The organism is Polaromonas sp. (genome assembly GCF_029945895.1).
Taxonomy (GTDB): Bacteria; Pseudomonadota; Gammaproteobacteria; order Burkholderiales; family Burkholderiaceae_C; genus Polaromonas.
Window position 1 is genome coordinate 1 of sequence record NZ_JAQSDL010000080.1, and the last position, 57,671, is coordinate 57,671.

Sequence of the window (57,671 nt, forward strand, 5' to 3'; positions counted from 1 at the left end):
CGTGGACTTCGTATTTGGCTGTCATTTGCTTTTCCTTTGTTGCGTGTTACCCGGCGGTTGGCGGGATCAGGTGATGATTCTCAAACGGCGAGCGTCCAAAAAATAGTACGACCGTTCTATTTGTCATTGTAGAAGGCTGGCTGCGCACTGCAAGCCTTGCCGCTGCCGGCCTTGTCCCTGTCGTGACAAAGCCTGCTTCAGACTTCCAGCCACTCCTTGCGGGTATAGGCGTCGGCGCGCAGGCTTTCCGGCGTGCCTTCAAACACGATGCTGCCGTGGCCCATGACCAGCGCGCGGTCTGAAATGGCCATGGCAATTGTCAGCTTCTGCTCAATCAGCAGCACCGAAATCCCCTTGGCCTTCAGGGTCTGCAGGTATTGGCCCACCAGTTCGACAATCTTGGGCGCCAGCCCTTCTGTCGGCTCGTCGATGATGATCAGGTCCGGGTCGCCCATCAGCGCGCGGCACAGCGTGAGCATTTGCTGCTCGCCGCCGGACAACACGCCGGCTTCGGTGTGCTGGCGCTCCCTGAGGCGGGGAAACATCTGGTACATGTCCTCAAACGACCAGCGGCTGCCTTTGCCCTTGCCTTTCTGGCCCAGCATCAGGTTCTGGTGCACCGTGAGCGTAGGGAAAATATCGCGATTTTCCGGTACGTAACCAATGCCGAGGTGGGCGATCTCGTAAGCTTTCTGGCCGGTGATGCGGCGGTTTTTCCACTGGATCTCGCCTTCGCATTCCACAAGGCCCATGATGGCTTTGGCCGTGGTGGACCGCCCCGAACCGTTGCGGCCCAGCAGCGCCACAATTTCACCGGGCTGGACGTCGAAATGAACGCCGTGCAACACATGGCTCTTGCCGTAGTAGGCGTGGAGGTTTTCTACTTTCAACATCAGTGGCCTCCTGCCTGTGATTCTGCGACGTGGGAGCCCAGGTAGGCTTCCTGCACGCGCGCATTGGCGCGCACCGCTTCGGGCACGTCAAAGGCCAGCAATTCCCCGTAAACCACCACCGCGATCTTGTCGGCCAGCCCGAAAACCACCCCCATGTCGTGCTCGACCGTGAGCAGGGTTTTACCGACCGTGACCTCCTTGATCAGGCTGATGAAACGGCTGGTTTCGCTGCGGCTCATGCCGGCGGTCGGCTCGTCAAGCAGGATGACGTTGGCGCCGCCGGCAATGGTGATGCCGATCTCCAGCGCGCGCTGCTCGGCATAGGTCAGGTTGATGGCCAGCACATCGCGTTTTTTGTCGAGCTTGATCATCTGCATCAGTTCCTCGGCGCGCTCGTTGGCATCGTCGAGGTCGGCCAGGAACTTCAGGAAGGTGTATTTGTAGCCCAGGCTCCAGAGCACACCGCAGCGCAGGTTCTCGAACACACTGAGCTTGGGAAAGATGTTGGTGATCTGGAAGCTGCGCGACAGGCCGGCCCGGTTGATCTCGAACGGCTTCTTGCCGTCGATGCGCTGGCCGTTGAGCAGCACCTCGCCGCTGGTGGGCGCGAAGCGCCCGCTGATGAGGTTGAACAGTGTGGATTTGCCGGCACCGTTGGGGCCTATGATGCCGACCCGCTCGCCGGCGGTCACTGCAAGATTGACGCCGCGGATGATTTCGGTCTTGCCGAAACTCTTGCGCAGGTCTTTGAGTTCAAGTGCGTAGGTCATTAGAGGGCCTCCCTGCGCTTGATTTCTTTTTCAATGTATTCCTGGATCTCGCCCCACTCCTGCAGGAACTGCCGGCGCGTGACCTCGAACAGGCCCAGTCCGGTCAGCATGACCAGTGCCGCACCGAACCAGCTGTTGACACTTTTGGCATCCAGGGGCACGCCCAGGAACTGCAGCTTGGAGCCCAGCGTGGTGTTGAGCTGCAGGTGATAGACCATTTCGATCATGGCGCCCGCGCCCAGCAGCAGGACCAGCGCGGTGACAGCTAGCGCGAGGTAGCTGACCCACAGCTGCCGAAGCTTGCCATACAGAGCCACGCGCAGATTCATCATGATCAGGCTGGCAATGCCGCCGGGGGCGTACATGACCATGAACAGGAAAATCAGGCCCAGGTAAAGCAGCCAGGCCTTGGTGAACTCGGACAGCAGCACAAAGGCCAGCACCATCAGGATGGCGCCAATGATGGGCCCGAAGAAGAAGGTGGCGCCGCCCAGAAAGGTGAACAGCAGGTAGGCCCCCGACCGTGCGGCTCCAACCACTTCTGCTGTGACGATCTCGAAATTGAGCGCTGCCAACCCGCCCGAGATGCCGGCAAAAAATCCGGCGATGATGAAGGCGATGTAACGCACCCGCTGGGTGTCATAACCGACAAACTCGACGCGCTCCGGGTTGTCGCGCACGGCATTGAGCATGCGGCCCAGCGGCGTTCGGGTGAAGGCAAACATGGCCGCGACCGCGACGAAGGTGTAGACGGCAATCAGGTAATACACCTGAATCTGTGGACCAAAGGTGATGCCCAGTCGGGCTGTGCCGGTCACCCGGTTGCCTGACACGCCACCCTCCCCGCCGAAAAACTCGGGGATCATGAGCGATAGCGCAAAGACAAGTTCACCCAGGCCCAGCGTGATCATGGCAAAGGTCGTACCGGACTTGCGGGTGGTGACATAACCGAACAGCACCGCAAAACCCACACCGGCCAATCCACCCACGATGGGTACCAGCGACACCGGCAGCGGCAGGGAGCCGTTGCTGACGCTGTTGAGCGCATGAATGGCCAGAAACGAGCCCAGGCCGGTGTACACCGCATGGCCGAAACTCAACATGCCGCCCTGCCCCAGCAGCATGTTGTAGGACAGGCAGGCGATGATGGCAATCCCCATCTGGGACAGCACGGTCATGGCCAACCCGCTGGAAAACATCAGCGGCGCGACAGCCAGAACAAGGGCGAACAGCCCCCATGTGAGCCAGCGCCCGATGTTGAGAGGCGCAAATTGATAGTGGGTTTTCATGAATCAGCCCTCCCGTTTGCCCAGCAGACCGCGTGGCCTGAAGATCAGGATGAGCACCAGGAAAAGGTAAGGAAGGATGGGCGCCACCTGCGACAGTGTGAGCTTGATGTAGGAGTTGTCCGCCACGCCAGCACTGAGCGGCAGGCCGATCTGTTGCGCCAGGGTCGCCAGTGAATAGTCGAAAGCCACGGCGAAAGTCTGGATGACGCCAATCAGCAGGGAGGCCACGAACGCCCCGGACAGGGAGCCCATGCCGCCGACCACAACCACCACAAAGATGACAGATCCCACGGTCGCAGCCATGGCCGGCTCCGTGAGGAAGGTGCTGCCGCCGATCACGCCCGCCAGTCCCGCCAGGGCAGAGCCCGCGCCGAACACCATCATGAACACGCGGGGAACGTTGTGGCCCAGGGACTCCACTGCTTCCGGGTGTGTCAGTGCGGCCTGGATCACCATGCCGATGCGGGTGCGGGTCAGCAGCAGCCAGACAGCGGCCAGCATCACCAGCGCGACCAGCATCATGAAACCCCGCGTGGCGGGAAACGGCGAGCAGACAATCCGCACAGCGGCATCGGCCGCGCTGCACAGCTCCGCAGGCGCGACACCCCAGATCAGGCTCAAGCCCTTGACGGAATCGTTGATCAGGGTGAAAACGGGGCCTTGAAGTACTGCGGGCGGGTGAAATTCCACGGCAATGCGGCCCCAGATCAGCTGCACCAGCTCAACAATCACGTACGACAGGCCGAAAGTGATCAGCAATTCGGGGACATGCCCGAACTTGTGTACCTTGCGCAAAAACTGCCGTTCAAACAGCGCGCCCAGGGCGCCGACCACCAGGGGTGCGACGACCAGCGCCGGCCAGAAACCGACGAACTCGGCCACGCTGTAGCCTACATAGGCGCCCAGCATGTAAAAGCTGGCGTGCGCAAAATTCAGGACGCCCATCATGCTGAAAATCAGCGTGAGCCCGGAACTCAGCATGAACAGCAAAAGCCCGTAGCTCAGCCCGTTCAGCATCGAGATGATGAAAAACTCCATGCCTGTCGACCTTCCTCATCAGTGAAAAATAAAAGAGCCCGATACGGCAGACCCGCTCGGGCTCTTGTTTCTGGTGTCAGGGCCTGTCAACGCTGGCCGGCCCCGATGCCTCAGGGGCGTTTCATCTGGCAGCTGGTGGGTGTGCTCGAGACATAGTTCGGATACTCCTTGAGCGGCACCATGGTCATGCCCGTGTTTTCAGGGCTGTAGGGATATTTGGCGCTGGCCTTTTCCCAGACCGACATGTACAGCGGCTGCTGCAACTGGTGGTCAGTCTTGCGCATTTCAACTTCGCCGTTGAAGCTCTTGACCTTCATGCCTTCCAGCGCGGCGGCAACCTTGACGGGGTCGGTGGACTTGGCCTTGGCCATGGCCGCGCCCAGCATTTCATAGATGCGGATGGTCGAGCCGGTGTAGAAGTCGTCGTTGTACTTGGCCTTGAACTCCTTCATCCATTTGTCCATCTGCCCACCCATGTTGTAGTGGTTGTACGCGATCTGGTAGACACGTCCCGCGCCGTTCTGACCCAGGGCGGTCGGCGTGCCGGTGACGCCGGCGTAGTAAGTGAAGAACTTGCCGTTGTACCCGCCTTCATTGGCGGCCTTGATCAGCAACGAGAGGTCGGAACCCCAGTTGCCGGTGATCACGGTGTCGGCGCCGGAGGCCTTGATCTTGGCGATGTACGGTGCAAAGTCACGAACCTGGGCGATCGGGTGCAGGTCTTCGCCGACAATCTGGATGTCCGGGCGCTTGCGAGCCAGGGTCTCCTTGGCATACTTGGCAACCTGGTGGCCGTGCGAGTAGTTCTGGTTCAGCAGGTAGACCTTCTTGATGTCTTTCTGGTCCACCATGAAGCTCGACATGGCTTCCATTTTCATGGTGGTGTCGGCATCAAAGCGGAAGTGCCAGTAGCTGCACTTGCTGTTGGTCAGATCGGGATCAACGGCCGAGTCGTTGAGATACAGCACTTCCTTGCCGGGATTGCGCTCATTGTGTTTGGTCACGGCATCGGACAGCGCCAGCGCCACCGAAGAACCGTTGCCCTGAACGATGTAACGGGCCCCCTGGTCGATGGCCGCCTTGAGGGCGTTCAGGCTTTCAGCGGGGCTGAGCTTGTTGTCAATCGGGGTGATTTCAAACTTCACGCCTGCCGGGTTGCCCGCGCCGCTGAACTTCTCGGCAAAAAACTGGTAACCCTTGATCTGGCTGACGCCCACCGGCCCGAGCAACCCGGTCAGGGGGTCAATCCTGACCATTTTGACGGTCTCGCCCTTTTGGGCGAAGGACACACCGGCAGCAATCATCATGGCTGTCGCTGCAACAATTTTCATGGTCAATTTCATCAAATGTCTCCTTGTTAACTGATAAGGGCAGAGTACAAGTTTTTGTGCGCTGCAACGTAGGGGATTGCCCGTAAAAACCAGCCTGACTATCGCGCAGGTGACAAATCGCCGCGGCAGAAAAATCCGGGCATTCTGCAGCGCGGAATGAGCCGCGCCACCGAACCCTTTGCCGGCTGCGCCAAGCGCCGCTTCACATGCCGGGCAAGGTGTAGTCCTTGAGCTGCTCGCGCAGGCGTGTCTTGAGCATTTTTCCGGTCGCGCCCAGGGGAATCGCATCGACAAACACGACGTCGTCCGGAATCTGCCACTTGGCCGTCTTGCCTTCGTAGAAACTGAGCAGCTCCTCGCGGGTGACTTCAGCGCCCGGCTTTTTCACCACCGCAATGATGGGGCGCTCGTCCCACTTGGGATGCCTCACGCCAATGCAGGCCGCCATGGCCACGGCGGGATGCGCCACGGCGATGTTTTCGATGTCGATGGAGCTGATCCACTCGCCGCCGGACTTGATCACGTCCTTGCTGCGGTCGGTGATCTGCATGTATCCATCCGGGTCGATGGTGGCGACGTCGCCGGTAGGGAACCAGCCGTCCACCAGCGGGTCGCCGCCCTCACCCTTGAAGTACTCGGCCACGATCCAGGGACCTTTGACATGCAGGTCGCCGAATGCCTTGCCGTCCCAGACAATTTCCTTGCCTTCGGGGTCCACGATCTTCATGTCCACGCCGTAGATGGCACGCCCCTGCTTGAGCCTGATCTTCATCTGCTCATCCTTGGACATGCTCAGATGCTTGTTCTTCAGCGTGCACAAGGTACCCAGTGGTGACATTTCGGTCATGCCCCAGGCGTGCAGCACCTCGACGCCGTAGTCCTCCTGGAAGGCGTGGATCATCGCGGGCGGACAGGCCGAGCCGCCAATGACGGTGCGTTTGAGGGTCGAGAACTTCAGTCCGGCGGGCTTCATGTGGCCCAGCATCATCTGCCAGACGGTGGGCACGCCGGCGGCGTAGCTCACCTTCTCGGATTCGATCAGTTCATAAATCGACTTGCCATCCAGCGCCGGACCGGGAAACACCAGCTTGGCACCGGTCAGCGCGGCTGAATACGGGATGCCCCAGGCGTTGACGTGGAACATGGGCACCACCGGCAGGATGGAATCGCGTGCGCTCAGGCACATCACGTCGGGCAGTGCCGCGGCGTAGGCATGCAGGATGGTCGAGCGGTGGCTGTACAGCGCCGCTTTCGGGTTGCCCGTGGTGCCGCTGGTGTAACACATGCTCGAGGCCGAGTTTTCGTCGAAGCTGGGCCACTTGTAATCGGCCGAATGCGGTGCAATCCAGGCTTCGTAACTGCTCAGGTTGGGGATGCCGCTGTCGGTGGGCAGCTTGTCCTCATCGCACAGCGCGATGTAATGCTTGATGGTGGTGCACTTCGCATGGAAAGCCTGCACCAGCGGGAGGAAGGACATGTCAAAACACAGCACCTGGTCTTCGGCATGGTTGGCGATCCAGGCGACCAGGTCGGGGTGCAGGCGCGGGTTCAGCGTGTGCAACACGCGGCCGGAGCCGCTGACGCCGAAATACAGCTCGAGGTGGCGGTAGCCGTTCCAGGCCAGCGTGGCGACCCGGTCGCTGAACTGCAGCTTGAGCGCATCCAGTGCGCCCGCCACCTGGCGAGAGCGGCGCGCCACGTCTCGGTAGGTGTAGCGATGAATGTCGCCTTCAACGCGGCGCGAAACAATCTCTGCATCGCCGTGATGGCGCTCCGCAAAATCGATCAGCGATGAAATCAGCAATGGCTGGTTCTGCATCAAACCCAACATGTTTTGTTTCCTTTTCTTGTCCGCAAAAAATTCGGTACCGTCTGGCTGCCTGGTAACCGCATGGTAACGCCCGGGCCGCGTGTTCCAGGCTCACCAGCGACTCAATCGGCACCTTGGCGACAGCGCGGGAACGGTGTCCTGGTTTTTCTTGACATGCGCAAGGGGCCGGATGGGCGCTCCCACCACAACGCCATGCCGCACTATGCACCGCGGTGGCCGGAGCCAGCAAGAGATGTCGCTGCTCCGACAGTTCGTAGGTACAAACCCCATGATGCTCGGGCATCCCCATCACGGCCAGGCGCTGGCCCCCTGCTACGTAGACAATCGCCCCATGTCACTTGACGAAGCCGCTTTCCCGCACCACCGCTTTCTGCGCGGCCAGCCCTGGTTTTCCGCCTTGTCCGCCGATACCCAGACCCGCCTGCTGGAGCGCACCCTCACGCTGTCGGGTCGCAAGGGCGAGGTCTTGCTGGCGGCGGGTTCCCCGGTCAAGGGCTGGTATGCAGTGCTGTCGGGCCTGGTCAAGCTGCAAAGCACCTCGTGCACAGGTCGTGTTTCGGCTTTTCTGGGGGTCCCGGACGGCGAATGGTTTGGCGAAGGCTCGGCCCTGAAAACCGAGCCGCGCCGCTATGACGTGATTGCCCTGCGCGACACTCTGCTGCTGTGCCTGCCACGCGCCCAGTTTGATGAACTGCTGGCCCACAGCCTGCCTTTCAACCACTTTCTGGTCGCGCACCTGAACCGGCGCCTGGGCCAGGCCATGACCATCATCGAGGCGGAACGCCTGCGCTCCCCGGAGCAGCGCGTGGCCCTGTACCTGAGCCGCGTGTTCTGGCAAGGCCGGCGCCGGCTGGTGCTGTCGCAGGAAGAACTCGGCCATCTGGCCGGATTGTCGCGGCAGACAGTCAACCGGGCCCTCAAGGCGCTGGAACTGGAGGGCCTGGTGTCGCTGGAGTTTGGACGCGTCGCCATGCTTGACGAACAGGCGCTGGCCGCTTACGCGGTCCGGTCCGAGGGAGGATAAGGCCCCCACGCTTGTCGCTTCGCGTACAGCGCGAGGCCTTGCAGGTCGCCGCTCGCCAGAGGCAGTGCTTGTGTCGCCTGTCCAAACCTGCGCAGGCAGATTTTTGAGCCTCAGGCTTCAGCCCCTCAGGGTCGCTGCGCCTGCGGCCCGGCGAAGCCGGTTCCCTTGCCCCCGGTTGGCCCAAACGGCTTAACCCCACCGGCACAGGGTCGCAGGGCTCCATAGGACAATGACCGAATGAACTCTGTCATCGGCGAGCCGCCTGCGGCAATCCCCGGCCTGAAGTGGGCCAATCGCTTTGCCCGGCTGGGCACGGACTTTTACACCGACCGCCTTCCCAGCCCTTTGCCGGCACCGTATTGGGTCAGCCGCAACCAGGCCCTGGCCCGTGAACTGGGCCTGGACGAAGCCTGGTTTGAATCGCAGGAAGCCCTGGCGCTGTTCACCGGTAACCAGGTGGCCCCCGGTTCGCAGCCGCTGGCCAGCGTCTACAGCGGCCACCAGTTCGGCCAGTGGGCCGGCCAGCTCGGTGACGGACGGGCCATCCTGCTGGGCGAACTGGCAACCCCGGGCGGACCTCAGGAGGTGCAACTCAAGGGCGCTGGCATGACGCCTTACTCGCGCATGGGCGATGGCCGCGCTGTACTGCGCAGCTCGATCCGCGAGTATCTTTGTTCGGAGGCCATGCATGGCCTGGGCATTCCCACGACACGCGCCCTGTGTGTCACCGGCTCGGATGCCAAGGTCCGGCGTGAAGAGATCGAAACGGCTGCCGTGGTGGCCCGCACATCGCCAAGCTTCATCCGCTTCGGGCACTTCGAGCATTTCAGCTACAGCGACCAGCACGGGCAGCTCAAGGTGCTGGCCGACTTCGTGATCGACCACTTTTACCCCGCCTGTCGCGACAGCGCCCAGCCTTATGCCGCCCTGCTTCAGGCTGTCAGCGAACGCACCGCCCACCTGATGGCGGCCTGGCAGGCCACTGGTTTCTGCCACGGTGTGATGAACACCGACAACATGAGCATCCTGGGCCTGACCGTCGACTACGGTCCTTTCCAGTTTCTCGATGCCTTTGATCCGGGCCACGTCTGCAACCACTCGGACACCCAGGGTCGTTACGCCTACAACAAGCAGCCCAACATCGCCTACTGGAACCTGTTTTGCCTGGGCCAGGCCCTGCTGCCGCTGATCGAGGCGCAGGAGCAGGCGCTGGCCGCGCTGGAGTCCTACAAGACCGTTTTCCCCGAGGCGCTGGAGGCTCGCATGCGCGCCAAGCTGGGCCTGTCGGAGGCCCGCCCGCAGGACAAGGCCCTGATCGAAACCACCTTCAAGCTGCTGGCCGCGGACAAGGTCGACTACACCATCTTCTGGCGCCGGCTGTGCCACTTCCAGACGCCCCAAGGCCGCGAAACGGTGCGCGACCTGTTCCTGGACCGGGCTGCCTTCGACGCCTGGGCGCTACAGTATTCAGAGCGCCTTGCGCAGGTGGAACAAGGGCTGGCGGCCGATTTGATGCTTAAGAACAATCCGAAGTACGTGTTGCGCAACCATCTCGGCGAGCAGGCGATCCAGGCGGCGAAACTAAAAGACTTTTCCGGGGTCAACACCTTGCTCACCCTGCTGCAGGCCCCATTTGAAGAGCATCCAGGTCACGACAGCCATGCCGGTTTTCCGCCCGACTGGGCGGCTTCCATCGAAATCAGCTGCAGTTCGTAAGCGTCAGTAGATCCCAGAACATCCCCAAAAGGTCAAGCCATGCCCCCGAAAATCCAGAAAACAGATGCCGAGTGGAAAGCCCTGCTCGCCGAGAAGGGTGCCGAGCCCGGTGCTTTCGAGGTGACCCGCCACGCGGCCACCGAACGCGCCTTCACCGGTAAATACGACAAGACCTTTGAACCGGGCACCTACCGCTGCATCTGCTGCGATGCCGAACTGTTCGACGCCTCGACCAAGTTTGACGCCGGCTGCGGTTGGCCCAGCTTTTCGCAGGAAGTCAAAGAAGGCGCGATCGAAGAACACGTGGACCGCGCCTACGGCATGACACGCACCGAAACGGTCTGCGCCAACTGCGGCGCCCACCTGGGCCATGTCTTCCCGGACGGCCCCACGCCCACCGGCCTGCGTTATTGCATGAACTCCGCTTCCCTTGATTTTGAGAAAAAGTGACGAAGCTTCCGCGCTTGTCGCTGTGCGTACTGCGCTGGCCCCGAGGGGGCGCTTGCGCCTGCGGCCCGGCGAAGCCGGTTCTGCGGCCCCTGCTTGAAAAGAACGGGGCGTTGCCCCTGATAATCTGCTGATGAAAATCCTGTTCGACTTCCTGCCCATTGTTCTTTTCTTCGGCATGTTCAAGTACGCCGAGGCCAACACCGCCTGGTCGGCGCAGACGGCGACCGACTGGCTCGGCTTCATGGTCTCCGGCGGCGTGGTCGGGCCTGCCGAAGCGCCGGTGTTGCTCGCCACCGTGGTGGTGATCCTGGCCACCCTGGCGCAGATTCTCTGGCTGGTGGCGCGCGGCCGCAAGATCGACACCATGCTCTGGGTCAGCCTGGGACTGGTCACCCTGCTCGGCGGCGCCACGATTTATTTCCACAGCGAAAGCTTCATCAAGTGGAAGCCCACCGTGCTGTACTGGGTCATGGGCGGCGCGCTGCTGGTCGGGCAGCTGGTGTTCGGCAAAAATGGCATCCAGCAGCTGATGGGCGCGCAGATGAGCCTGCCGGACGCGATCTGGCGCAAGGTCAACTACAGCTGGATCGCATTTTTTGCGGTCATGGGTGTGCTCAACCTGTGGGTGGCCTTCAACTTCCCCACGGCCACCTGGGTCAACTTCAAGCTGTTCGGTGGCCTGGGTCTGATGCTGGTTTTTGTGCTGGCACAGGCGGTTTTCCTGAACAAACACGTCAAGACCGAACCATGATGCCCGCTGCCCCCTCTACCGCCCTGCCCGTTCACGCGGCCCGCATCGAGGCGCAGCTGCGCGAGCGCCTGAGCCCGAGCCTGCTCGAGGTGATCGACGAAAGCGCGGCCCACGCCGGCCACACTGGCGCCAATGCGCAAGGTTTCGGCAGCCACTTTCGCGTGCGTATTGCGAGCCCGGTGTTTGACGGGAAAAACCGGGTGGCCTGCCACCGGCTTGTGTATGATGCACTGCAAAATTTCATTGACCAGGGCCTGCATGCGCTGGCCATTGAAATCATTAAAAACCCCTGATTGCGGGCACCCCGGCAACGGGGTCGCCTCTTACCCCTCCAAAGAGTTCCCAAGGAAACCATGAAAAAACATTTTTTACTGGCAAGCGCGCTGACTGGCCTGATGGCTGTGGGCGCATCGGGTGCATTTGCCCAGAACATTGCCATCGTCAATGGCAAGGCCGTGCCCAAGGCCCGCGTGGACGCACTGGCGCAGCAACTGGCGCGCTCCGGCCGTCCGGTCACCCCTGAAATGCAGGGCCAGATCAAGGAAGAAGTCATCGCCCGCGAGGTCTTCATGCAGGAAGCCGAGAAACGCGGCCTGTCGGCCAGCGACGACTTCAAGACGCAGATGGAACTGGCCCGCCAGGCCATCCTGATCCGCGAGCTGTTCGCCGATTTCCAGAAGAAAAACCCGGTGACCGACGCCGACCTCAAGGGCGAGTACGACAAGTTCGTCGCGGCCAATGGCGGCAAGGAATACAAGGCGCGCCACATCCTGGTGGAAAAAGAAGACGAGGCCAAGGCCATCATCGCCAGCCTGAAAAAAGGCGGCAAGTTTGAAGACATCGCCAAGAAGTCCTCCAAGGACGCAGGCTCCGGCGCCAACGGCGGCGACCTGGACTGGGCCAACCCGAGCAGCTACGTTCCCGAGTTTGCCGAGGCCATGACCAAGATGAACAAGGGCCAGCTGACCGACGTGCCGGTGAAAACCCAGTTCGGCTACCACGTCATCCGCGTGGACGACATCCGCACTGCCCAGCTGCCACCGTTTGAAGAACTCAAGCCGCAGATCGCCCAGCAGATGCAGCAGCAAAAACTCGCAGCCTTCCAGCAAGGCCTGCGCGAGAAGGCCAAGGTCGAGTGATCATGGGGGCAGACCAGGCGTCTGCCTCCCCTGAAAAAAAAGCGGCTCTTGAGCCGCTTTTTTCATGTCCGCCCCGGGCCTCAGACCAGGGGTGGGTCGGTTTCCCTTTCTGCATGGCGCGGCCCGGCGAGTGCTGCAATGAAAGCCTCGATCGCGCCGTCCGTCTTGCCGGCCTCGGCCATGAGCAGACCAGGGTCGGCCTTGCCTCCGGGCAGGGTGGCCGGCACCCCGGCCTGGTCGATCAGGGCGCGCGAGGCGCCCAGCACCAGCAGGGTTTTGCCATGGCGGTACTGGTCCTTGATGAACTCCATCGTGTGCCCGTTCCTGGCCAGCGCCGCCACGGCCTGCTCGCCGTCGGGCAGCACCAGGGCGTCAAACAGGAAACCGGGTTCGTTCTCCAGGGAGGCGTCGGCCTCCAGCGTGTCGCCTTCCAGGGTGGGCAGAGGTCCAATACGCGGCGCCACCAGGCGCGCCACGGCGCCCTGCGCAAACAGCGCGGCCTGAACCTGCGCGATCGACTCGCCGGCCACGCCGGGCGCCACCAGCACGGCGACCTTGCGGCCCTGGACGGAGCCGTCCCCAGGCCGGGCCAGCAGGGACAGCTTGGGCGACATCATGACCTCGGGCCTGGCCGGTTTGGCGAGTGCGCGCGGCAGTGCTGCGGGCAAAACGTCCATGCCCAGGCCCTGCCCCACCTCGCGGGCCAGCGCCTCCGAGGCATTGCGCAGTGAAGCCACCATGCGTTCGCGGATGGCGGGCACGGTGACCTTGCTCAGCTCGAAGCGGAAGGCGGCCGCGATGTGCGCCTGCTCGACCGGCGTCTGGCTTTCGTAAAACAGCGTGGCCTGGGTGTAGTGGTCGGCAAATTTCTCGGGCTTGCCGCGCACCTTGGCCTGCTCTTCCTTGGCCTGCAGCCGGGCGGCGACGCTCACAAAGCCTTGCGCCGCGCCAGCCTGGAAGGGGCAGCCACCGGCCAGCGAGTTGGGCTCGTAGGAGACCCGGCCGCGGTGGATGGCCTGGCGGTGCATGCCGTCGCGCTGGTTGTTGTGCACTTGGGCAATCGGCGCGTTGATCGGAATCTCATGGAAGTTGGGCCCGCCCAGGCGCGAGATCTGGGTGTCCACGTAGGAGTGGATGCGGCCAGCCAGCAGGGGGTCATTGGAAAAATCAATGCCGGGCACCACATGCGCGGTGCAGAAAGCGACCTGCTCCGTCTCCGCAAAGAAGTTGTCGGGGTTGCGGTTAAGCACCATGCGGCCCACCTTCTGCACCGGTACCAGTTCTTCCGGAATGATCTTGGTGGCGTCGAGGATGTCGAAGCTGAATTCTTCAGCCTGGGCTTCGGTGAAGATCTGCACGCCCAGCTCCCATTCCGGGTAGGCGCCCGACTCGATGCGCTCCCACAGGTCGCGACGGTGGAAGTCCGGATCGGCCCCGGAGATCTTCACCGCCTCGTCCCAGACCAGGGAATGCGTGCCGTATTTGGGCTCCCAGTGGAACTTGACGAACACCGACTCGCCCGCCTCATTGACGAAGCGGTAGCTGTGCACGCCGAAGCCCTGCATGGTGGCGTAGCTGCGCGGAATGGCGCGGTCTGACATCACCCACATCAGCATGTGGGTGGACTCGGGCATCAGCGAGACGAAGTCCCAGAAAGTGTCATGCGCACTGGCGGCCTGCGGCATCGCGTTGTGCGGCTCCGGCTTGACGGCGTGCACCAGGTCGGGGAACTTCATCGCGTCCTGGATGAAGAACACGGGCATGTTGTTGCCCACCAGATCCCAGTTGCCTTCGTCGGTGTAGAACTTGACGGCAAAGCCGCGCACGTCGCGTGCCGTGTCCTTGGAGCCGCGCTCGCCGGCCACAGTCGAAAAACGCACAAACACGGGTGTGATCTTGCCGGCTTCCTTGAAGGGCGCGGCCTTGGTGAAACGCGTCAGCGGTTCATAGGCTTCGAAAAAACCATGCGCGGCCGAACCGCGCGCATGCACGATGCGCTCGGGAATACGCTCATGGTCGAAGTGGGTGAGTTTCTCCCGCAACACAAAATCTTCCAGCAAGGCCGGGCCCCGCAGGCCGGCCTTGAGGGAGTTCTGGTTGTCGGAGATGGCCACGCCCTGGTTGGTGGTGAGGACGCGACCGGCAGAGTCCACGCGCACGCGGTCCAGCGGCTCGATGGTGGCGTTGAGGCCTTCCGGTGCGACGCTGCCGGTTTTTTCGGAACCGTTTTCCTCGGTCAGGGTGCTGCCGCCGGGCAACCTCGATTCGGGCTTCACCGTGGTGCCGCGCTGGGGGGCGATGGCGTTGGCAAAGCCGTGCTCGGCGGCCTTGGTCGGGTTGTGCGGCATGGCCGCCACCAGGGCCTCCACCTGGGCCATTTTTTCGGCGGGCAGGTCAGCACCGCCGTCGGAAGGCAGGTGCGCGGGGCCACTGTCGGTGTTGCGAGCGGCGGCTTGGGCGGCGGTCTTGCGCGGGGGGACCGGCGAATTGGTTTTGGGCATGGCTTTGAGGAATTTGAGAGAGGCAAAATCGCCACCGATCACCGTAAGATTTCGCCCCGCTGCGCTTTGTAGGACGCGACCCTGAGCACAGGACGGAAAACCGCATGGCGCCGCCTGCGGGAAACCCGGCGGTCCCCGGGGCTTCCCGGTTGACGAATACCGCGGCCCTCACGTCAAATGGATGGCATACCAACCAACCAGGATCTGCCATGGAAACTCACACTGTTCGTGCCTCGCTGCTGCGCGGCTTCCTTGGCGTCCTGTCGCTGCTGGTGCTGTGCAGCACGGCGGCCTTTGCCCAGAACGGCAAGACCGAAGTGCTCTGGCTCGGCCAGGCCGCCACGCGCATCACCACCCCCACGGGCAAGGTCATCATGATCGACCCCTGGCTCACCTCGAACCCCAAGACACCGGCGAATTTCAGGACACTGGAAGCGCTGGGCAAGGTTGACCTGATCCTGGTGACCCATGCCCATTTCGACCACTTTGCCGATGCGCCGGCGCTGGCCAGGATGCACAAGGTGCCGATGTACGGCCCGGCCGGCATGAACCAGACGGTGTCCACGCTGGGCATCCTGCCGGCCGAACTGGCGCCACGTTTCGGCAAGGGCGGCACCATCATGCCGTTTGGCCCGAACGGCGTGAAGATCACGGCGGTGCGCGCCGAACATTCTTCCGAACTCGCCTGGAAGAACCCGGCCACCAACAAGGACGAGGTTCATGTCGGCGGCGAGCCAGTGGGTTTCATCCTGGAGATGGAAAACGGCTTCAAGATCTGGCACATGGGTGACACCGGCGTGTTCGGCGACATGCGGCTGATCGGCGACATGTACCGGCCCGATCTGGTGCTGATCCCGATCGGTGGCCATTTCGTCATGCATCCGGCGGACGCGGCCATGGCGGTGCGTGACATGATCAAGCCGAAGTTCGCGCTGCCCATCCACTATGGCACCACGCCGCAGCTGCGCGGCACGCCGGCAGAGTTCGAGGCGGCGCTTGGCAAGGCGCCCGGCACGCCGCGCATGCTCGCCGGCGAGCCCGGCCAGAAGTTCGATTTCTGACGGGCAGCCCGCGTCAGGCGGGTGTGACGGGCGCTGGCGCCTCCCAGGTGAAGCTGCCGCGGTAGGCATGCCAGCTGGCATGGCCCAGCCAGGGGCCGATCACCAGCAGGCCCAGCGCCCAGGGCAGCAGCATCGCACCCAGGACCAGCCCCACGATCAACGCGCCCCAGACCAGCATGGGGCCGGTGCGCCCTGCCACCACCTGGATGCTGGCAATGCCGGCGGTGATGGCATCGGTGTCGCGGTCCAGAATCATCGGGATGGACACCACGCAGGTGGAAAACACCAGGCCGGCGAAAACACCACCGACCACGGTGTACACCGCGATGAACTGCCAGTTCTGGGGGTTGAACACCGCCTTCAGCACGCCGGCCGTGCTCGGCATGCCGGTGTTGAAAAACACGGCAAAAACCACCAGCGAGGCCCGGCCCCACAGCAGCTCCAGCAGCATCACCACCAGCACCAGCATGCCCATGCTGCCCAGGTGTTGATCCCAGCAGGTCAGCGAGGCGCCCAGACTCTGCGGCAACCCTTGCTCGCGGCGCCGGCTGGCCTCGTACAGGCCCATGGCCAGGAAGGGGCCGACCAGAAAACAGCCCGACACAAAAGACATGGTGTACTGCGGCAGGTTGCGAAACACCGCGCCCAGCACCACGGCCATGAGCCAGAAACAGATGCCGTAAAACAGGGCGATGCCGCGCGCCGCCACCAGGTCGCCCCAGCCGGCGCGCAGCCAGCGCACGGGGTCACCCAGGTGCAGCGGCTGCAACACGCGAACCTGCGGCGCTGGCGGTTCAGCTGGTGCGGCGGGGATGGGCTCGGGGGGATGGGCGGAGGCGTTCATGCGGCATTGAACCGCGTGCCCTGCCCCCGCGCATCAGGGCCAACCCGGGGCGAGCCGGGTGTGGCCTGCTGTCATGCTCTCTTTTAAATAGCTGTCTGCGCACGACCAACAAGGGCTACAGGCCTATTTGACCCATTTTCTGGCGTTGTGCCAGAGCTGCATCCAGGGGCTGGGCGCGCTGATGTCCTGGTTCGTCCAGCTCATCTGCACGTTACGGAACACACGCTCGGGGTGCGGCATCATGGCGGTGAAGCGGCCGTCCGCGGTGGTTACCGCCGTCAGGCCGCCGGTGCTGCCGTTGGGGTTGGCCGGGTAGGCTTCGGTCGGCCGGCCGTGGTGGTCGGTGAAACGCATCGCGGCCATCACTTGGGTTGCATCACCACGGTGGGCAAAGTTGGCGTAACCCTCGCCGTGCGCGACGGCGATCGGCAGCCGGTCACCGGCCATGCCGGCGAAGAACAGGCTGGGTGAATCGAGCACCTCGACCTGGCTCAGGCGCGCTTCGAAACGCTCGCTGCGGTTGGTGGTGAAACGCGGCCAGGCCTGGGCGCCAGGAATGATGTCGGCCAGCTCGGCAAACATCTGGCAACCGTTGCACACGCCCAGACCAAAGGTGTCGGGGCGACCGAAAAACGCCTGGAACTGGTCTGACAGCAGCGGGTTGAAGGTGATGGAACGGGCCCAGCCGATGCCGGCGCCCAGGGTGTCGCCGTAGCTGAAACCGCCGCAGGCCACCACGCCGGTGAAGTCGGCCAGCTGCGCGCGGCCGGTCTGCAGGTCGGTCATGTGCACGTCGAAGGCCTCGAAGCCGGCCTGGGTGAAGGCGTAGGCCATCTCGACATGGGAGTTGACGCCCTGCTCGCGCAGGATCGCGACTTTGGGACGTGCCAGCAGCAAGGCGGGACCGGCCGGGTTTGCTATCGATTCAGGAGCTGCTTGCGCAGATGGGACGGTGGCTGGAGCCTGATTTGACTTCAGGACCATGTGTAAACCGGGGTCCAGGGGGTCGCCGGCGGCGGCATGTTCGGCATCGGCACAAGCCGGGTTGTCGCGCTGCTGGTTGATCTTCCAGCTCACCGCGTCCCAGACCTGGTGCAGGTCCTGCAGTTTGGCGCTGAAGACCGCCTTGGTGTCACGCCAGACCTGGATCTCGCCCTTGCCCACGTCGAGCGAGGCATGCTGCGGACGGGTCTTGCCGATGAAGTGGCTGAATTTCGAGAGGCCATGCTCGCGCAGGGTCTGCATCACGGCATTGCGGGTTTCGGTCCGCACCTGGATCACGACCCCCAGCTCTTCGTTGAACAGCGCCTTGAGCGTGAGCTCTTCGCGGCGCGCGCCCACCTGCGACGCCCAGTTCTTGCTGTCGCCGGTGTCCATGCGGCTGTCGGAGATGCCGTCGCCTTCGAGCAGCAGCATGTCGATGTTGAGCGACACGCCCACATGGCCGGCAAAAGCCATTTCGCAAACCGTGGCCAGCAGGCCGCCGTCGCTGCGGTCGTGGTAGGCCAGCAGCTGGCCCTGGGCGCGAAGGGTATTGATGGCGTGGACCAGGTTCACCAGGTCTTGCGGTTCGTCGAGGTCGGGCACCGCGCCGTCTTCGAGGTCCAGCGTCTGCGCCAGGATGGAGCCGCCCATGCGGTTCTGGCCGCGGCCCAGGTCGATCAGGATCAGCGTGGTATCCGCTTCTCCGGCATTCAACTGCGGTGTCAGCGTGCCGCGCACATCGGCCAGCGTCGCAAACGCGCTCACGATCAGCGACACGGGCGAGGTGACCTTCCTGCTGGCGCCGTCGTCGGACCAGACCGTGCGCATGGACAGCGAATCCTTGCCGACCGGAATCGACACGCCCAGCGCCGGGCACAACGCCATGCCGACCGCCTTGACGGTTTCATAGAGCGCAGCGTCCTGGCCGGGCTCGCCGCAGGCCGCCATCCAGTTGGCAGAGAGCTTGACCCGTGGCAACTCGATCGGCGCAGCCAGCAGGTTGGTGATGGCTTCGGCGACCGCCATGCGGCCTGAAGCAGCGGCATTGACAACGGCCAGCGGCGTGCGTTCGCCCATGCTCATGGCTTCGCCGGCAAAACCGGCGTAATCGGCCAAGGTCACCGCGCAGTCGGCCACCGGCACCTGCCAGGGCCCGACCATCTGGTCGCGGTGCGTCAGGCCGCCCACGGTGCGGTCGCCGATGGTGATCAGGAAACGTTTGGAGGCCACGGTGGGGTGGCTCAGGACGTCGATCACGCTTTTCTGCAGGTCGACGCCTGTCAGAACCAGGGGTTTGATCGTGTGTGCCACACTTTTGACATCGCGCAGCATTTTCGGCGGTTTGCCCAGCAACACGTTCATGGGCATATCCACCGGAGCGGCCTGAGCCGCATCCGAGAGCACCAGCTGTTTCTCTTCGGTGGCCACACCAATCACCGCAAACGGACAGCGCTCGCGTTCACAAAAGGCCTGGAACAGCGGCAGCGACGCCGGCGCAATCGCCATCACGTAGCGTTCCTGGCTTTCGTTGCTCCAGATTTCCTTGGGCGACAGGCCGCTTTCTTCCAGCGGCACGGCGCGCAGGTCAAAACGTGCACCACGCCCGGCGTCGTTGACCAGTTCGGGGAAGGCATTGGACAGGCCGCCCGCGCCCACATCGTGGATGGCCAGGATCGGGTTGGCGCTGCCGAGCTGGGCGCACTGGTTGATGACCTCTTGCGCACGCCGCTCGATTTCGGGGTTGCCGCGCTGCACCGAGTCGAAGTCGAGTTGCGCCGCATTGGCGCCCGAGGCCATGGAACTGGCGGCGCTGCCGCCCATGCCGATACGCATGCCGGGGCCGCCGAGCTGGATCAGCAGGGTGCCGGCCGGGAACAGGATTTTTTTCGTCAGCTGCGCGTCAATCGTGCCAACGCCGCCGGCAATCATGATGGGCTTGTGATAACCCCAGCGCTGGCCGCCCACGGTCTGTTCGTACTCGCGGAAGTAGCCGGCCAGATTCGGCCGGCCAAACTCGTTGTTGAAGGCAGCGCCGCCCAGCGGACCCTCGGTCATGATCTGCAGCGGGCTGGCAATGTGCTCGGGCTTGCCGAAACTGTTGTCAAACAGGCGCGACACGGTAAAACCGGTCAGGCCGGCCTTGGGCCGGGAGCCGCGGCCGGTGGCACCTTCGTCGCGGATCTCGCCGCCGGCGCCGGTGGAGGCGCCGGGGAAGGGCGAGATCGCCGTCGGGTGGTTGTGGGTCTCGACCTTCATCAGCACATGGGTCAAGACGTCGTTCGTGGTGCTATAACTTTGGTAGCTGGTGGCGCCCGCCCCTGCTGGGCTGGAGGCTGATTTGGCATAAAATCGCTGGACCGGCAGGCCTTCCATGACCGAGGCGTTGTCCGAGTAGGCCACCACCGTGTGTTGCGGGTGCAGCTTCTCGGTGTTGCGGATCATGCCGAACAGGCTCTTGTCCTGCGCCACACCGTCGATCGTGAAGTCGGCGTTGAAGATCTTGTGGCGGCAGTGTTCGCTGTTGGCCTGCGCGAACATCATCAGCTCCACATCGGTCGGGTTGCGCTGCAAGCCGGTGAAGGCATTCACCAGGTAGTCGATTTCATCAGCCGCCAGCGCCAGGCCGAATTTGCTGTTGGCCGCTTCCAGTGCGGCCTGGCCGCCGGCCAGCACGTCAATGGTTTGCAGCGGCGCGCCCTGCAGCTCGGTGAACAGGCCGGCGGCCTGTTCGCGGCTGGTCATCACGCTTTCCGTCATGCGGTCGTGCAGCAAGGCGGCGACCTGCTCGCGCTGGACCTCGCTGAGGGCATTTTTGCTGAAGGAGCCGGATTTGAGCGTCAGCCGGTACTCGGTGAATCGTTCGATGCGCTTGATGGCCAGGCCGCAGTTGTGGGCGATGTCGGTGGCCTTGGACGCCCAGGGCGAGACCGTGCCGAAACGCGGCGAGACAATGAAGAGCAGGCTGTCCGCATCGGCAGGCGCTGCCGGCTCGCCGTAACTGAGCAGCGCGGCCAGGCGGGCCTTGAGCGCCTCGTCCGGCGGGCTGTCGGTGGCCACCAGGTGTACAAATCGGGCGCTGAGGCCGCTGATGGCGGGCGCAAGGGCCTGCAGGCGGGGAAGCAGTTGCTGGACGCGGAACTCGCTCAGGGCGCTGATCCCGTGGGCTTGGCCCTCAAAAGTCGTCAGGTGCAGGGTCACGGTGGCGGTGGCCTTGTGGTTGTCGGCAGAACGCAGGTCCTGCCGGGGGGTTTGGCAGCGCTGCAGGCCTGCCGGGGTGCTGGTTAACCCTGAATTTTATCAGCGATGGCCGCTGCGCCTGCCCTTCTGGAGCCCAAGTGGGATAATCGCGGCATGAGTATTACGTACAAAGACGCCGCAGGTATCGAGGGCATGCGGGTGGCCTGCAAACTGGCTTCCGAGGTGCTGGACTACCTGACGCCCTTCGTGAAGGCCGGTGTCACCACCCGGGAAATCGACAAACTCGCCAACGACTACATGGTCAACGTGCAGGGCACGGTTTCGGCCACGCTCGGCTACCAGCCGCCCGGTTACCCGCCCTACCCGGCGTCGTTGTGCACATCGCTGAACCACGTGGTCTGCCACGGCATTCCCAATGACAAGCCGCTGAAAAAGGGCGACATCATGAACATCGATGTCACCGTGATCACGAAAGACGGCTGGTACGGCGACAACAGCCGCATGTACATGATCGGCGACGTCTCGATTGCGGCCCGGCGCCTGTGCCATGTCACCTACGAGGCCATGTGGCACGGCATCATGCGCGTCAAACCCGGCGCCCGGCTGGGTGACATCGGGCATGCGATCCAGACCTTTGCGGAAAAGCAGGGCTTCACGATCGTGCGCGAGTTCTGCGGTCATGGCATCGGCAAGCGCTTCCACGAAGAGCCGCAGGTGCTGCACTATGGCCGGCCCGGCACGCTGGAAGAGCTCAAGCCCGGCATGACCTTCACGATCGAGCCCATGATCAACGCCGGCAAACGCGACATCAAGGACGGCCCCGAAAAAGACGGCTGGACCATTGTCACGCGCGACCACTCGCTGTCGGCGCAGTGGGAGCACACGATCCTGGTGACCGAAACCGGTTATGAAGTGCTGACCCTGTCGGCCGGCAGCCCGGCCATCCCGGACTTCGTGCCGCAGGCGACGCCGGCGAAGGCTGCCGAGGCCCGCTCGACCGCCGAGTCGGCCGCCTGAGCCGGCGGCGCCCGCGCCCTCCCGCGCCCACAGCGCCTGCTGCCCATGCCTTCCGCGCTGTCGCCCGCCCTGCCCGCCCCCACTGGAGCGGCCCAGCTGCGTGAGCAGTACCGCGGCGGCAAACATGCGCTGCTGGCCTCGCTGGCCGGCAGCGGCGCCGCCACACGCGGCATTCACAGCCTGTTGCGCCGGCTGGCCCGGCACACCGATGCCACCCTGCGCCAGCTCTGGCAGCGCGCTGATTTTCCGGTCGGCTGCGCGCTGGTGGCCGTCGGTGGTTTTGGCCGTGGTGAGCTGTTTCCGCACTCGGACGTCGATGTGCTGCTGCTGCTGCGCGATGACTCCCAGGTGGAGGGCAACCCGGCGCTGAAAAGCAAGATTGAAAATTTCATAGGCGCCTGCTGGGACAGCGGGCTGGAGATCGGCTCGAGCGTGCGCACGGTGAAGGACTGCGCGGAGGAAGCCGCCAAGGATGTGACGGTGCAGACCTCGCTGCTGGAAGCGCGCCTGGTGGCTGGCTCCACCAAGATTTTTTCAGCCCTGGTCAGCGAACTCGACCGGGTGATGGACCCGCAGGCGTTTTTTGTGGCCAAGACGCTGGAGCAGCGCCAGCGCCACAACAAGTTCGAAGACACGCCCTACTCCCTGGAGCCCAACTGCAAGGAGTCCCCGGGCGGCCTGCGCGACCTGCAGGTCATTCTCTGGGTGGCGCGCGCGGCCGGGTTGGGCAAGTCCTGGGACGACCTGGAGCGCAACGGTCTGGCCACGGCCTTCGAGGTTCGCCAGATCAAGGCCAATGAAGCCCTGCTGAGCCTGATACGCGCCCGCCTGCACCTGCTGGCCGGCCGGCGCGAGGACCGCCTGGTGTTTGACCTGCAGACCGTGGTGGCCGAGTCCTTTGGTTATGCGACGGTGACCGACAGCGACAGCGGACGGGTGGTTTCGCGCGCCAGCGAGGCCCTGATGAAGCGTTTTTACTGGGCCGCCAAAGCGGTGACCCAGCTCAACCAGATCCTGCTGCTCAACATCGAGGAGCGGCTCCATCCCAGCGGGCAGGCGCCGCAGCCGATCAACGAGCGTTTCCTGAACAAGGCCGGCATGATCGAGGTGGCCAGCGACGACCTGTACCTGACCAACCCGCACGCCATCCTCGAGACCTTTCTGGTCTACCAGACCACGGTGGGCGTCAAGGGACTGTCGGCCCGCACCCTGCGCGCGCTGTACAACGCCCGCGGCGTGATGGACGCGCGCTTCAGGCGCGACCCGGTCAACCGCGACACCTTCCGCCAGATCATGCAGCAGCCCACCGGCATCACCCATGCCATGCGCCTGATGAACCAGACTTCCGTGCTGGGCCGCTACCTGTGGGTGTTCCGCCAGATCGTCGGGCAGATGCAGCACGACCTGTTCCACGTCTACACGGTGGACCAGCACATCCTGATGGTGCTGCGCAATGTGCGGCGCTTTTTCATGGCCGAACACGCGCATGAATACCCCGCCTGTTCGCAACTGGCGGCTGGCTGGGACAAGCCCTGGATCCTGTACGTTGCCGCCCTCTTCCATGACATCGCCAAGGGCCGGGGCGGCGACCATTCCGAGCTCGGCTGCAAGGACGTGCGGGTGTTTTGCCGCCAGCACGGCATCGCCACCGAAGACGCGAAACTGATCGAGTTCCTGGTCGGGGAACACCTGACCATGAGCCGCATTGCGCAGAAGGAAGACCTGAGCGATCCGCAGGTCATTGCCGGTTTTGCCCGGCGCGTCGGCAACGAGCGCTACCTGACGGCGCTTTACCTGCTCACGGTGGCCGACATCCGTGGCACCAGCCCCAAGGTGTGGAATGCCTGGAAAGGCAAGCTGCTCGAGGACCTGTACCGCTACACGCTGCGCGTGCTGGGCGGACGTGCGCCCGATGCGGACGCCGAGGTCGAGGCCCGCAAACGCGAGGCCCTGACCATCCTGGCCCTGCATGCCGAGCCTTTCGAGGCACACAAGGCCCTGTGGGACTCGCTGGACGTCAGCTACTTCATGCGCCATGAGGCCGGCGACATTGCCTGGCATGCGCGTCACCTGTCGCGCCATGTGGGCACGGCCAAATGCATCGTGCGGGCGCGCCGTTCGGCCGCGGGCGAAGGCCTGCAGGTGCTGGTGTACACGCCTGACGCGCCCGACCTGTTTGCCCGCATCTGCGGTTATTTCGAGGAAGCCGGTTTCAGCATTCTCGACGCGAAAATTCACACCGCCAAGCCCACCAAAGGCTCCACCGGCTACGCCCTCGATACCTTCCAGGTCGTCAGCCCGACACTGGCCGACCACTACCGCGAACTGGTGGCCATGGTCGAAGCCGACCTCGACCGGGCGATCGAGGAAAACGGCCCGCTGCCACCGCCGGGCAAAGGCCGGGTGTCGCGCCGCGTCAAGAGTTTTCCGGTCACGCCGCGCGTGGACCTGCGGCCCGACGAAAAAGCCCAGCGCTGGCTGCTCAGTGTGTCGGCCAGCGACCGGGTCGGCCTGCTGTATTCCATTGCGCGCGTACTGGCCCGCCACCGCATCAACCTGCAACTGGCCAAGGTCACCACCCTGGGTGAACGGGTGGAGGACACCTTCCTGATCGACGGGCCGGAACTGCAGCACAACAAGGCGCAGATCGCCATCGAGACCGAACTGCTCGAAGCCCTGGCTGCCTGAGGGTCTTGGCGGAACTGCAGAACTCCGGTCTTCAAGTCTTCTGAAAATAATTGTATTTACTTATTTAAATCAATAAGTTAGACGATGTTTTTCATGTTACACATGATCACTATTCAAGCCTTGTGGTGGGCTCTCAGAAGCAGACAATGAACGCACTGCGGATCGGCAAGCAGGAGGCCAACGCTGCCGCTCCGGCACCCGGACATTTCACTCCAAGGAGCTTGCCATGCATGCCCAGACCCACACCCTGTTGACCCGTGAGCAGCAGTTGCACGCCTCGGGCGAGTGCGACAACGAGGGCCGACCCCTGGCCCGCCAGGTCTTTTTTGAACCCGACAACTGGTTGGTGCCCGAGAGTTATGGCGACCTGCTGGCCGCTCATGCGGCGTGGCTGACCGGGCGTCCCGAGCAGCGGGTGCTTGTGTCCGGCCACAGCTACGGCACCGGCAGCCACCGCTTTTTCTGGTTGATGGGCGACCGACGTGCCATGGCGGTGCGCTCGGCGCTGATCAAGGCCGGCGCCGGACGCCGGCAGGTGCTCATCCAGAGCCGGGGCGCGGCGCGGCCACTGATCGAGCTGGCCGGTGAGGAGGTCGCGCAGTACCGCCGCCGTGTCACGCTGGACTACCTGGACACCCGGGTGGCCAGCACACCGCCGGTGCCGCCCGAGGGTTCTGCCGCCTGGTGGCACTCGGTGTTCGGTTCAGGCGGCAAGGCACGCCTGCCGGCCGACCGCCCGGCCGCCCAGGCAGGCTGAAACCACGGGCGGGAAGACTCAATCGTCTTCAGACGCATCCAGGCCCGGAAACAGCACTTCGGTGAACCCGAACTGCGTGAAATCGCGGATGCGCATCGGGTACAGCACACCCATCAGGTGGTCACATTCATGCTGCACCACACGGGCGTGAAAACCGTCCACCGTCCGGTCAACCGGGTCGCCATAGGGGTCAAAACCGGTGTAGTGGATGCGTGAGAAGCGCGGCACCACGCCGCGCAGGCCGGGCACCGACAGGCAGCCCTCCCAGCCGTTTTCTTCCTCGTCCGACAGGGGCGTGATGACCGGGTTGAGCAGCACCGTGCGCGGCACCAGGGGCGCATCCGGGTAACGGGGGTTGACGGCATCGGTGCCGAAAATCACCAGTTGCAGGTCCACACCGATCTGCGGCGCGGCCAGGCCGGCGCCGTTGACGGCGCGCATGGTCTCGAACATGTCGGCCACCAGCAGGTGCAGCGCGTCGGTGTCGAAGCCGGTCACGGGTTGGGCCACCCGCAACAGGCGCGGGTCACCCATCTTGAGAATGTCGCGTACGGTCATGAAATTCCTGTGTGCTCTGTCGTCGAAACAGCAAGCATACAGAAACCACGAACGAAGGCGAGACGTTTCAGCCGCTCCGGGCGCGCCGGTCGCTTGCGACACGGCAAAATGGGACATGCCCGAACCCTCCAGCCGCCAGCCTGAGCTTCCCTCTGAACCCGCCACCCCGCTTCCCCTGGTGACGCGCTGGGCCTTGCTGGTGCTGGCGCTGCTGAGCCTGACCCTGGGTGTGATCGGCATCTTTGTGCCGGTGTTGCCGACTGTGCCCTTTGTCCTGCTGTCGGCCTGGGCGGCTGCCCGGAGTTCGCCGCGCTTGCTGGCCTGGCTGGAAAGCCACGCCGCGTTCGGGCCCATGCTGGTCGAGTGGCGCCGCGGCGGCGTGGTACGCCGGCGCGCCAAATGGACGGCCACGGTGGTCATGAGCGCGAGCGCCGCCTTCATGCTGGTGGTGCTGCCGCACCGCTGGATAGCCCTGCTTGCCATTGGCTGCATGGCGGGCGTGCTGATCTGGCTGTGGCGCCGGCCCGAACACCTCAACGCAGACGCTGCGCCACCAGAGACTTGAAGGTGTCAGGCCGCAGGAGCGGCGAGCATTGCCAGCAGGGCCGCCTCGTCGATGACGGCCACGCCCAGCGCCTGCGCCTTGGTCAGCTTGCTGCCCGCCTCCGTGCCGGCGACCACGTAATCGGTTTTTTTGCTGACCGAGCCGGCCACCTTGCCGCCCGCCGCCTCGACCCTGTCCTTGGCCTCATCGCGGCTCAGCGCAGGCAGCGTGCCGGTGATGACAAAGGTCTTGCCCGACAGCGGCTGCGGCGCACGCGCCGCCGGCTCGCCCTCCGGCCAGTGGACGCCACAGGCGCGCAGTTGCTCCACCACTTCACGGTTGTGCGGCTGGTCGAAGAAGGTGCGAATGCTCTGGGCGACGATGGGGCCGACATCGCTGACCTCGAGCAGTTGCGCTTCGCTCGCGTCCATGACCGCGTCGAGCTTGCCGAAATGGCGCGCCAGCTCCTTGGCCGTGGCTTCGCCGACATGGCGGATGCCCAGGCCGAACAGGAAACGCGGCAGGGTCGTTGACTTGGATTTTTCGAGCGCCTGCAACAGGTTTTGCGCGGACTTGTCGGCCATGCGCTCCAGGCCGGCCAGCGCCGTCAGGCCCAGCTTGTAGAGGTCCGGCAGGGTACGGACCACGCCGGCATCCACCAGCTGCTCGACGAGTTTGTCACCGAGTCCCTCGACTTCGACCGCGCGGCGGTGCGCGTAATGCAGGATGGCCTCCTTGCGCTGCGCACCGCAGAACAGGCCGCCGGTGCAGCGATAGTCGGCTTCGCCCTCTTCCCGCACGGCGGCCGAGCCGCAGACCGGGCAGGTGCGCGGCATGGTGAATTGCGGCGCGTCCTGCGTGCGTTTGTCCAGCAGCACGCTGACCACCTCGGGAATCACGTCGCCGGCGCGGCGCACGATCACCGTGTCGCCGATACGCACGTCCTTGCGCCTGGCTTCGTCCTCGTTGTGCAGCGTGGCGTTGGTCACCGTCACGCCGCCGACAAACACCGGCGCCAGCTTGGCCACCGGCGTGAGTTTTCCGGTGCGGCCCACCTGCACGTCGATCGCCAGCACCGTGGTCATCTGCTCCTGGGCGGGGTATTTGTGCGCCACGGCCCAGCGCGGCTCGCGCGTTACAAAACCGAGCTTTTTCTGCAATGCCAGGCTGTTGACCTTGTAAACCACGCCGTCGATGTCGTAGGGCAGCTGGTCGCGTTCGCGCCCCATCTTCTCGTGAAATGCTATCAATTCAGAAGCGCCTTGCGCAGTCTGTGTCTGGGCTGCAACCGGAAAACCCCATGATTTCAGGGTTAGCAGCAACTGGAAGTGGGTGTCGAAATCCGGCCCGCCTGCTTCCGGCGGCGCGACTTCGCCGACGCCGTAGGCAAAAAAGCTCAGCGGGCGCTGTGCGGCAATCGCCGGGTCCAGCTGGCGCACGGCGCCGGCGGCGGCATTGCGCGGGTTCACAAAGGTTTTTTCGCCCTTGGCACCCTTGGCGATTTTTTCGCGCTGCTTCTCGTTGAGCGACTCGAAATCGTCGCGTCGCATGTAGACCTCACCGCGCACCTCAAGTACCGCAGGGATAGAAAAGGCCGGCGGAAAACCCAGCGAACCAGGCACTGTTGGGTTGTCGTCTTCGCCAGCAAGGGTCACGGAACCGGCTACGCCGGGCCGTAGGCGCAGTGCCCCCTCGGGGTGCAGCGAACCACGCGCAGCGGGGAGCGTGGGGGCGTCAATCCTGAGCGGGATCTGCCGGATGGTGCGGATGTTCTGCGTCACGTCCTCGCCGGTTTCTCCGTCGCCGCGTGTTGCCGCCTGCACCAGCACGCCATGCTCGTAACGCAGGTTGATCGCCAGGCCGTCGAACTTGAGTTCGGCCACGTATTCCACCGGCGGATCGCCTTCCCCCAGGCCAAGTTCCTTGCGCACGCGGGTGTCGAAGTTCTGCGCACCGCTCGCCTCGGTGTCGGTCTCCGTGCGTATGCTCAGCATGGGCACCGCATGGCGCACGCTGGCAAACTGGTCCAGCGCCTTGCCGCCCACGCGTGCGGTGGGTGAATCCGGGCTGGCCAGTTCCGGGTGTGCAGCCTCCAGCGCCTGCAGCTCCTGGAACAGGCGGTCGTACTCCGCATCGGGAATGCTGGGTTCGTCCAGCACGTAATAAAGGTGGGCGTGCTGGTGCAACTGGGCGCGCAACTGGGCCATACGCTCGGCAGGCGTCGCCCCGGGCGACGCAAACAGGTCAGGGGTGGCCATCTCGGCAATTCCAGGAAGGGTTTTTTAACCAGGTCGCCGCGGAACCGGCTTCGCCGGGCCGCAGGCGGCGCCCCCTGCAGGGGGGAAGCGGCCGCAGGTCGCTACGGGGGGGAGCCATGTTGTTCAGGAAAACAGGCGCCTGCCCAGCGCCGAACCGGCCGGTATGTCGCGCTCTTCCAGCGTGTTGTAGAGCTGCTCCAGATCGGCGTGGATGGCCTCCATGGCTTCCGGCCGTATCGGCTGGCCCTGGTCGTCGATGATCACGCCTTCCATGCTGGAGGCCAGCGCAATCGCCGCCTCGCACAGGCGCACAAACGGTTGCTCGGCGCGCAGCACCTGCGGCACGTCCAGCGACAAGGTCAGCTCGCGCAGCGCGGTCTGTTCCGGCTCTTCTGCCATGGCGGCCTGGGTGTCGAACGACAGGCCTAGCACCGGGGGCGCGTGCGGTCCGGACTGGCTGGCCGGCAGCACCATGCGACCCGGGATGGAACCGGCGACAAAACCGAGTTTCGCGGCGCTCTGGTGCACATAACCGGGGCTCCACGCCGTATGTCTGGCGCGCAGGGTGAAACCCAGCTGGGCATCGTGGGCACTGGCAAAGTTGTCGAGCTCGCGTGCGCGCGCCACCTCGTCCATCATGTCCGGGAACTCGGGCTGGCCGTCAATCGCGTCGGCAAAGGCCTGTGCCTTCATGACAAATTCGGAGAACTCGATCTGGTTCAGCGCGCCGGTGCGGTTGGCCAGCTGCACACCGGCCTGGAAGGCGCTGTAACGCTGACCGGCGGCCGGGGTTTCCCAGGCGCCTGTGGCCAGGCTCAGGCCTTCGATTGCAAACGGTTTGCTGCCAGCGCGGCGGGAGCCCGGCATGGCGGCGAGCGCGGCTTCACCCGAAACCACCGAATCAATGATGATGGGCGCGATCACGTCGATCAGCGCGTCCAGGCCCGGTTTTTTCTCGGGAACGGTCAGCGCGGTCAGGGCATCCAGACTGGAGTCCCCATCGAAGCCCGGTTCCAGGCGCTCAGGCAGGGTGTCCTGGCTACTGGGCGGGATCTCGCCGCCGGTCGGCTCAATGCCGGGGGCCACCGGATCGGGTGTGGGCTGCATGGGCAGGTTTTTGCGGGCCGACCATGTGCTGTGGGCCACCACGACGGCCAGCAGCAAGCCGCCGATGATCGCCAGGCTGATTTGAAGTGTGCTCAAGACTGGGCCCCCACGTTCGCTGGCCTGGCGCAGTGCTTTTGGCCTGACTTGAACACCCGCGGGATGGCGGTTCCAGAAGGATTCGTCATGCGGCCTCCGCAAACCCGAGGGCCGCTTCCATGTCCACTGCGACGATGCGCGAGACGCCCTGCTCCTGCATGGTCACCCCGATCAGCTGTTCGGCCATTTCCATGGCGATCTTGTTGTGGCTGATGAACAGGAACTGCGTTTCCTTGCTCATGCTGCCCACCAGCTTGGCATACCGCTCGGTGTTGGCGTCGTCCAGCGGTGCATCCACCTCGTCGAGCAGGCAGAACGGTGCGGGGTTCAACTGGAAAATCGCAAACACCAGCGCAATCGCGGTCAGGGCTTTTTCGCCGCCCGACAGCAGATGGATGGTCTGGTTTTTCTTGCCTGGCGGCTGGGCCAGCACCTGCACGCCGGCGTCCAGGATTTCCTCGCCGGTCATCATCAGTTTGGCGTTGCCGCCGCCGAACAGGCGCGGGAACATCTCGCCAAAGTGCCGGTTCACCGTCTCAAACGTGGAGGACAAAAGGTCGCGCGTTTCGGCGTCGATCTTCTTGATGGCATCTTCCAGGGTCGTCATGGCTTCGTTCAGGTCGGCCGACTGCGCGTCGAGGAACTGCTTGCGTTCGCGGGCGCTGCTGAGTTCGTCCAGCGCCGCCAGGTTCACTGCGCCCAGGGACTGGATCTCGCGGTTGATGCGGTCGATCTCGCCCTGCAGGCCAGTCAGGCGCACATGGCCGGTCTGGATGGATTCTTCGACGGCGGTGAGGTCGGCCTGCGCATCCTCCAGCAACTGCGCGTACTGCTCGAAACCCAGGCGTGCGGCCTGCTCCTTGAGCTGGAACTCGGTGATGCGCTGGCGCAGCGGCTCAAGTTCGCGCTCGAGCTGCAGGCGGCGTTCGTCACTGGCGCGCAGCTTGGTGGTCAGGTCGTCGTACTGGCTGCGCTTGGCGCCGAGGTCGGCCTCGCGCTCGAGCTTGAGGTTGAGGGCGTCCTGCAGGCCGGCCTTGGCTGCGGCGTCGCTCAGGCGGGACAGTTCCTCTTTGGCGCGTTCTTCCTCGCTGGCAATCGAGGCGGCCTGCTGCGCGGCAATGTCCATGGAGCGGGTCAGTTCGTCGCGGCGCGAGGCCAGGCTGCGCAGCGCAAACTGCGCTTCCTGCGACTGGCGTTCCAGCGCGCGCTGCTGCTCACGTGATTCGTTCAGTTTGCGCTCGGCCTCGATCACGCGGTCATCGAGTTGGGCATGGCGCTCCTGGCTGTCGGCGAGCTGCATGTCCAGCTCTTCAAAGCGCGCTTCGGCCGTGAGCTTGCGCTCCTGCAGGTCATTCATCTGCGCGTCGATCTCGGCCAGGTCGCCGGCAATCTGCTCGCTGCGGGCCCGGGTCTGTTCGGCCAGCTGCGTCAGCCGCAGCACCTCGACCTGCAGCTCGTGTGTGCGGCTCTGGCCTTCGGCGGTCTCGCGGCGTGCCGTGGCCAGACGCTGGGCGGCATCGGCATACGCCGCTTCAGCGCGGATCAGGGCGCTGCGCGCCTCGTCGCTGATCAGGGCCTGCGCGCGCAGCTGCTTTTCGAGGTTTTCGATTTCCTGGGCCCGCGCCAGCAGGCCGGCCTGCTCGGAATCCTGGGCATAAAAACTCACGCTGTGCAGCGTGACCGCGTGGCCGCTTTTAACGTAAATGACTTCACCCGCCTGCAGCTTGTGGCGGGCCGCCAGGGCTTCGTCGAGGCTGGCCGCGATCAGGCAGCCGTGCAGCCAGTCGCCCAGCAGCGCCGTCTGGCCGGCGTCACCCAGACGCAGCAGATCGGCCAGGGGTTTGAGGCCGCTGGCAGAAGCGCTGGCCGGTGCCGCGGCCGTTGGCGGCGAATAAAACGAGAGTTTGGCCGGCGGCCCTTCGCTGTCACTGCGCCCGTCCGTGCCCGCAAAACCACGCACCATGTCCAGGCGCGAGACTTCGAGCGCACCGAGCCGCTCACGCAGCGCGGCTTCCAGGGCGTTTTCCCAGCCCTGCTCGATATGGATGCGGCTCCACAGGCCCTGCAAGCCGTCGAGCCCGTGTTTGGCCAGCCAGGGCTTGAGTTTGCCGTCGGTCTTGACTTTTTCCTGCAGCGCCTTGAGCGCCTCCATACGGGCCGACAGGTCGGCCTGCCGGGCCGACTCGGTGTTCACGGCCTGCTGTCTGGCACGGCGGTCTTCGTCGAGCTGGGGCACGCTGTCGGTGAGTTCGTGCAGACGCGCCTCGGCTTCGTCCTGCGCTTCTTTTGCCGCGGAAAACTGGGTGTTGAGGTTGACGAGACGCGCCTCGTCAGGAGCGTTGAGGGCGTTTTTGTCAGCCGTCAAACGCTCATGACGCAGGCTCAGGGTACGGGACTGCTCCTCGATGTTGCGCTGGTCGGCGGCCAGCACCTGGATCTGCTGCTGCACCTGGCCCACACTTGCGCGCTGCTCATTGGCTTTGGACTGGGCGGCGCGCAGGGCTTCTTCCAGCGCGGGCAACTGGCCGGCCTGGTCTTCGCTCTGCGCGGCCAGCAGCTCGGCCTGCTCTTCGGCCTGAATCGCCCGCTCGCTCAGCGTTTCGGTTTCCAGCGCAGCTTCTTCCTTGCGCGCGCCCCACTGGCTGGTTTGTTCCTTGAGCTGCGCCAGGCGCTGCTCGACACGTTGCCGGCCTTCGACCACAAACCGGATCTCGGCCTCCAGGCGGCCAACTTCGGCACTGGCTTCGTACAGCTTGCCCTGGGCCTGGTTGACCTGGTCGCCGGCGGCGTAATGCGCCTGGCGGATGGTTTCCAGGTCGGCTTCGATGTGGCGCAGGTCGGCGATGCGGCTTTCCAGGTCATTGACTGACTTGGCGGCGTCGGCCTTGACCTTGGCCTGGTCGGCTTCGCTCTCGGCGCGTTTGAGAAACCAGAGCTGGTGCTGCTTGAGCGTGGCGTCGGCGTGCAAGGTGTTGTAGCGCAGCGCGACCTCGGCCTGTTTCTCGAGTTTTTCGAGGTTGGCATTGAGCTCGCGCAGGATGTCCTCGACGCGGGTCAGGTTCTCGCGGGTGTCGCTCAGGCGGTTGGCGGTTTCGCGCCGGCGTTCCTTGTACTTGGAGACGCCGGCCGCTTCCTCGAGGAACAGGCGCAGCTCTTCGGGCTTGGATTCGATGATGCGGCTGATCGTGCCCTGGCCGATGATGGCGTAGGCGCGCGGGCCCAGGCCGGTGCCGAGGAATACGTCCTGCACGTCGCGCCGGCGCACCGGCTGGTTGTTCAGGTAGTAGCTGGACGTGCCGTCCCGCGTGAGCACACGCTTGACGGCGATTTCGGCGAACTGGCCCCACTGGCCGCCGGCACGGTGGTCGGCGTTGTCAAACACCAGCTCGACGCTGGCGCGGCTGGCCGGCTTGCGCAGGTTGGTGCCGTTGAAGATCACGTCCTGCATGGATTCGCCGCGCAGTTCGCTGGCCTTGCTCTCGCCGAGCACCCAGCGCACCGCATCCATGATGTTGGACTTGCCGCAACCGTTGGGGCCAACGACACCGATCAGCTGGCCCGGCAGCACAAAATTGGTCGGCTCCGCAAACGATTTGAAGCCGGATAACTTGATTGAATTGAGACGCACGGCGGACCCTGTTTTTCTTGGCGCTTTGAAGCTAAGTTATTGATTTTTATAGCGCTTTTGGAAGGCGCCCAACCTGCTTCCAGCAATGCAGAGCCTGCAATGTTACCCGAGGCGGACCGGCCGGCCGCTGTAAAAAATGGTGACCGGCGCCATGCGGGCGACGGTGACGCTGGCGGCACGCGCCGGCCAGACCGGTTCTTCCCTGAATTCATGCCTCAAAAATGCCTCCAGCCCTTGCCTGGCAAGCGCAGACAGCTATCGTTTTGGTAGCAACCCGGGCGCAGAGGATGGGCATCCACTGCGCGCGGGGTGTTCACACGGGATAATCCGGGCCATGAATCCACTGTTGAAACGCCTGCAGCCCTACCCTTTCGAGCGACTGCGCCAGTTGCACGCCGACGTCACGCCAAACCCGGCCTACCGCCCCATCAGCCTGGGCATAGGCGAGCCCAAACATGCCACGCCCGAGCTGATCAAGGCCGCCCTGAGCGACAGCCTGGCTGGCCTAGCCAGCTACCCGGCGACCGCCGGCGAGCCGAAACTGCGGCAGGCCATGGCGGGCTGGATGTTGCGCCGTTACGGTCTGGCGCTGGACCCGCTGACGCAGATCCTGCCGGTGAACGGCTCGCGTGAAGCCTTGTTCGCGCTGGCGCAGACCGTCATCGACCCGACCATGGGTGCCCCCACGCTCGCCACTTCGTGTGCGTCGGTGCCCCCCGAGGGGGCGTCGCCCGCCTTGGGGCGGCCCAGCGGCGGGCTGGCCCGGCCTCTGGTGGTCTCCCCGAACCCCTTCTACCAAATCTACGAAGGTGCAGCCCTGCTGGCCGGCGCCGACACCTGGTTTGCACCGAGTGACCCGGCGCGCAACTTTGCGGTGGACTGGGCCGCCGTGCCGCAGGAGGTCTGGGCCAGGACGCAACTGCTGTTTGTCTGTTCGCCCGGCAACCCGACCGGCGCGGTCATGGGTCTGGACGAATGGAAGCTCCTGTTTGAACTGAGCGACCGGTACGGCTTTGTGATCGCCTCGGACGAGTGTTACAGCGAGATCTACTTCCGTGAGGAGCCGCCGCTGGGCGCCTTGCAGGCCGCCGCGCAACTGGGCCGCCACGATTTCAAGAACATCATCGCGCTGACCAGCCTGTCCAAACGCAGCAACGTGCCCGGCCTGCGCAGCGGCTTTGTCGCCGGTGATGCCGCGCTGATCAAGCCTTTTCTGCTTTACCGCACCTACCATGGCAGCGCCATGAGCCCCATCGTGCAGGCGGCCAGCATCGCCGCCTGGAACGACGAGGCGCATGTGGTGGCGAACCGCGCCATGTACCGGGAAAAATTTGCCAAAGTCACACCATTGCTGGCCGCAGTGATGGAGGTGGCGCTACCGGACGCGGGCTTCTACCTGTGGGCCCAGGTGCCGGCGTGTTTTGCCGGCGACGACGCGGCTTTTTCGCGCGAGCTGCTCGCTCTTTACAATGTCGTGGTGTTGCCCGGCAGTTACCTGGCCCGCGAAGCCCGCGGCCAGAACCCGGGCGCCGGCAGAATCCGCATGGCCCTGGTGGCTGAAACCGCCGAGTGTGTCGAAGCCGCTGAAAGAATCGTTTCCTTCATCCAATCCAGAACCCATCCAACATGAAACAAGACCAACTCGAAAGCATCATCAACGCCGCCTGGGAAGACCGCGCGAATCTGTCGCCGCAGGCCGCTTCGAAAGAAGTCCAGGATGCGGTGGAACACACGATTTCCGAACTCAACGGGGGCCGCCTGCGTGTCGCCACGCGCCAGGGTGTCGGCCAGTGGACCACGCACCAGTGGATCAAGAAAGCCGTGCTGCTGAGCTTTCGCCTCAAAGACAACGTGCTGATGCGCGCCGGCGACCTGGGCTTTTATGACAAGGTGCCGACCAAGTTCTCGCACCTGAGCGAGCAGGAAATGAAGGAAAGCGGCGTGCGTGTGGTGCCGCCCGCCGTGGCGCGCCGCGGCAGCTACATCGCCAAAGGCGCGATCCTGATGCCCAGCTACGTGAACATCGGCGCCTATGTGGACGAAGGCACCATGGTGGACGCCTGGGCCACCGTCGGCAGCTGCGCGCAGGTCGGCAAAAACGTGCACCTGTCGGGTGGCGTCGGTCTGGGCGGCGTGCTCGAACCCCTGCAGGCCAACCCGACCATCATTGAAGACAACTGCTTCATCGGTGCACGCTCCGAAGTGGTGGAAGGCGTCATCGTCGAGGAGAACTCTGTCATTTCGATGGGCGTTTACATCGGCCAGAGCACACCGATTTATGACCGCGAGGCGGACACCGTGACTTATGGCCGCATTCCGGCCGGTTCGGTGGTCGTGTCGGGCAACCTGCCCAAGGCCGGCGGAAAGTACTCGCTGTATTGCGCCGTGATCGTCAAGAAGGTGGACGCCAAGACCCGTGCGACCACCAGCCTCAATGATCTGCTCCGGGATTAAATGGCCTCCACGCTTGTCGCTTCGCGTACTTCGCTGCCCCCCGAGGGGGCCGCTGCGCCTGCGGGCCGGCGAAGCCGGACCCGCGGCTCCTGCTTGAACGGGATGGGATGCCGGCGCTCCGGGGACACAGCTGAGCCGCCAGCCTTTTTGACTCACTGATTGATGGATCGGAACCGCCAATGAATGCGCAGACCATGAGCACGATGGAACGTATCCTGCGTTTGATGGCCGATAAAAAGGCCTCGGACGTTTATCTGTCGGCGCATTCACCGGCCCTGATCAAGATCAACGGCGAGGCGATTCCGATCAACAGCCAGATTCTGCCGGCCGAAGCACCGCGCAACCTGCTGGCCGAGGTGCTGCCGCCCGAGCGCATCGAGGAACTGGAAGAACTCGGCGAGCTCAACATGGGTTTTCCGCTGGCAGGCGTCGGCAACTTCCGCATCAGCGCTTTCAGGCAGCGCAGCACCTATGCGGCCGTGATCCGTTACGTGCCCGGTGAAATTCCGCCGCTCGAAAGCCTCAACGTGCCGCCCATCCTGGCCGACCTGATCATGGAAAAGCGCGGGCTGCTGCTGATGGTGGGCTCCACCGGCGCCGGCAAAAGCACCACCTTGGCAGCCATGATGGACCACCGCAACGCGACCCAGCCCGGCCACATCCTGACCATCGAGGACCCGGTCGAGTTCCTGTTCACCAACAAGAAGTCGGTGGTCAACCAGCGCGAGGTCGGCAGCGACACGCAGTCACTGCAGGTGGCGCTGAAAAACGCACTGCGCCAGGCGCCCGACGTGATCCTGATTGGCGAGATCCGCGACCGGGAAACCATGTCGGCCGCGATTGCCTACGCGCAGTCCGGCCACCTGTGCCTGGCCACCATGCATGCCAACAACAGCTACCAGGCGCTCAACCGCATCCTGAGTTTTTACCCGGTCGAGGTGCGCAACACCATGCTCGGCGATCTCGGCGCGGCCATGAAAGCCATCGTCTCGCAGCGACTGCTGCGCACCCAGGCGGGCAGCCGGGCACCGGCGGTCGAGGTCATGCTCAACACCAAGCTGATCTCCGAACTGATCGAAAAAGGCGACTTCTCCGGCGTCAAGGAGGCGATGGAGAAGTCCATGGCGGAAGGCTCGCAGACCTTTGAGCAGGACATCGCCAGGCTGATCGTCAACGGCACCGTCACGCGCAAGGAGGGCCTGCTGCATGCCGACTCGCCGACCAACCTGATGTGGCGCCTGGAAAACGACTTTGCGACGGCCGCCAAGGCAGCGGAAGAGCCTGAGGAAGAAGACGAGCAAGCGTCCTTCACCGAGATCACGCTCGACGTCCGCCCGGACTCGGGTTCCACCTCGAAATACGGCACCACCGGCTTTACCCCGCTGTAAATACTGTTCTGAATCCTTGCATGTCCTCTACCCTGCGCCTTGCCGAACAACTGATCACCTGCCCGTCCGTCACGCCCGACGACGCGGGTTGCCAGGCCATCCTGGCCGCGCGGCTGCAGCCGCTGGGTTTCGAGTGTGAAACCATCGTCAGCGGACCGGAACATTTCCGGGTCACCAACCTGTGGGCAAAGTTCAAGGGTTTTCGCCCTGTAGCCCAGGCGGGACGGGCGCAGGCAGCTTCTAATTCGATAGCATCTCCGACGCTGGTTTTCGCCGGGCATACCGACGTGGTTCCGACCGGCCCGCTCGATCAGTGGACCAGCCCGCCCTTCACCCCCAGCCACCGCGACGGCGTGTTGTACGGGCGTGGGGCGGCCGACATGAAAACCTCGATCGCGGCGATGGTGGTGGCGGTGGAAGAGTTTCTTGCCGCCAACCCGCAACCGGATCTTTCCATCGCCTTCCTGATCACCAGCGACGAGGAAGGCCCGTCGGTGGACGGCACGGCTGTCGTGGTTCAGCAGTTGAAGGCGCGCGGCGAGGTGCTCGACTACTGCATCGTGGGCGAGCCGACCTCGGTGGACCGGCTCGGCGACATGATCAAGAACGGCCGGCGCGGTACCCTCAGCGGCAAGCTGACCGTCAAGGGGGTGCAGGGCCACATCGCCTACCCGCACCTGGCCGACAACCCGGTGCACCGCTTTGCGCCGGCGCTGGCCGAGCTGGTGGCGACGGAGTGGGACAGGGGCAACGCATTTTTCCCGGCAACCAGCTGGCAGGTCTCGAATGTGCATGGCGGCACCGGCGCCTCCAACATCATCCCTGGCGAACTGGTGGTGGACTTCAACTTCCGTTTTTCCACCGAATCAACGGCTGACAGTCTGAAAATGCGGCTGGAAGCCATCCTGAAAAAACACCAGTTGGACTATAGCCTGAAGTGGACGCTTGGCGGCCAGCCCTTTCTGACGACGCCGGGCGAGCTGGTGCAGGCCGTCAGTCAGTCCATCCAGGCCGAGACCGGGCTACAGACCGAACTGTCGACCACCGGCGGCACCAGCGACGGGCGCTTCATCGCCGCCATCTGCCCACAACTGATCGAGTTCGGCCCGATCAACGCTTCCATCCACAAGATCGATGAAAACGTGCTGGTCAGCACGCTGGACCCGCTGAAAAACATCTACAAGGGCGTGCTGGAGCGCCTGGCCGCGCTGTGAGCACCGCGCAGGCGACCACCGTCATCGCCCTGGTGGAATACTGGGCCGACCGGCTGGAAGCGGCCGGCCTCACGCAGGCCGACGGTTTTGGCCAGGGCACCCTCACCGCCTTTGACGAGGCCGCCTGGCTGGTGCTGTGGGCGCTCAGGCTGCCGCTGGACGAACTCGATGAAGAGGAAAATACGCCTGTGACGCCCACCGATGCTGCAAAGGTTGCTCTCCTTCTGGAAGCACGCATCAACACCCGCCGACCTGCCGCCTACCTGACGCGCGAAGCCTGGCTGCAGGGCGTGCCCTTTTATGTCGACGAGCGGGTGATCATTCCGCGCTCGCTGATTGCCGAGCTGCTGGTCGATGAAAGCATTGATCCCTGGCTCAGCGAGCCGAGCGCCGCGCCGGGCCGCCCCCAGCAAGCGAACGCCCCCTCGGGGGGCAGCGCAGCACACGAAGTGGCAAGCGTGGGGGCTCCAGTTTTTCGGGTGCTGGACCTGTGCACCGGCAATGGCAGCCTCGCCATCCTTGCCGCCATGGCCTGGCCCGAGGTGCTTGTGGACGCCGCCGACATCAGCACCGAGGCGCTGGCCGTCGCCCGCATCAATGTGGACGTGCATGAGTTGCAGGCGCGCATCACCCTCATCGCCTCCGACGGACTGGCCGCCTGCCCCGGCCCGTATGACCTGATTCTGTGCAACCCGCCCTATGTCAACGCGGCCACCATGGCCGCCCTGCCGGCAGAATTCCGGGCCGAACCGGCGCTGGCGCTGGCGGGCGGCGAGGACGGCATGGACTTCATTCGAAGCCTTTTTCTAAACGCAGCCGGCCATATGAGCGAAAATGGCGTTTTGGTGCTGGAAATCGGCAACGAGCGCGAGAATTTTGAACGCGCCTTCCCGCACCTGGAACCGCTCTGGTTTGAAACCAGCGCCGGCCCCGACCAGGTTCTGCTCCTCACGCGCCAACAACTGGCTTGAGACTTGTGTCTCGGGCCACCATTGGGGCGCAGCGCGCCGACTGGCTATTTTTCTTGTGTCTGCTTGGTTTAAATGATTACCCTTAAAAATGTGGTGCTGCGTCGCGGCGCCAAAGTGATTCTTGACAGCGCGTCTGTCACCCTCAACCCCGGCGAGAAAGTCGGCCTGGTGGGGCGCAATGGCGCGGGCAAGTCCTCGCTGTTTGCCATGCTCAACGGCACGCTGCACGAAGACGGCGGCGAGTTCTACATTCCCGCCCAGTGGCGCATGGCGCAGGTGGCCCAGGACATGCCCGAGACTGAACAAAGCGCCACCAGCTACGTGATCGAAGGCGACGTGGTGCTGCAGGCCGCACAGGCCGAGGTGGAGGCCGCCGAGGCCAGTGGTGACGGTGACCGCATGGCGCATGCCTACATGGATCTCTACGACTCGGGCGCGCACGACGCGCCGGCCCGGGCGCAGGCGCTGATCCTCGGCCTGGGTTTCAAGCTCAGTGAACTCGACAACCCGGTCAACAGTTTTTCCGGCGGCTGGCGCATGCGCCTGCAACTGGCGCGCGCGCTGATGTGCCCGTCCGACCTGCTGCTGCTCGACGAACCGACCAACCACCTGGACCTCGATGCACTCGTCTGGCTGGAGGCCTGGCTCAAGCGTTACCAGGGCACCATGCTGGTCATCAGCCATGACCGCGAATTCCTCGATGCCGTGACCGACGTCACGGTGCACATCGAAAGTGCCAAGCTGACCCGTTACGGCGGCAACTACAGCAAGTTTGAAGACCTGCGTGCCGAGCAGATGGCGCTGCAGCAGGGTGCTTTCAACAAGCAGCAGGACAAGATTGCCCACCTGCAGAAATTCATTGCCCGCTTCAAGGCCAAGGCCAGCAAGGCCAAGCAGGCGCAAAGCCGGGTCAAGGCGCTGGACCGCATGGAGAAAATTGCGCCGCTGCTGGCCGAAGCCGACTTCACCTTCGAGTTCAAGGAACCGGCCAACCTGCCCAACCCCATGCTCTCGATGCAGCATGTCGACTTCGGCTACCCGCCGCCAGCCGATGCGTCCGAAGGCACACCGCCCACGGTCATCGTGCAGAACGTTAGCAAGTCGGTGCTGGCCGGCCAGCGCATCGGCATCCTGGGTGCCAACGGCCAGGGCAAGTCCACCGTGGTCAAAACCATTGCGCGCGCGCTGGCGCCCATCAGTGGCGAGATGACCGAAGGCAAGGGCCTGAACATCGGCTACTTCGCGCAGCAGGAGCTCGACGTGCTGCGCCCGGCCGACAACCCGCTGGAACACATGATCCGGCTGGTCAAGGAGGTCACCGCCGCCGGCAAGATAGGCAGCCAGCCAACCCGCGAGCAGGACCTGCGCAGCTTTCTGGGCAACTTCAATTTTGGCGGCGACATGGTCAAGCAGGCCGTCGGCAGCATGAGCGGCGGCGAAAAAGCCCGGCTGGTGCTGTGCATGATCGTCTGGCAGCGCCCCAACCTGCTGCTTCTTGATGAGCCGACCAATCACCTGGACCTGGCCACGCGCGAGGCGCTGTCGATGGCGCTCAACGAGTTTGAAGGCACCGTCATGCTGGTCAGCCACGATCGCGCCCTCCTGCGCGCCGTGTGCGACGAGTTCTGGATGGTCTCGCGCGGCGGCGTCGCGCCCTTCGACGGCGATCTCGACGACTATCAGCGTTACCTGCTCGACGAAGCCAAACGCCAGCGTGAAGAAGCCAAAAAATCCACCAGCACCGCCGCGCCTTCTGCAGCTGCTACCAAAACAGTAGCTGCCAGCGCCCAGGTGACGGCGACTTCAGCCACTTTTGATGCCAAAAAGCCGGGCAGCAAGAAGGATGACGCGCAGCGCCGGCAGCAGCACTCGGACGCGACCAAGCCGCTGCGCAAGGAACTGGAAAAAATCGACGCCCGCATGCAGTCGCTGAGCGCGGAACGCGACAACCTGCAAGCCTCGCTGGCGACCACGACCGCGCCGGCGGAAATGGCCCAGTCGGGCAAGCGCCTGAAGGTCATTGACACCGAACTGGGCACGCTGGAAGAGCGCTGGCTGGAACTCACCGAGCAGATCGAAACCTCGCTGGCCTGAGCGGACATCAAGCGGGCTTGAGCCGGCATTGGGCGGACGAGGGTTGGGCTTGCGGCTCTAACCCCGCCGGGCATTTCGCGCTAAAGTGCATTCATGCCCACCGCCCTCCAGATGGCTTCCGACGACGCGGCCCTTGCGGCCGCGGTGATGCGCAGCCGCAAGCTTCTCAACAAACGCGCCATGGTCGCCGCCGCGGCCAGCGCCGTGCCGGTGCCCGGCCTCGACTGGGCGGTCGACGCGGCCATGCTGTCCCGACTGATTCCTGAGATCAACCGGGAGTTTGGCCTCACGCCGCAGCAACTCGACCAGCTCGATCCGACCAAGCGCGACCAGGTCCAGAAAGCGGTCACCCTGGTCGGCTCGGTGTTGATCGGCAAGTTCATCAGCCGGGACCTGGTCCTCAAGGCCGCCACCAAAATCGGCATGCGGCTGACCACCAAACAACTCGCCAAGTACGTGCCCTTCGCCGGACAGATCGTCGCCGCCACCGTCGGTTATGCAGCGATCCGTTATCTGGGTGAAGAACACATGAAGGACTGCATTCGTGTGGCGCGGCAGGCGCAGCTGGAAGTACCGCTTCTTGGCTACTCGGCGCCGGGCTGACTCCTTATCCGAAGCTCTTCAGCGCAGGCATTCGCAGCCGTGGCTGGTCAAACTGCAGGAATGAGGCGTGCGCGCCCGGTGCAAAACTCGGCCTTCCGTCAGGGCACGGCCTTGAGCCGGGAGAAAAATACATTCATGAGCTTGGTGAACGCATCTGCAGGCGTTGTTTCCTTGCGATGTGCATCAAGCTCCGCGATGTGCTCAAGCTCCCAGGGAACGGCTTCGAGTGCCGCCATGGAGATGTCTTTGAAAATGCGTTCCTCGGTGGGCGTGATGTAGACAATCCGGCAATTGCGATGCCGGGGGTCAGACATGACTTGCACATATTTCTTGAGCACGTTCTGCTCGGGACCCTCGAGGACTTGCGTGAACAAACCTCCGCCGAAAACAAGGAGGCCGGTGATGCCCAGGGGTGGATTGTTTTTTGCAGCGCTTTTGAGAATGGCGTCGATGGAGTCATCGGTCAGGCCTTCCAGGGCGTCGCTGATGTAGAGCAGTCTAAGCATGAAGCAGTCAGGTTGGAGGTCGAAAATAGTCGCAGACGACTGGCAGACCCATATTTCCTCGGCAGCCCTGATTCTGCCTTGAGTTGCGCACCGGCGTCTTCCAGGGATTGACAACGCAACGGAAACAAAAAAGCCAGCTATCAAACTGATAGCTGGCTTTCCGTGCCATGAAGGCGTGTCTGGTGGGGCCTGCGGGGGTCGAACCCACGACAAACGGATTAAAAGTCCGCTGCTCTACCAACTGAGCTAAGGCCCCAAGGATTGCTCCCTGGTCTGTACCGCACATGATGCAGAACAGCCTCAAATTATAGCGTTATTTTTCGACTCTTTAAAAAACTACTCAGCAATTTTGTTGAGCACCCAACCTGCAGCACACAAACCGAAGGCCGATGTCACGCTGACCACCGATCCATACCCGTGGCAATTGAGACTGCCATCGCCAGATGCATCGTCCCCGATATCACAGGCATCCGGCGCAGCATCAGACCCGCTGGCCGGGGCCGCGGGTTGCATCACCGCCTCGCGGCTGAACACGCAGGCCACACCGATTTTCCCCTTGCGCGCTGCACCCCGCTCCTTGCGCAGGCGGTAACGCAGTTGCGCGAGCAGCGGGTCGTGGGTGACCAGCGACAGGTCGTCAATGTCGACCTTGTGCGCATGGCGCTTGCCGCCGGCTGCGCCGACGCTGATGAAGTTGACCTTGTGGCGCATCGCCCAGGCGGCCATGGCAGTTTTGGCCCGCACCTGGTCGCAGGCATCGATGACGGACAACCCGCTGTCGTCGTGTGTCTGCAGCCCCGCAATCGCCGGCCAGTTGGCGGCATCGACGAACTCCTCGATGCAGTGCACAACACAACCGGGGTGGATGTGGGCAATGCGTTCGCGCATCGCCTGGACCTTGGCCTGCCCCAATGTGGTGTCGAGCGCGTGGATCTGGCGGTTGATGTTGGACTCGGCGATGTGGTCCAGGTCAATCAGCGTCAGCCTGGCCACGCCGCTGCGCGCCAGCGCTTCGGCGGCCCAGGAGCCCACGCCGCCCAGGCCCACCACCACCACATGCGCTGCACGGATTTTTCTTGCACCGGACGCACCATACAGACGCGCCAGTCCGCCGAAGCGCCGCTCCAGGTCGGCAGGGAGATCAGAGGAAATCTCAGTCACTGGCCATTTCCTGCCAGGCCGCCCCAAGGAAAATCCGCCCCTGCTCTTCCAGTCGGGGCCGCGGAACCGGCGCTGCCGGGCTGCGGGCGCTGCGCCCCTCTTCTTCGTGCAAGGGGCAGCGCACCAACGAAGGCAGGCGAAGCGACAAGCGTGGGGGCCATCAACTGTCAAGCCGCCAGATCTGGTATTTCAGGCCTGCCACCGCGCCGGCGATGATGGCCGCGACAGCGACAAAACTGGTGGCGCTCAGCGTGGAGATGCCGGACAAGCCCTGCCCGACGGTGCAGCCCATGGCGGTCACCCCGCCCACGCCCATCAGCACGGCCCCGACGAGGTGGTTGGCCGTGTCTTCGGTATTGCGAAAGCCTTCCCAGTGGAAGCTGCGTGACAACAGGGAATACAGCGCCGAACCAACCACCACGCCAAAAACAGACACAACGCCCAACGTCAGCACTTTGCTCTTGTCGCTGAAAAATATCAGCCAATCGATGGTGTAGGCCATCGGAGCCACAAAACTCAGGGCCTCCATGCGGCCGGAGTTGGTCGCCAGAAACGTCTCCGCCAGCGTTTCCGGATGTTCCGCGACATAAGCCATATGACCGCTGAGCCACCACATGGCGGCAATCAGCAGGCCAATGCCAACCCCGGCGAGCAGGTTGTCAAAGCGGAGAAACTCGGGGCCGGCCAGCGCCCAGACGATCAGACCTCCGCCCAGCACTCCTGCCAGCACCAGTCCGGCCAGCACCGGAGACACGCCGAGCCAACTGCCCGCCCAGTTGGACAATGCGGCGTTGCTTGAAAAATCGACAGCCACACGGTCCACCGTGGCCACGCGCAGTACCGCCGTGATGCCCTTGAGTGTGGCAAATGCGGCTACCGCCATGACCACAAACACCACCAGTGATTTGAGGTTGCCGCTGCCAATGCGGACCAGTGTCTTGCTGCCGCAGCCAGAAGCCAGCACCATGCCAAAGCCGAACAGCAATCCGCCGACCAGGGCGGAAAGCCAGATGAAACGGTTGGAGGCATACACGGCTTTGGCAGGGTCAATCAGCCCGGCCGCGGCCAGGCCGTAGAAGCCGATCATGGCCACGCCGATGGCCATTGCCCACACGCGCATGCGTGTCCAGTCTCCCATGTTGACGATGTCGCTGACTGCGCCCATGGTGCAGAAGTGGGTGCGCTGGACAACGGCACCGAACAGGGCCGCAAGAATAAAAGTCGCCCAGAGAACCTGGGCGGTGAGTGAGTTGAGCTGGGAGATATCCATCCCCTGATTTTAGGGGCTGGTCACGAAATGCGCTGACTGGCCGTCTGCGCGGGGTCTACTTGAGCCGGGCCAGGCGTTCCTTGGCGACCGAAGCAGCTTCCGACTGCGGGTAGGCCTTGAGCAGGTCTTCCAGCGTCTTGCGCGCCGCCTTGACGTCCTTGAGCTCAACCTGGCAGTTGGCCACGGCCAGCACAGCTTCGGGCGCGCGCACATGCTCGGGGTCGGCGGCAACCAGGGCGCGGAAATTGACCAGGGCATCGCGGTAGTTGCGCAGCGCGTACTGGGCATTGCCGAGCCAGAAAAGCGCTGGCGCCTTGTAGCCGCTTTGGGGATAACGCTTGAGGAAGTTCGTGAAGGCGGCTTGGGCTGGCGCGAACTCGCCCTTGCGCAGGACCGCCAACGCAGCCTCGAACTCCTGCTTTTCTGCAGGGTCTGCCACGAACTCCCGGCCGTCAACGCTGACCTTGGACGGTTCGAACCGGCTGAGCCGGTCATTCACGCCCTGGGACAAGTCCTTTTGCATGCGCTGGACCTCTGCAAGCTCGCGGGTGAACTGCTCGTCCTGCCCGCGCATGCGAGCCAGCTCGCTGCGCAACTGGTCGATCTGGGTGGACAACTCGAGCAGGCTGCGACGCAGTTGCGCGGTTTCATCACCGGACTTGCGCAGTTCGGTCGTTGTTGTATCGAGCCGCTGGCGCAATTCAAGAATCGCCTTGCGCGCTTCATCATCCTCGAACAGTGCCGCGTGGGCGCTGAACGTCATGAAGCAGGCCAGTGCGCAAGCGACGGCTCCCAGCGACGTCCGGAGGTTCTTCAAGGTCATGGCTCCCGCTCAACGATAGTTGAATTCAGCGCGGCGATTTTTGGCGTACGAATCTTCGTCCGAGCCTGTAGCAGCAGGTTTTTCCTCACCGAAGCTCACGGCTTCAATCTGCGCATCGCTGGCGCCCAGCAGGCCCAGTGCGCGGCGCACGGCCTCGGCGCGCTTCTGACCGAGGGCCAGGTTGTACTCGCGACCGCCGCGTTCATCGGTGCTGCCTTCAATCACGAGCTTGCGTGCCTTGTTGGCGCTGAGGAAACGCGCATGGGCTTCCACCGTCGCCTGAAATTCCGGCTTGACGACAAAGCTGTCGTAGTCGAAATAGATCACGCGCGCTGCGCCGGGCGGGCCGGCGAGCGAAGGGTCGGTGGCGCCGATCAGGACAGGCGCCACATCGCGGCCAGTCACGCCGGCGGCGTCGCCGGTTCCCGGTGCGGTGGTGACCGGGGTACGGTTTTCGACAGGCACTTCATTGAGTTTGACGCCCGAACTGCAGCCGACCAGTGCGGCGGTCAGGGTGATGATGGAGGCCAGTGAGATCAGGATGCGCTTCATGAGTGTGTACTTTCCGTAAAAAACAAAAGGGTTGGTAGAAGGCGGGCGGGTTACCTCTGGAAAGGTCCCCAGTCCGGCTCACGTATGTCTCCGGCGGCGCCGGTCAGGCGGGCTTTGATCTTGCCGTCCAGGGTAGTGGTCAGCAGGGCTTCCCTGCCCTGTTGCTGGGTGGCATAGACGATCAGCCGGCTGTTCGGCGCAAAACTCGGGCTTTCGTCGGCGCTGGTGTCGGTGATCGAGATGGCGGTTCCTTTGCCGAGGTCCATCAGGTGCAGCTTGAAAGCGCCACCTATGCGTGAAATATAGGCCAGCCAGCGACCATCCGGGCTCAACGCCGGCGATATGTTGTAACTCCCGGTAAAGGTGACACGTTCGACGTTGCCCCCATTGGCACCCATGCGGTAGATCTGCGGCGAGCCGCCGCGGTCACTCACGAAATAGACATATTTCCCGTCCGGTGAAAACGCCGGCTCGGTGTCAATGCTGGCCGATTGCGTCAACCGGCGTGCCTCGCCGCCGGTTGCCGGGATGGCATACAGCTGCGAGCCGCCATCTCGGCTCAGCGTCGCGACCAGCTGGTTGCCGTTCGGCGCCCATGCCGGCGCGCTGTTGGAGCCGCGAAAGTTCGCCAGCAGGCGGCGTTTGCCCGAGGCCACATCGTGCGCATAAATCACCGGCTTGCGCGATTCAAACGAAACATAAGCCAGTTGCGCGCCGGTGGGCGACCACGCCGGAGAGATGATCGGCTCGGGGCTGGTCAGCGCCGACTGGGCGCCTTCGCCGTCGGAGTCGGCCACCCACAGGTTGTAGCGCGGGCCGACCTTGGTCACATAGGCGATGCGGGTGGAAAAAACACCTTTCTCGCCGGTCAGTTTTTCATAGACAAAATCGGCGATGCGGTGGGCCGACAGGCGCAGGTCGCCCTGCGGTATGACGTAGCTTTGCCCGCCAAGGTCCTGCCCGCGAACGACGTCCCAAAGGCGGCAGCGCACGTCAAAGCGGCCATCAGCCAGACGTGTCACGCTGCCGGTCAGCAGGGAGTCGGCGGCGCGCTGGCGCCACACGGACAGGTCGGGCCGGGAATTTTCGTCGAGGTTCTGGCCGGCGGTGTCGACCGCGCGGAACTGGCCGCTTCGCTCCAGGTCGGCCTGCACGATGGCGGCGATTTTCTGCGGCGACTGTGGATCGCCGCGAAAGCCGGCAATGGCGATCGGCAACTGGGTCAGGCCAACGCCGGACACCTCGACCCGGAACTGGGCCCAGGCTGGCTGCACGGCCAGAACGCCGAGGCTGCCGGTGAGACCTGCGATGAAGCTGCGACGGCCTGCGGAAAGACCTCGAACTGGGGAAGGGTCAGATTTTTTGGGTTGCATTTTTCTGGTTCAAACAATACAGGGTGAAGTACTTGCCGAATGCGGCTTGAGCCTGCATGGCACACACGGCGAAACCCATGCTGCCGTCGAGGATGCCGAGGCGAAAAAAATAGCTTTTGACAAAAGCGGCCACGCCCGATATTACCGCCCTCGGCATGGAGCTGGACCGCCCGCGCGCATGCGCCTGTGTGGCCCAGGCCAGGCTGTATTGCTCCAGCTTGCGCCAGTAGTGCGCAGGCGTCGGGTAGCTGTAATGCAGCAGCTTGCTGTTCAGCCGTGAGACAGCGCCGGAGTTCAGGATCACGCGTTCATGCACCAGATCGTCGCTGAAGCGGCCCTGTCCGCGCCGGAAAAGACGCAGCACCGGGTCCGGCGTCCAACCGCAGTGATGAATCCACTGGCCGCAAAACTGGGTGAGGCGCGGGATTTCAAAGGCGTCAGCGCCGCGATGGATGATCGCCTGCTGGATCTCGGCGGCCAGCTCGGGCGTCACACGTTCATCCGCGTCGATGGACAGCACCCACTCCTGGTTGGCCAGGCCCAGGGCGAGGTTTTTTTGCGGGCCAAAGCCTGGCCAGGCCGCGGTTTCGGTCACTTCGGCCCCGAAGGCTTTGGCGATGGCGCGCGTGTTGTCGGTACTGGCGTTGTCAACCACGACCCATTGGTCGGCGAACCGCACGGACTCCAGGCATGCCTGCAAATTGGCCTCTTCGTTTTTCGTGATGATGATGACGGACAGGGTCATGGGCGCTGGGTGTTGGTGTGAATTTCGCAAGCCAGCCGCCCTCTTTTAACGCCCCGCAAACAAGGGGTTGATTGTGGGCGCTGCCAGCGGAGGTGTCTGTAGGAAATGGTCGCCAATTGTTCCACGATAATGCTGGCTTGCTCACTTCACGGTCCTGATGCGGCGCCCATGCCAAAAATCGCAGTCCTTTCCCGCGCGGTCACTGCTGACCCGTCTCCTGCTTCAGGCGGGGTATCTGTGACTGGTTGTCGGCTGCAACAGGCCGTGGTTGCCCCGGCCACGGCCGGCGGCGAGGTTCCGGTTTGACAAGCGGGCCCGAGCAAACCGCCGCCACGGGCGCAGTGACACCGGCGCCCATCGGCCAGCGCCTGCGACGCATCTGGCCTTACTTCAGCCAGTCTTCCAGCGCATGGGCCGTCGCGGTGGGTGCCACTGTGGTGGCTTCCGCCACGGAGCCGCTGGTGCCCGCCCTGTTGCAGCCCCTGCTGGACAAGGGCTTTCGCAAGGGGGGCATCGATATCTGGATGGTGCCCGTATCGCTTCTGCTGCTGTTCGGCGTGCGCGGCTTTGCGGGTTTTCTCGCGCAGATTGCGCTGGCCAAGGTCACCAACATCGGCTTGCTGGAATTGCGCAAGGCCATGTTCAGGAAGCTGATGACCGCACGCCTGGACCTTTTTTCGAACCAGTCCGCCAGCACCCTGGCCAACACCGTGGTCTATGAGGTGCAAAACGGCTCGTCCATGCTGGTCAACTCGGTGATGGGTCTGACCCGGGACACCCTGACCCTGCTGGCGCTGTCGAGTTACCTGCTTTACCTGAACTGGCGGCTGACCCTGATTGTCACCCTGCTGATTCCGGCCATTGCCTGGGTCATGCGGGTGCTCTCCAGTCGCCTGTACCGCCTCACCAAGGCCAGCCAGGCCGCCACCGACTCGCTGGCCTACGTGGTCGAGGAAAACGTACTGGCGCACCGCGATGTCCGGCTGCATGCGGCGCAGGAGAGCCAAGCCACGCGTTTTGCGCAGCTCAGCGAGGCCTTGCGGCGCCTTTCCATGAAATCCGTGGTCGCCTCCGCGGCCATGACCCCGGCCACACAGATGCTGGCGGCGGCCGCTCTGTCGGCCGTCATTTCGGTCGCCCTGCTGCAAAGCTCCAGCGACACCACCTCTGTCGGCTCGTTCGTGGCTTTTGTGACCGCCATGCTGATGCTGGTGGCACCGATCAAGCACCTGTCGGAGGTCGCCAGCCCGATCACGCGCGGCCTGGCGGCGCTGGAACGCGGCCTGGACCTGATGGAAAAAACGCCCGACGAACCAGGCGGCGATTTTTCGAAACCGCGGGCAGAAGGGAAAATCAGTTTCATCAATGCGCGTGTGGCCTACAGCGACGACGGCGCGCCCGCGGTGGACGCGCTGAACCTGACCATCAGCCCGGGGGAGACCGTGGCCCTGGTCGGAGCTTCAGGGGCTGGCAAGACCACGCTGGTCAATTTGTTGCCGCGTTTTGTCGAGCCCACCTCGGGACGCATCGAGCTGGACGGCCATGAACTTCGGGAATGGCAGATCGACGCGCTTCGTGGTCAGTTCGCGCTTGTCAGCCAGCACGTGGTGATGCTCAACGACACCGTGGCCGCCAACGTGGCACTGGGCATGGCGGTGGACAAGGACAAGGTGCTGGCCTGCCTCAAGGCTGCCAACCTGGAGCGTTTTGTCGACGAGCTGCCACGCGGCATGGACACGCTGGTGGGCCACAACGCCACACAGCTGTCGGGCGGCCAGCGCCAGCGCCTGGCGATTGCCCGCGCCCTGTACAAGGACGCGCCTGTGCTGATTCTGGACGAGGCCACCTCGGCACTGGACACGGAATCCGAACGGGCGGTGCAGGAAGCGCTGCAGCGGCTCATGCGCAACCGCACGACGCTGGTCATTGCGCACCGCCTTTCCACGGTCCAGCACGCCAGCCGCATCGTCGTGATGGATGCCGGCCGCATCATCGAAAGCGGCTCGCACGCCGAACTCATTGAACGCGACGGCCCCTATTCCCGCCTTTACAGGCTCGGGCTGTACGACGCCGATCTATCGCAAAGTCCTTCCGTGCCTCAATTTTCATGACAATTTCCATCAGTGGTTTTACCTTTATCCGCAACGGCGTCGAGCTGGGCTTCCCGTTTGAAGCCTCGATCCGCTCCCTGCTGCCGCTGGTCGACGAATTCGTCGTCGCGGTGGGCCGGGGCAACGACGACACGCTGTCGCGCGTGCTGGCCATCGGCGACCCGAAAATCCGCGTGATCGAAACCCGCTGGAACGAACGCATGGCCGACCGCGGCTTTGTCTACGCGCAGCAGAAAATGATTGCCCAGTATTCCTGCACCGGCGACTGGGCCTTCTACCTCGAAGGTGACGAAGTGGTTCACGAGGAAGACCTGGCCGCCATCCGCGCCAGTGTTGAGCGGCACCACAACAATCCGGCCGTGGAAGCGCTGGTCTTTGATTACCGCCACTTTTACGGCTCCGCGCAGTGGGTCTCGGTCAGCCCCGGCTGGTACCGCCGCGAGTGCCGGCTGATCAGGAACACCATCCGCTCCTATGCGCCCGACGGCCAGTACTGGCTGGTGACCACCGAGCACAAGCGCCCGCGCAATCCGCAGGCGGCACTGGCCAACGCCCACATCTACCACTACGGCTGGATTCGCCGCAACGAGGACATGCAGAAAAAGCTGGACCAGGTCAGCAAGTACTGGGCCGACTCAACGACCATGCAGATCAAGTACAGCCAGTTCGACGCCCGCGCCCTCGAGGCTTTCAAGGGAACCCATCCTGAAGCGGTGCAGGAATGGCTGCTGACGGGCGCCGAGCAGGACCTGAAAATCGACCCGGCCTACCAGCCCACCCGCAAGGAAAACAAATACCACCTGATGCGCAGAATCGAGCTGCTCACCGGGCTGGACTTCAGCCGCAAACACTTCAAGCTGGTGGCGTAAAGGCCAGAGGCCAGAGGGCAGAGGGCAGAGGGCAGAGGCCAGAGGGCAGAGGGCCAGAAGGTCCCGTGGCCCGAATGCAGCGGGTCAGCGCTGCGCCAGGGCCAGCGTCGCGAGGTACACCGCCTCCTGCTCGCGCGCTATGGCAGGCCACTGATAGCGACTTGCAAACGCCCTCGCCTGCGCACCCAGTTGCTGCCGAAGTGCCCCGTCACCGAGTACCTGCTGAAGGGTGGCTGCCAGTTGTGCGGCATCCTGCGGATTGTCCAGCAGCAGCGCATCGGTACCATGGCTGAGCAGGCTGGAGATACCGCAGTACGCCGCGCTGCTGACCACCACCGGCAGGCCGTGCGCCATGGCCTCCAGCACCACCATGGCAAACGTGTCCTCCAGCGTCGGGTGCACCAGGCAGTCCGCCGCGCGGTATGCTGGCGCCACGTCCTGCAGTGAGCCGAGGAAAAACACACGCCCGGCCACACCTTCCGCTTGCGCCTGTCGTTCAAAGACCGGTATTTGCCCCGGGTTGCCCACCACCGCCAACACCACGTCCGCCGGCAGGTCGCGCAGCACCGTCAGAAGCGTCCCCAGGCCCTTCTTTCGGTAATCATTTCCTACCAGCAGCAGGCAGCGCGCCTCTGGCAAGCCCAGCTGCAAGCGGGCAGCGGATTTTTCTGCGGCACTGGTGCTCGCCGCGGGCAACACCACCCCCGGCGTGATGACCGTGGTGCCCGCTGCGGTCACCGGATAGGTCGCGGCCAGGGTGTCGCCCAGGCTGGCTGACGTCACCACCACACAGCGCCCGCCCCGGGCCGCGAAACGCAGGCGCTCCAACCCCAGATAGGTCAGCAGGCGCGGGCTGGTCCAGACCTTGGCCCAGGCCAGCAGGCGCCGCCAGCCGGTTCGGCCATGAAACAGGTTGTATTTCACCGGCAGCACATGCACGGTCTGCACTTGCCCCTGCCAGGTGTTTTCATGGGAATGAACCACGTCAAAGCCCCGGCGCGTGGCCCACCAGGTGGCGGTGGCGTACCAGAGCTGGTTCAGCCAGCGCGGCTTGCGCAGCGGCATGGAAACAAGGTGGTAAGTCACGCCCGGCGCGTGGTGCCTGATTTGCTGTGCAAACACATGGATCTCATGACGCTGCGCGAGCTGTTCCACCAGCGCGATGGAATAACGCTCGGCGCCGCCCCCGGCCGGGTCAAAAACACGGTTCAGTACCGCGATGCGCAGCCGGCTTGGGATCCCGGGCGGGACGGGCGAGTCGCTCACCTGCCGTCCCGGTCTTCGTAGGCCGTCGCCACCTTGAGCCAGAACACCGGCAAGCTGGTGGAGCGCACGACGGGCACGCGCGGCAATTCCATCAGGTCGTTCGCGCTGGAACTGCGGCCGCGCCGCGTCGTCGTGACGGTCTGGAACCCGGCCTGGCGGGCCATGGCCACATGCTGCGGCGCGTATTCACCAAAGGGGTAGCAAAAATGCCGTACGGGGGTGGCCAGCAGCTCTTCGAGTGCCGTCCTGTCACCGGTCATTTCAGCGCGCGCGGTGTTGTCATCGCTTCGCAGCAGACGCACGTGGTTCTGCGTGTGGGATCCGACCTCCTGGCCGCCGGCCACCCACAGGCGCAACTCGTCCGCGGTCATCAGGGGCACCTGTGCGATGCCGATGTCCCGGTCCCATTCGTTGGTTTTACCGAGCAGCCTGCTGACGGCATAACAGGTGGAGGAAAACCCCCGGCGCTGCAGCACCGGCAGCGCATGGGTCAGGTTGTTCCGGTAACCATCGTCAAAGGTGATGCCCGCCACCTTGCCGGTTTTTTCGCCGCGCAGATAGGGCAGGAGCGCACTCATCGACAACCCCTGGTAGCCCAGCAGCTTCAGCATGGCCATCTGGCGCGAAAAGGAGGAAGGCGAGACGTAGAGACTGCGAAAAGGCGAACCTTTGGACGGCGCCTCGCTGATCTGGTGGTAGACCAGAATCGGTATCGGGCGCGTGGGACTGGCGGGCGTAGCGGGCATGCAGGACGGTGGCGATGCTTCAGAGGAGGACGATATCGTACTGTTCCTGCGCCATGGCGGCTTCGGCCTGCAGCGAAATCGGCTTGCCGATGAAGTCGCTCAGTCCCGCCAGGTGCTGGCTTTCCTCGTCGAGAAACAGCTCGATCACCTTGGGCGAAGCAATCACCCGGAACTCCCGCGGATTGAACTGGCGGGCCTCACGCAGGATCTCGCGCAGGATGTCGTAACCCACGCTGCGCGCCGTCTTCACCACGCCCTTGCCCTGGCAGGCGCTGCACGGTTCGCACAGCTGGTGCGCCAAGGACTCGCGTGTGCGCTTGCGTGTCATTTCGAGCAGGCCCAGCGCCGAAAAGCCGTTCACGCTGGTCTTGATGCGGTCGCGGGCGAGCTGCTTCAGGAACTCCGCCAGCACAGCGTCGCGATGGTTGTCACGCAGCATGTCGATGAAATCGACGATCACAATACCGCCCAGGTTGCGCAGCCTCAGTTGCCGTGCGATGGCCTGCGAAGCTTCCAGGTTGGTCTTGAAGATCGTGTCGTCAAAATTGCGTGCACCCACAAAACCGCCGGTGTTGACGTCCACCGTGGTCAGCGCCTCGGTCTGGTCAATGATCAGGTAGCCGCCCGATTTCAGGTCCACCCGCCGGCCCAGCGCCTTGGCAATTTCCTCGTCGATGTTGAAGAGGTCAAAAATCGGGCGCTCGCCGCTGTGCAGTTGCAGCCGCTGCAGGGTCGCCGGCATGAACTCCGTGGCAAACAGCCTGAGTTTGTCGAACTGCTCGCGTGAGTCGATGCGTATGCTCTGGGTGTTTTCCAGCACCATGTCGCGCAGCACGCGCTGGAGCAGGTTCAGATCCTGGTGCAGCACCGAGGTCGGCGGCAGGCGCAGGGCGGCGTCCTTGATGCGGGCCCAGGTCTTGCGCAGGTAGGCGATGTCCTCGCCGAGTTCCGCATCGGTGGCGTCCTCGCCATTGGTGCGAAGGATGAAACCGCCGCCCATGTCGCCAGTCAGGGTCTGCAGTCGCTGGCGCAATTCCTCGCGTTGTGCGGCAGGGATTTTCTGCGACACGCCGATGTGGTTGTCCTGCGGCAGAAACACCAGCAGGCGGCCGGCAATGCTCACCTGCGCGGTCAGCCTCGCGCCCTTGGTGCCAATCGGGTCCTTGAGCACCTGCACCATCAGCGCCTGGCCGACAAACAGCTGCTTTTCAATCGGCTGCGGTGCTGCCGCGGGAGTCGCCGCGCTGTCGGCGTCGGCGTGCCGGCTGTTGATGCTGCTCATCAAATCCGCCACATGCAAAAACGCGGCACGTTCCAGGCCAATGTCGATGAAAGCCGACTGCATGCCCGGCAGCACCCGGACGACCTTGCCAAGGTAGACATTGCCAACCAGGCCGCGTTCCAGCGTGCGCTCGACATGCAACTCCTGCACGGCTCCGTACTCGACCACGGCCACACGGGTTTCCTGGGGCGACCAGTTGATCAGGATGTCTTGTTGCATGGTGTCTTCTTGTGGGGCGCTTATCTATATTTTCAGGCCTGCGGCCTGCAGCAGCAGCGCGGTTTCATGCAGCGGCAGGCCCATGATGCCGGAATAACTGCCGCTCATGTGCGAGATGAACATCGCCACCCTGCCCTGGATGGCGTAGGCGCCGGCCTTGCCCAGCGGCTCACCCGTGGCGACGTAGGCGCGAATCTGGGCCCGGCTCATGGGCGCAAAGGTCACCCGCGACACGCTCAGCGCCTGCAGCCGTTTGCGGCCGTGCTGCACCGACACGGCCGTCAGCACGCGGTGCGTGTGTCCGGCCAGCTCGGCCAGCATGTGTTCGGCATGGGTGGCATCGTCAGGTTTGCCATAGATGCGGCGGCCCATGGCCACCGTGGTGTCCGAGCACAAAATCGGGGCCGGCGACAAACCGCGTTGTTTCAGACGCGCCACGGCAGCGTCAAGCTTGAGCTGCGTGACGCGCTGGACATAGGCGGTCGGTGCCTCGCCAGCCAGCACCACCTCAAGCGCCTCGCTGTCTTCGCCGGCGTCAGGCAGCAGCAGCTGGCAGGCCACGCCCAGCTGCTCCAGTAACTGTCGACGGCGCGGGCTTTGGGACGCAAGGTAAATGAAGTTGGTCATGTCGGGGGTCCCAAGGCAGACCACTTCCCCGCATCAGTCCAGCAGGGGCCGCGGGACCGGCTTTGCCGGCCCGCAGGCGCAGCGGCCCCCCCGGGGGGCAGGGAGCTACACGCAGTGAGAGACCGTGGGGGCAACATCATTCCCTGTGATAGGGGTGATTGACCGTGATGCTCCAGGCGCGGTAGAGCTGCTCGATCAGCAGCACACGCACCATGGCATGCGGCAGCGTCAGGTCCGACAGGCGCAGGCGCTCGTGGGCGGCCTGTTTGAAGGCGGGGTCCAGCCCGTCCGGGCCACCAATGACGATGGCCACGTCGTCGCCTTCGCGCTGCCAGCTCTTTAGCTTCTCGGCCAGCGCAACCGTGGTCATGGCGGTGCCGCGTTCATCCAGCGCGACGATGCGGGTTCCCTTGGCAATCACGCCTTCGATGCGCTGGCGCTCAGCCGCCAGCAGGGTGTCCAGGGTTTTGGAAGCGCGCGGCTCGGTCTTGACAGCCTTGATTTCAACCCGCAGCTCGGGCGGAAAACGCTTGGCGTAGTCGTCGTAGGCGGTTTGCGCCCAATCGGGCACTTTCTGCCCGACGGCGACAATCGTCAGCCTCATTGGCTCAGGGTCGTGGTTTTCTTCGCAGCGGGTTTTTTGGCAGCCGTCTTTGCTGCAGCTTTGGCGACGGTTTTCCTGGCCGCGACTTTCTTGGCGACCGGAATCTTCACGATGGGTGTTTTCGCCGGCGCTTTTTTCACCGCCGCTTTGACAGGCGATTTGGCAGCCGCCTTGACGGGTTTGGCAGCGGGCTCGGCAGCCGGTGCAGCGGCATTGCGCTTGGCGGTCCAGTCGGTCATCTTGCCGACCCGGCCCACATAAGTGCCGTCATCGGTCCGGGCGACAACTTTTCTGGCGGCAGGTTTGGCCGCAGCCTTGCCTGGCTTGGCAGCCGATTTCGCACCAGCGCGCGATCGGGCCGGCTTGGGCGCTTCCTCGACTTCGGGTTTGGACGCCTTGACCAGCGGTGCGGGCGCGCCCAGCTTGAGCTTGACCGGTTTGTCGCCCCACAACTCTTCGAGGTGGTAGTACTGGCGAATCGTCGGCTGCATGATGTGCGCGACAGCGGCGCCGCAATCCACAATGATCCACTCGCCGTTTTCCTCACCCTCGATGCGCGGCTTGGCAAAACCGGCGTCGCGCACCGCATCGCGGACGCTGGCGGCGAGCGCCTTGGTCTGCCGGTTGGAACTGCCCGAGGCGATGATCACGCGCTCGAACAACGAGGTGATGTGCTCCGTGTCAAACACCTGGATGTCAGCCGCCTTCACATCTTCCAGCCCATCAATGATGGCTCGCTGCAGTTTCTGGACGTCTTTTTTCGCAGCAGTGCTGGCGGTGTTGGCAGGGGTGGAAGTCATGCAGTGGTTTGCTTCAAAGAGTGAGTTGACGGGAAATTACTGAAAATTACGGAGAAGTGTAGAGATGATGGCGCTCAATATAACGCGCAACCGGCTCCGGAACCAAGGGGGTCCAGCCCGGTGGGCTGGCGCTGCCTGAACTGATTTGCCGCCGGATGTCGGTGGCACTGATGGGCATCAGCGGCAATTGCAGGGTCAAAACCGCGTGCCAAGCCTGATTTTCAGGGTCAAAACCGGCACCGGTGCTTGTCGAACCTGCGCGGTTTGCTATACAAATTATAGCTATTTCCAGAATCGCCTGCCAGCGGTGCCAGGTCTTCAGGGCGGCGAACTGGTCGTTGCCAATGACCAGGTAGAGCTGGGCGCCGGGGTTTTCGGCCTGCAGGGCCTCCAGCGTGTCAATGGTGAAGCTGGGGCCGGAACGCCGGATTTCCCGGTCATCGACCACCACCCGGTCCAGACCGGCAAATGCGAGCCGGGTCATGGCCAGCCGGTGATCGGGCGCGCTGAGTGTCCGGGT

At 64.0% G+C, this 57,671-nt stretch carries 47 protein-coding genes and 1 tRNA gene (1 of these 48 running past the window's edge); 20 read left to right on the top strand and 28 right to left on the bottom strand.

The window, feature by feature from the left end; all coding sequences use genetic code 11:
* Positions 1-197: 197 nt before the first annotated feature.
* From PSV33_RS09555 to PSV33_RS09580, 6 genes are all read right to left on the bottom strand, one after another.
* Entirely contained in the window at positions 198-893 is a 696-nt protein-coding gene (locus PSV33_RS09555) for an ABC transporter ATP-binding protein (protein ID WP_300560986.1), read from the bottom strand.
* Positions 893-1,663, bottom strand: a complete 771-nt coding sequence (locus PSV33_RS09560; protein WP_300560989.1) for an ABC transporter ATP-binding protein — start codon at positions 1,661-1,663, stop codon at positions 893-895. The genes PSV33_RS09555 and PSV33_RS09560 overlap by 1 nt, the downstream gene beginning before the upstream one ends.
* Positions 1,663-2,952, bottom strand: a complete 1,290-nt coding sequence (locus PSV33_RS09565) for a branched-chain amino acid ABC transporter permease (protein ID WP_300560991.1) — start codon at positions 2,950-2,952, stop codon at positions 1,663-1,665. The genes PSV33_RS09560 and PSV33_RS09565 overlap by 1 nt, the downstream gene beginning before the upstream one ends.
* A 3-nt stretch (positions 2,953-2,955) precedes the next feature.
* On the bottom strand, positions 2,956-3,990 hold the full coding sequence (locus PSV33_RS09570) for a branched-chain amino acid ABC transporter permease (RefSeq protein WP_300560993.1): 1,035 nt from the start codon (positions 3,988-3,990) through the stop codon (positions 2,956-2,958).
* Between the two features lie 110 nt (positions 3,991-4,100).
* Positions 4,101-5,333 carry a branched-chain amino acid ABC transporter substrate-binding protein gene (locus tag PSV33_RS09575; RefSeq protein ID WP_300560994.1) on the bottom strand — a complete coding sequence of 411 codons (1,233 nt, stop codon included), beginning with the start codon at positions 5,331-5,333 and terminating at the stop codon, positions 4,101-4,103.
* Between the two features lie 190 nt (positions 5,334-5,523).
* On the bottom strand, positions 5,524-7,152 hold the full coding sequence (locus PSV33_RS09580) for a 3-(methylthio)propionyl-CoA ligase (RefSeq protein ID WP_300560996.1): 1,629 nt from the start codon (positions 7,150-7,152) through the stop codon (positions 5,524-5,526).
* A 331-nt stretch (positions 7,153-7,483) separates the two neighbouring features.
* On the opposite strand from PSV33_RS09580, the gene PSV33_RS09585 reads away from it, so the two are divergent.
* From PSV33_RS09585 to PSV33_RS09610, 6 genes are all read left to right on the top strand, one after another.
* Entirely contained in the window at positions 7,484-8,176 is a 693-nt protein-coding gene (locus tag PSV33_RS09585) for a Crp/Fnr family transcriptional regulator (RefSeq protein WP_300560997.1), read from the top strand.
* Between the two features lie 237 nt (positions 8,177-8,413).
* On the top strand, positions 8,414-9,892 hold the full coding sequence (locus PSV33_RS09590; protein WP_300561000.1) for a YdiU family protein: 1,479 nt from the start codon (positions 8,414-8,416) through the stop codon (positions 9,890-9,892).
* 39 nt (positions 9,893-9,931) lie between these two features.
* A complete protein-coding gene (gene msrB / locus PSV33_RS09595) occupies positions 9,932-10,342 on the top strand; it encodes a peptide-methionine (R)-S-oxide reductase MsrB (RefSeq protein ID WP_300520800.1) in 411 nt (136 codons plus the stop codon).
* A gap of 130 nt (positions 10,343-10,472) precedes the next feature.
* A complete protein-coding gene (locus tag PSV33_RS09600) occupies positions 10,473-11,093 on the top strand; it encodes a septation protein A (RefSeq protein ID WP_300561002.1) in 621 nt (206 codons plus the stop codon).
* Entirely contained in the window at positions 11,090-11,386 is a 297-nt protein-coding gene (locus PSV33_RS09605; protein WP_300561004.1) for a BolA family transcriptional regulator, read from the top strand. Before PSV33_RS09600 ends, PSV33_RS09605 begins: the two co-directional genes overlap by 4 nt.
* A 60-nt stretch (positions 11,387-11,446) precedes the next feature.
* The gene (locus PSV33_RS09610; protein WP_300561006.1) at positions 11,447-12,232 is read left to right on the top strand and encodes a peptidylprolyl isomerase; all 786 of its coding nucleotides are present in this window, start codon (positions 11,447-11,449) and stop codon (positions 12,230-12,232) included.
* Between the two features lie 80 nt (positions 12,233-12,312).
* Here PSV33_RS09610 and PSV33_RS09615 read toward each other — a convergent pair whose 3' ends face one another.
* Positions 12,313-14,733, bottom strand: coding sequence for a catalase (locus PSV33_RS09615; RefSeq protein ID WP_300561007.1), 2,421 nt, complete (start codon positions 14,731-14,733; stop codon positions 12,313-12,315).
* A gap of 209 nt (positions 14,734-14,942) precedes the next feature.
* Here PSV33_RS09615 and PSV33_RS09620 point away from each other — a divergent pair, with 209 nt between their 5' ends.
* The gene (locus PSV33_RS09620) at positions 14,943-15,794 is read left to right on the top strand and encodes a metal-dependent hydrolase (RefSeq protein ID WP_300561008.1); all 852 of its coding nucleotides are present in this window, start codon (positions 14,943-14,945) and stop codon (positions 15,792-15,794) included.
* A gap of 13 nt (positions 15,795-15,807) precedes the next feature.
* Here the strand turns inward: PSV33_RS09620 and PSV33_RS09625 are convergent, their stop codons facing one another.
* Both PSV33_RS09625 and purL read right to left on the bottom strand, forming a co-directional pair.
* On the bottom strand, positions 15,808-16,638 hold the full coding sequence (locus PSV33_RS09625; protein ID WP_300561009.1) for a DUF2189 domain-containing protein: 831 nt from the start codon (positions 16,636-16,638) through the stop codon (positions 15,808-15,810).
* A 123-nt stretch (positions 16,639-16,761) separates the two neighbouring features.
* A complete protein-coding gene (gene purL / locus PSV33_RS09630; RefSeq protein WP_300561010.1) occupies positions 16,762-20,820 on the bottom strand; it encodes a phosphoribosylformylglycinamidine synthase in 4,059 nt (1,352 codons plus the stop codon).
* A 153-nt stretch (positions 20,821-20,973) separates the two neighbouring features.
* On the opposite strand from purL, the gene map reads away from it, so the two are divergent.
* From map to PSV33_RS09645, 3 genes are all read left to right on the top strand, one after another.
* Complete coding sequence (gene map, locus PSV33_RS09635; protein WP_300561011.1) at positions 20,974-21,837, top strand: type I methionyl aminopeptidase; 864 nt, start codon at positions 20,974-20,976, stop codon at positions 21,835-21,837.
* Positions 21,838-21,882: 45 nt separating this feature from the next.
* The gene (locus tag PSV33_RS09640; protein WP_300561012.1) at positions 21,883-24,525 is read left to right on the top strand and encodes a [protein-PII] uridylyltransferase; all 2,643 of its coding nucleotides are present in this window, start codon (positions 21,883-21,885) and stop codon (positions 24,523-24,525) included.
* Positions 24,526-24,751: 226 nt separating this feature from the next.
* Positions 24,752-25,282, top strand: coding sequence for an OmpA family protein (locus PSV33_RS09645; protein ID WP_300561013.1), 531 nt, complete (start codon positions 24,752-24,754; stop codon positions 25,280-25,282).
* A gap of 18 nt (positions 25,283-25,300) precedes the next feature.
* Here PSV33_RS09645 and def read toward each other — a convergent pair whose 3' ends face one another.
* On the bottom strand, positions 25,301-25,840 hold the full coding sequence (def, locus tag PSV33_RS09650) for a peptide deformylase (protein WP_300561014.1): 540 nt from the start codon (positions 25,838-25,840) through the stop codon (positions 25,301-25,303).
* Positions 25,841-25,955: 115 nt separating this feature from the next.
* Here def and PSV33_RS09655 point away from each other — a divergent pair, with 115 nt between their 5' ends.
* Complete coding sequence (locus PSV33_RS09655) at positions 25,956-26,405, top strand: YbaN family protein (RefSeq protein WP_300561016.1); 450 nt, start codon at positions 25,956-25,958, stop codon at positions 26,403-26,405.
* A gap of 5 nt (positions 26,406-26,410) precedes the next feature.
* Here PSV33_RS09655 and ligA read toward each other — a convergent pair whose 3' ends face one another.
* From ligA to smc, 3 genes are all read right to left on the bottom strand, one after another.
* Positions 26,411-28,642 carry an NAD-dependent DNA ligase LigA gene (gene ligA / locus PSV33_RS09660; RefSeq protein ID WP_300561018.1) on the bottom strand — a complete coding sequence of 744 codons (2,232 nt, stop codon included), beginning with the start codon at positions 28,640-28,642 and terminating at the stop codon, positions 26,411-26,413.
* Positions 28,643-28,765: 123 nt separating this feature from the next.
* On the bottom strand, positions 28,766-29,845 hold the full coding sequence (locus PSV33_RS09665) for a cell division protein ZipA C-terminal FtsZ-binding domain-containing protein (RefSeq protein ID WP_300561020.1): 1,080 nt from the start codon (positions 29,843-29,845) through the stop codon (positions 28,766-28,768).
* An 85-nt stretch (positions 29,846-29,930) separates the two neighbouring features.
* Positions 29,931-33,473 (bottom strand): chromosome segregation protein SMC, encoded by a 3,543-nt coding sequence (gene smc / locus PSV33_RS09670; RefSeq protein ID WP_300561021.1) that lies wholly within the window; start codon positions 33,471-33,473, stop codon positions 29,931-29,933.
* A 334-nt stretch (positions 33,474-33,807) separates the two neighbouring features.
* Between smc and dapC the strand changes: the two genes are divergently transcribed.
* The 7 genes from dapC to PSV33_RS09705 all read left to right on the top strand — a co-directional run bounded on the left by dapC (position 33,808) and on the right by PSV33_RS09705 (position 42,197).
* Positions 33,808-35,103: a succinyldiaminopimelate transaminase gene (gene dapC, locus PSV33_RS09675; RefSeq protein ID WP_300561022.1), complete on the top strand. Its 1,296-nt coding sequence runs from the start codon at positions 33,808-33,810 to the stop codon at positions 35,101-35,103.
* A complete protein-coding gene (gene dapD, locus PSV33_RS09680) occupies positions 35,100-35,927 on the top strand; it encodes a 2,3,4,5-tetrahydropyridine-2,6-dicarboxylate N-succinyltransferase (RefSeq protein ID WP_300561023.1) in 828 nt (275 codons plus the stop codon). Before dapC ends, dapD begins: the two co-directional genes overlap by 4 nt.
* Before the next feature lie 194 nt (positions 35,928-36,121).
* Positions 36,122-37,315 (top strand): PilT/PilU family type 4a pilus ATPase, encoded by a 1,194-nt coding sequence (locus PSV33_RS09685; RefSeq protein WP_300561309.1) that lies wholly within the window; start codon positions 36,122-36,124, stop codon positions 37,313-37,315.
* A 20-nt stretch (positions 37,316-37,335) separates the two neighbouring features.
* A complete protein-coding gene (gene dapE / locus PSV33_RS09690) occupies positions 37,336-38,529 on the top strand; it encodes a succinyl-diaminopimelate desuccinylase (RefSeq protein ID WP_300561024.1) in 1,194 nt (397 codons plus the stop codon).
* A complete protein-coding gene (locus tag PSV33_RS09695) occupies positions 38,526-39,500 on the top strand; it encodes a HemK family protein methyltransferase (RefSeq protein WP_300561025.1) in 975 nt (324 codons plus the stop codon). Before dapE ends, PSV33_RS09695 begins: the two co-directional genes overlap by 4 nt.
* A 72-nt stretch (positions 39,501-39,572) precedes the next feature.
* Positions 39,573-41,594: an ATP-binding cassette domain-containing protein gene (locus PSV33_RS09700; RefSeq protein WP_300561026.1), complete on the top strand. Its 2,022-nt coding sequence runs from the start codon at positions 39,573-39,575 to the stop codon at positions 41,592-41,594.
* A 93-nt stretch (positions 41,595-41,687) separates the two neighbouring features.
* On the top strand, positions 41,688-42,197 hold the full coding sequence (locus tag PSV33_RS09705; protein WP_300561027.1) for a hypothetical protein: 510 nt from the start codon (positions 41,688-41,690) through the stop codon (positions 42,195-42,197).
* Between the two features lie 98 nt (positions 42,198-42,295).
* Here the strand turns inward: PSV33_RS09705 and PSV33_RS09710 are convergent, their stop codons facing one another.
* The 8 genes from PSV33_RS09710 to PSV33_RS09745 all read right to left on the bottom strand — a co-directional run bounded on the left by PSV33_RS09710 (position 42,296) and on the right by PSV33_RS09745 (position 48,627).
* Positions 42,296-42,703: a BLUF domain-containing protein gene (locus tag PSV33_RS09710; RefSeq protein WP_300561029.1), complete on the bottom strand. Its 408-nt coding sequence runs from the start codon at positions 42,701-42,703 to the stop codon at positions 42,296-42,298.
* 180 nt (positions 42,704-42,883) lie between these two features.
* A tRNA-Lys gene (locus PSV33_RS09715) sits at positions 42,884-42,959 on the bottom strand.
* Positions 42,960-43,039: 80 nt separating this feature from the next.
* Positions 43,040-43,864, bottom strand: a complete 825-nt coding sequence (locus tag PSV33_RS09720) for a tRNA threonylcarbamoyladenosine dehydratase (protein WP_300561030.1) — start codon at positions 43,862-43,864, stop codon at positions 43,040-43,042.
* A gap of 160 nt (positions 43,865-44,024) precedes the next feature.
* Positions 44,025-45,134, bottom strand: coding sequence for a YeeE/YedE family protein (locus PSV33_RS09725; protein WP_300561031.1), 1,110 nt, complete (start codon positions 45,132-45,134; stop codon positions 44,025-44,027).
* Between the two features lie 55 nt (positions 45,135-45,189).
* Positions 45,190-45,897: a tol-pal system protein YbgF gene (gene ybgF, locus PSV33_RS09730; RefSeq protein ID WP_300561312.1), complete on the bottom strand. Its 708-nt coding sequence runs from the start codon at positions 45,895-45,897 to the stop codon at positions 45,190-45,192.
* Positions 45,898-45,966: 69 nt separating this feature from the next.
* Positions 45,967-46,509: a peptidoglycan-associated lipoprotein Pal gene (gene pal, locus PSV33_RS09735; RefSeq protein ID WP_300561032.1), complete on the bottom strand. Its 543-nt coding sequence runs from the start codon at positions 46,507-46,509 to the stop codon at positions 45,967-45,969.
* Between the two features lie 50 nt (positions 46,510-46,559).
* The gene (gene tolB / locus PSV33_RS09740) at positions 46,560-47,783 is read right to left on the bottom strand and encodes a Tol-Pal system beta propeller repeat protein TolB (protein ID WP_300561315.1); all 1,224 of its coding nucleotides are present in this window, start codon (positions 47,781-47,783) and stop codon (positions 46,560-46,562) included.
* 79 nt (positions 47,784-47,862) lie between these two features.
* Positions 47,863-48,627, bottom strand: a complete 765-nt coding sequence (locus tag PSV33_RS09745; protein WP_300561033.1) for a glycosyltransferase family 2 protein — start codon at positions 48,625-48,627, stop codon at positions 47,863-47,865.
* A gap of 356 nt (positions 48,628-48,983) precedes the next feature.
* Here PSV33_RS09745 and msbA point away from each other — a divergent pair, with 356 nt between their 5' ends.
* Both msbA and PSV33_RS09755 read left to right on the top strand, forming a co-directional pair.
* Positions 48,984-50,738 carry a lipid A export permease/ATP-binding protein MsbA gene (gene msbA, locus PSV33_RS09750; protein ID WP_300561318.1) on the top strand — a complete coding sequence of 585 codons (1,755 nt, stop codon included), beginning with the start codon at positions 48,984-48,986 and terminating at the stop codon, positions 50,736-50,738.
* Positions 50,735-51,607, top strand: coding sequence for a glycosyltransferase (locus tag PSV33_RS09755; RefSeq protein ID WP_300561034.1), 873 nt, complete (start codon positions 50,735-50,737; stop codon positions 51,605-51,607). The genes msbA and PSV33_RS09755 overlap by 4 nt, the downstream gene beginning before the upstream one ends.
* Positions 51,608-51,691: 84 nt before the next feature.
* On the opposite strand, the gene PSV33_RS09760 is transcribed toward PSV33_RS09755, so the two are convergent.
* The 7 genes from PSV33_RS09760 to nadD all read right to left on the bottom strand — a co-directional run.
* Positions 51,692-52,873, bottom strand: a complete 1,182-nt coding sequence (locus PSV33_RS09760) for a glycosyltransferase family 4 protein (RefSeq protein ID WP_300561035.1) — start codon at positions 52,871-52,873, stop codon at positions 51,692-51,694.
* Positions 52,870-53,619 carry a polysaccharide deacetylase family protein gene (locus PSV33_RS09765; protein ID WP_300561036.1) on the bottom strand — a complete coding sequence of 250 codons (750 nt, stop codon included), beginning with the start codon at positions 53,617-53,619 and terminating at the stop codon, positions 52,870-52,872. Before PSV33_RS09765 ends, PSV33_RS09760 begins: the two co-directional genes overlap by 4 nt.
* Positions 53,620-53,638: 19 nt before the next feature.
* Positions 53,639-55,120 (bottom strand): ribonuclease G, encoded by a 1,482-nt coding sequence (gene rng, locus PSV33_RS09770; RefSeq protein WP_300561037.1) that lies wholly within the window; start codon positions 55,118-55,120, stop codon positions 53,639-53,641.
* Positions 55,121-55,144: 24 nt separating this feature from the next.
* Positions 55,145-55,747 (bottom strand): nucleoside triphosphate pyrophosphatase, encoded by a 603-nt coding sequence (locus tag PSV33_RS09775; RefSeq protein WP_300561039.1) that lies wholly within the window; start codon positions 55,745-55,747, stop codon positions 55,145-55,147.
* A gap of 136 nt (positions 55,748-55,883) precedes the next feature.
* On the bottom strand, positions 55,884-56,351 hold the full coding sequence (gene rlmH / locus PSV33_RS09780; RefSeq protein WP_300561042.1) for a 23S rRNA (pseudouridine(1915)-N(3))-methyltransferase RlmH: 468 nt from the start codon (positions 56,349-56,351) through the stop codon (positions 55,884-55,886).
* On the bottom strand, positions 56,348-57,151 hold the full coding sequence (gene rsfS / locus PSV33_RS09785; RefSeq protein WP_300561047.1) for a ribosome silencing factor: 804 nt from the start codon (positions 57,149-57,151) through the stop codon (positions 56,348-56,350). The genes rlmH and rsfS overlap by 4 nt, the downstream gene beginning before the upstream one ends.
* A gap of 46 nt (positions 57,152-57,197) precedes the next feature.
* Positions 57,198-57,671, bottom strand: the 3' portion of a protein-coding gene (gene nadD, locus PSV33_RS09790) for a nicotinate (nicotinamide) nucleotide adenylyltransferase (protein ID WP_300561321.1). 150 nt of this gene lie beyond the right edge of the window; 474 of the gene's 624 nt are visible here — the last part of the coding sequence; its start codon lies beyond the right edge, outside the window; its stop codon occupies positions 57,198-57,200.

Coding starts and splice junctions, on each gene's coding strand:
- PSV33_RS09555 (WP_300560986.1), bottom strand. CDS start 893: ATGTTGAAAGTAGAAAACCTCCACGCCTACTACGGCAAGAGCCATGTG.
- pal (WP_300561032.1), bottom strand. CDS start 46,509: ATGAAGCGCATCCTGATCTCACTGGCCTCCATCATCACCCTGACCGCC.
- PSV33_RS09755 (WP_300561034.1), top strand. CDS start 50,735: ATGACAATTTCCATCAGTGGTTTTACCTTTATCCGCAACGGCGTCGAG.
- PSV33_RS09745 (WP_300561033.1), bottom strand. CDS start 48,627: ATGACCCTGTCCGTCATCATCATCACGAAAAACGAAGAGGCCAATTTG.
- PSV33_RS09775 (WP_300561039.1), bottom strand. CDS start 55,747: ATGACCAACTTCATTTACCTTGCGTCCCAAAGCCCGCGCCGTCGACAG.
- PSV33_RS09700 (WP_300561026.1), top strand. CDS start 39,573: ATGATTACCCTTAAAAATGTGGTGCTGCGTCGCGGCGCCAAAGTGATT.
- ybgF (WP_300561312.1), bottom strand. CDS start 45,897: ATGACGTTCAGCGCCCACGCGGCACTGTTCGAGGATGATGAAGCGCGC.
- map (WP_300561011.1), top strand. CDS start 20,974: ATGAGTATTACGTACAAAGACGCCGCAGGTATCGAGGGCATGCGGGTG.
- PSV33_RS09560 (WP_300560989.1), bottom strand. CDS start 1,663: ATGACCTACGCACTTGAACTCAAAGACCTGCGCAAGAGTTTCGGCAAG.
- PSV33_RS09585 (WP_300560997.1), top strand. CDS start 7,484: ATGTCACTTGACGAAGCCGCTTTCCCGCACCACCGCTTTCTGCGCGGC.
- PSV33_RS09765 (WP_300561036.1), bottom strand. CDS start 53,619: ATGCCCGCTACGCCCGCCAGTCCCACGCGCCCGATACCGATTCTGGTC.
- PSV33_RS09725 (WP_300561031.1), bottom strand. CDS start 45,134: ATGGATATCTCCCAGCTCAACTCACTCACCGCCCAGGTTCTCTGGGCG.
- dapE (WP_300561024.1), top strand. CDS start 37,336: ATGTCCTCTACCCTGCGCCTTGCCGAACAACTGATCACCTGCCCGTCC.
- PSV33_RS09590 (WP_300561000.1), top strand. CDS start 8,414: ATGAACTCTGTCATCGGCGAGCCGCCTGCGGCAATCCCCGGCCTGAAG.
- PSV33_RS09625 (WP_300561009.1), bottom strand. CDS start 16,638: ATGAACGCCTCCGCCCATCCCCCCGAGCCCATCCCCGCCGCACCAGCT.
- PSV33_RS09575 (WP_300560994.1), bottom strand. CDS start 5,333: ATGAAATTGACCATGAAAATTGTTGCAGCGACAGCCATGATGATTGCT.
- PSV33_RS09640 (WP_300561012.1), top strand. CDS start 21,883: ATGCCTTCCGCGCTGTCGCCCGCCCTGCCCGCCCCCACTGGAGCGGCC.
- msrB (WP_300520800.1), top strand. CDS start 9,932: ATGCCCCCGAAAATCCAGAAAACAGATGCCGAGTGGAAAGCCCTGCTC.
- PSV33_RS09600 (WP_300561002.1), top strand. CDS start 10,473: ATGAAAATCCTGTTCGACTTCCTGCCCATTGTTCTTTTCTTCGGCATG.
- PSV33_RS09655 (WP_300561016.1), top strand. CDS start 25,956: ATGCCCGAACCCTCCAGCCGCCAGCCTGAGCTTCCCTCTGAACCCGCC.
- rlmH (WP_300561042.1), bottom strand. CDS start 56,351: ATGAGGCTGACGATTGTCGCCGTCGGGCAGAAAGTGCCCGATTGGGCG.
- PSV33_RS09580 (WP_300560996.1), bottom strand. CDS start 7,152: ATGTTGGGTTTGATGCAGAACCAGCCATTGCTGATTTCATCGCTGATC.
- PSV33_RS09570 (WP_300560993.1), bottom strand. CDS start 3,990: ATGGAGTTTTTCATCATCTCGATGCTGAACGGGCTGAGCTACGGGCTT.
- PSV33_RS09565 (WP_300560991.1), bottom strand. CDS start 2,952: ATGAAAACCCACTATCAATTTGCGCCTCTCAACATCGGGCGCTGGCTC.
- PSV33_RS09615 (WP_300561007.1), bottom strand. CDS start 14,733: ATGCCCAAAACCAATTCGCCGGTCCCCCCGCGCAAGACCGCCGCCCAA.
- PSV33_RS09620 (WP_300561008.1), top strand. CDS start 14,943: ATGGAAACTCACACTGTTCGTGCCTCGCTGCTGCGCGGCTTCCTTGGC.
- PSV33_RS09685 (WP_300561309.1), top strand. CDS start 36,122: ATGAGCACGATGGAACGTATCCTGCGTTTGATGGCCGATAAAAAGGCC.
- ligA (WP_300561018.1), bottom strand. CDS start 28,642: ATGGCCACCCCTGACCTGTTTGCGTCGCCCGGGGCGACGCCTGCCGAG.
- def (WP_300561014.1), bottom strand. CDS start 25,840: ATGACCGTACGCGACATTCTCAAGATGGGTGACCCGCGCCTGTTGCGG.
- PSV33_RS09705 (WP_300561027.1), top strand. CDS start 41,688: ATGCCCACCGCCCTCCAGATGGCTTCCGACGACGCGGCCCTTGCGGCC.
- PSV33_RS09610 (WP_300561006.1), top strand. CDS start 11,447: ATGAAAAAACATTTTTTACTGGCAAGCGCGCTGACTGGCCTGATGGCT.
- rng (WP_300561037.1), bottom strand. CDS start 55,120: ATGCAACAAGACATCCTGATCAACTGGTCGCCCCAGGAAACCCGTGTG.
- dapC (WP_300561022.1), top strand. CDS start 33,808: ATGAATCCACTGTTGAAACGCCTGCAGCCCTACCCTTTCGAGCGACTG.
- PSV33_RS09605 (WP_300561004.1), top strand. CDS start 11,090: ATGATGCCCGCTGCCCCCTCTACCGCCCTGCCCGTTCACGCGGCCCGC.
- dapD (WP_300561023.1), top strand. CDS start 35,100: ATGAAACAAGACCAACTCGAAAGCATCATCAACGCCGCCTGGGAAGAC.
- PSV33_RS09710 (WP_300561029.1), bottom strand. CDS start 42,703: ATGCTTAGACTGCTCTACATCAGCGACGCCCTGGAAGGCCTGACCGAT.
- PSV33_RS09645 (WP_300561013.1), top strand. CDS start 24,752: ATGCATGCCCAGACCCACACCCTGTTGACCCGTGAGCAGCAGTTGCAC.
- rsfS (WP_300561047.1), bottom strand. CDS start 57,151: ATGACTTCCACCCCTGCCAACACCGCCAGCACTGCTGCGAAAAAAGAC.